Below are 56112 nucleotides of genomic sequence, written 5' to 3' on the forward strand. Positions count from 1 at the left end.
GGGCGCCTCCTCCTTGTCGCGGTGCAACAGGATAATGACGTCAGCTGCACTTTCGATGCCGGAACTGCCGTACAGGTGCCGCAACTGCGGCTTCCCTCCCTCGGCATCGCGGAGCAGCTGGCTCAGCGCGATGACCGCGCAATCGCATTGTTGCGCAGCCTTGCGCAGCTTCCGGGCCACCCGGCCGTACGCCGACCCAGCGTTGTCGTTGGGCTCCGGCGGTTCCTTGATTTCCTGCAGGTAGTCCACGATCACCACGTCCAGCCCGTGCGTCCGTTTCCAGCGCTTCATTTCCGCCGCGATGTAGTCCCCCGTCACACTGCGGGCGTCGTCGATGGGAACATCTGCGATCACATCGATGGCCGACGACACCTTCACCAGTTGGTCCTCTGTGAGGTCCCCGGTCCGAATCTTCGACAGCGGAACGCCGGCGATGTTGGCTGCGATACGGTTTTGCACCTGCTCCCGGCTCATTTCCAGGCTGAACACGGCCACCTTCGTGCCTACCCTTTGCATACGCAGCACCAGTTCCGTGGCAAAGGCCGACTTGCCGACGCTGGTTCGTCCGCCCACGATGATGAGGTCGCCACGGTGGAATCCCAGAGTCATTTCGTCGAGGTCTGTCCACCCGGTCAGAAACCCGTATGCGGCGCGCTTGTCCTTGTACTTGCGCTCGATGCCGTCCAGCCAGCGGCCGGCCTCGTCGGCTCCAGCCCGCAGCCCCTCCCCGGCATCGGTGTCGGACGTCGCCATCGCGATGCTCTCAATCGCGGCCCGCAACTCATCGAAACGGGTGCCGGACATGTCCTGGGCCCGTTCCATGAGCCGGGTCGATTCCCGCACGATGTACCGCCGCATGTGAGCCTCCCGCAGCCTGTCGGCGTGGAAGTAGACTTCACGCTCCCCGACATACGCCTGCATGAGATTGGCGAGGCGTTCAATCCCGACCTTCTGCACGATGTCCGGGCTGCTTCCGCAGAAGGCCATGTAATCCACCGGGTGCCCGTTCGCCGCCAGGTCACACATGCGTTTCCAGACGGCCCCAAGCCAGCGCACGCTGAACATGTCGGGGCGAATCGTGGGGCGCAACACGTCAATCCAGGCCCCATCGCTCAACACGGCCCCGACGAGATACTGTTCGGACACCACGGAGTCAATCAGGCCAACCGTTGGCTGTTCCGAAGATGTGCTCATAGGCCTGTCTCACTGCCTTCCGCCGGAATGCCATTTCCTCGTCGCTGGCGCTGGTGTGCAAGAGGCCAAACCGGATGACCTTGTTCTGCTTGGGTGTCTCCGGCTCTGGGGCGGCGCGTATATATTCCTCGTACGGCTTGGAGGGCCCCAGGAAGGTTTTCGCGTGCTTGATGAAACTCATCTCCGTGCCACGCCGGCTGCAGTCCTCCGCGTAGTGTCGGGCAGCTGCGATGAGATCCCGCGCAGGCACACCTTCCCGCAGCCTCGCCTTCCAGGCCTTGTAGGCCCCCTTTTTCTCCACCTTGCGCGGATAGGCCCGCCAGAAGTCTTCAAACTCCCGCGTATACTCGCTCCCTGGTTTCTCAGCCGGGGCTGGTGTCTCCGTGGTTCCGGACGTTTGGCCCTGGAGGCTCTCACCTTTGCCAGTCTCCGTAGACTGCGCTCCACCAGGTTGGAGAGAGTCCGTGATGATGCGCTCGCTCGCCCCGTCCGCAGCAGCGGATGGGGCAAGATCTTTTTTTGTTTGGTTCGGTATGGTTAGGTTCTGTATGGTAGCGTCGCACGCTTCGCGAACGTTACGCGTAGCGTGCGCGTACGTTGCGCGCGCGTCATGATTCCGTTGGCGTGACTTGCGCGCACGCTCTTTGTTCTTCTCACGCTTCTCGATGAGGCGACCACATGACCGCATCCGCAATATCCTCATAGTCGAACCGGCTCAGGTCGCCGTCTTCTGCGTAGTCCATGGCCCACCACCAGAGAAGATGCAGAAGCCCGATAGCTCCGCGAACCGTATCGTTCAATTCCCGAGCCAATTTCTTTGTTTTTGGATGACGGGCAAGTTCCTGGTGTGACTCAATCCAGGCCACTCTCTCACCGCCCCCTTTGCCTGCATAGGTGTATGGCGGGCCGCATACACTGATTGCCGTGAGATGCGGCCGCAAGCTCACACCAATCCTCAGAACTTTAGAACGGCAATTCATCCTCGCTGATATCGAGTTCTCCATCGCCCGATTCGGACATCGGTGCCTCGTAGTTGTTCAACTCCGAAATGACTGTGCTGGCCTCGGAGACCGTCAAGTCGTCGACTGTCTCTTTCCCGGTCCAGTCCGCAAGAAGCGATGACAGCGTGTCGTCATGGATGCCCTTCGCATAGGCCATTTTCCGGATCGCCGACTTTTGCCGGTCACTGGCCGCACGCCCGCCTCCGTTTTGCGCCTTTCCGTTTCTGCCGTTGGACGGACGGGCTGGCTGTTCGGCCTCATAAGCCATATCTTCGAGGTCTTGCGTGAAGATATCCGAAAGCGACCCAACCGTCAGTGCCGCGTCTACCTGCGACCGCTTCTTGGCCATCTTCAAGACGGTGTTGGCCAAGGTGTAGGGGTCTTGCGGTTCCTTGCCTCTCTTGGTGGACGTATACCGCCTCTCCCGGGTATTGGCGTGCCCGTAGCCCTCCGTGATGACCACGCCGTTGCGGCTCAAACGGCAGCGAACCGTAAAGGCGAAAAACCCGGAGTCGTAGTCTTGCACCCGCTCCACCACGTCGTACTCGGACGTGAGGCCAAGCAGCATCAGGATCTTTTCGGCGCCCGGCTTTTTGAGCGTGGGCTTGTCTCCCGTCCCGGGAATGACCCCATAGTCGTGGCCTTCCTTGAGCGTCGCGCGCACCACCTGCTGGAACTGGTTGATTCTCGCCATGGTCTGCCGAACCTGGTCCACGTTCAGGCTGTCCACGATGGACAGCGCGCCTTGTTCCACCGGTGGACGCTGTGCTTCCAGCGCTTGCTCCTGCACACTCATGCGTTCAATTCCTCCTTGATAGGCTTGATAGAAAACCGCCGGGATTGAATCTTCCGCGCGAAGCGCTGGTAGAGGTCCGGCATTTCACGCTTCAGGGCCGCGGTATCCAGCGACGTGCTCTCGTAGGCCTTCCAGCTGACCAGTCTGCCCCCGGCCACCCCGGATTCGTGCTCCGCCAGCAGATACTTCAGCTGGTTTGCGGCCAGCTCTTTGCGCTCTGCCGCCGCTTTCATCGCCTGTTCCGCTTCTTCGTACTCCCGGACCCACCGGTCCGCATCCGCCGGCAGTTGCACACGATCCGGCACCGTCTCCGGGAACATCTCCCGCAGGATCGCCGCCGCAGCCTTCCCGCCGTCAATGAAGGGCGGCTTGCGCTGCTCCACATGGTTCCTCCAGAAGTCACGCTCGACTTTCACCAGGGTCTGAATAACCGTCTGATCCCGGGAGACGGGCTTGATGACCAGCTTTTGGCCGCCAATCAAGACCGCGAAGTATCCGTAGTCGTATCCGGTCAGGGCCAGATAGTGTTGCAGTTGCGCGTAGTAGTGGTCGGGAATCCGGTCGCCGCGCCACTCGCCTTCCTGGAAGGCCGATGTGGTCTTGATTTCGAGGATGCCCTTGCGCCCCGCCTGATCGCGGATTTCCCGGTCCACATCGCCAATCATGTAGGGATGCTCGATGCTTCGCAGGAGCGCGTTCTTGCGCCGAATATGCAACCCCGTCTTCTCCGCGAACGCCACAGCAACCGTATCCTCCAACCGGTGTCCCCACTCCAGGCGCTCCGCCTCTTCTGCCCCGGAGTCTTCCACTTCAACGGCGTGTTCCGGCCGCACCTTTTCCCAGTAGACGTCCAGCGGCGACCGCCACGGAGACAGCCCCAAAATGGCCGGGGCGTCCGACCCGCCGATCCCCTCCCTTCGCCACCGCAACCACTCCGCACGTGGCATGGCACGCGTGTACTTCAGCACGTGATAGGTTCGCTCTGGCCTCCCCATCCTTTCAGGCCTCCTCTTCCTCTTCTTCCTCGCATTCGCACAGGTGCAGCGCCAGGCCGCACTTCTCGCACGGCTCACAAGCGAACTCATCGTAATCCGCTCCGCAACCGGCGCAGACGGCGCTGGCCGGAATGCGCGCCACCGTCGCCCCATAGGGGACGTAATCATAGGCTTGGCGCCACTCGTCACAACCACAGAGGGAACAGACCAAACGGTCCATCCCTTAGCTCTCCTCCCTGGCTTCCAACACCAGGCGGCGCATGGCCGCGTCCACGCCTTGGCACTGCCGCACCCATGCCTTTGCATACCGCCGCTTCCTGCGCCCGTAACGCAGGCGCTCCATCAGCTTTCGCATGTGGTGGCCCTCCCGTCTGTCGTGGTACAATCAGGGCGATGATGATTTCTTAAACTTTGGTCTCTCCGCTGAGATACGCGGAGAGTTTTTCTTTGACGGCGCCTAATTGCGCCTGATACCGCTCGATGTCCTTCAAAAACAGTCTCGTCTGAGCCTCTGCGCCCCAGGTCTGGCTTTCCAACAGCCCCTCGTAGATGCGCTGGTCGGATTTCAGGCCCAGGATGATGGCATGTACCTGCCCGACAAGCTCCCACAACTCGGCCTGCCCAGCCCGCCGAACCGATTGACCAGCCGCATTCGAGACGGGAACATGCCCCAGCGGTGTCGTCATCCAGCCCTCCTCCTTTCCTCTCACATGCCCCATGCGCGGGTTGCATGGCACGTCAACTGTGATGTGTTACGCTGGTTTTAGCGGCCAGCGTTGCCGCTGGATCCTCTCCGACATCAGAAGCAACTGAGCCATGAGCTGTCGCACCAACGGGTACCCGCCACAGGCGTCGACAAACCGCGCTTCCATCTCGTCATCGAGCTGCACCTGACCGTTTTCGATGCGAGACACCAGGGACTGATCCGCGTGGAATTGGTTGGCGACATCCTGCTGGTGAAGCCCGGCTGCGACCCGAAGGACTTTCAAGACTCGGTTGCGCGTGATCTTGCCCCGTTTCATTTCTGTGTGTCACCCCCTCCCCTATGGTCTGCAACCGGCATCCCCGCCGGGGCGGTTCACCTCCGTTCCGCTGCAGGCGGTTTGTGTTGTCCCATTTGTTGTCCTCCCTCCACCACCCGGAACGTCTCGTGCAAAGGCTCCAACGTCTGAAAGGCGGTGAATACTGCTTGGAACCCCAGGCCACGATGTCTCCGAGAGCCCAAGCCCTTCTCAACTTCTTGCTCGCACTTGCGAATGATCTCACCGACGAACTCGCGCAGGACTACGCCCAGGTCCGGGTCCTCGTAAAAGTCGAAGCCCGGTAGTCACGCATCCTTGCGCCAACCGCCCTCGAACGCCTTTCCGCCCTGCGCCATCCACTTTTGCAGCGCCTCGGGGTCAAACCGCAGCAGGCGCCCTATCCGGATGACCGGGATCAGCTTTTCCCGCGCCATGCGGTAGACCGCGTGTTCTGGAACGGCCAACATGTCTGCAACCTGCGGGACTGTCAGCAGTCGATTGTGCATGTGTGTACCTCCCTCTTACGCCGACTCATTGTTTGGTGTAGAATTACGTCCAGCAAGTTCGTAAATATCGAGGTCCAGCAACCTAGCAAGTTCCATTGCCTTCACTAATGGAGGTGTCCTCTCTCCGTATTCGTAGTGCTGATACGAACGGAGAGTGATGCCAAGGGCATCCGCGACCTGTTTTTGAGTGAGACCTTTACGTTTTCGAGCGGATTGCAATACAATGTGCCGATTTCCCACATCACCACCCCATTCCATTATGCGACCGACTCGGTCGTACATCGGTATTCTAGTACGTCCATTTTGGTCGTGTCAAGGCGGTTGATTAGATTCGTGTCGTCTTTAGGCAAACGTCTTTGCGAACTACGCCAGCAACGAAACATTAAGCAACGAGAGATGGCCGAATTCCTTGGTGTTACCTTACGAGCATGGCAGAGATACGAGGCTGGCGACCGCGAACCGACTATTGACCAACTGATCCAACTCGCCGACTTTTTCGATGTCTCCCTCGACTACCTCGTAGGCAGGAGTGACAACCCGCAAGGGAGGTAGCCTCATGGACGACAAGTTGGATTTGATTTTGCAAAAGCTTGAAAGCATCGAAGCTATGCAGAAACAACACGGCGACATGATTGCTCAACTCATCGGGGTCGTGGCGTCCACCAACCAGAAAGTTAGTGACTTGCAGTCAGACATTGCTGTGCTCAAAGATGGGCAAGTACGCCAAGACAAAATCCTCGAGTCCCTGGCTCTCCGCTCACTTGAGCAGGAAACCGAGTTGCGAGAACTCAAGCGGGCCAAGTGACGGCCACGAACGGGAACCAGTCGAAGAGGCACTGTCAAAAGTTGACTGCCCATCTGTACACCTCCTTCGAGATGCGTTCACCACTTCGCCGATTGACCCACTATGCGGTGTCCTCATTATTACCGTTTGGTAATGGGCCATCATAAATAAAGGTGTCGTCAAAGCTCAAATTACCGTCGGTCACACTCAGTAGCTTTTTCACGAATGCCCCGCCGACACCACGCTGCCCGCGCAGAGCGCGATATACGGTTGTATAAGAAACGCCCATGTGACGGGCCAAGTCACGCTCAGTCCAATTCATTTGATTCATGAAGGACCGAACCGCGGGAGCGTTCAGTTTGAGCTTCAATAGCTTCACCCCCTTTTACCTTTTGGCAGCATAATAGCATCCATTTTACCTATAGACAATACTGTTGTTACCGCATGGCACAAGTTTTTTGAGGGCGGTGTTTACCACTTGGCAATATGTCACTTAGACTCAGGTACTAAGGGGGCGTTGTTCTTGGCCGATGCTAAGTCTTTTGGTGCTTACATAAAAAAGTTGCGGGAGTCGCGTGGTTATTCCATTAACCAGTTGGCAACATACGCTGACGTGAGCGCAGCCCATATATCCAGGATTGAACGCGGCTTACGCGACATACCGACTCCTGACTTCATTCAAAAACTGGCCAAGGGATTGCGCGTCCCCTATGAAGACCTTATGGAACAAGCGGGATACATTGAGCGTCAGTCCAATCACAATGACTCTGACGCCGTATCTCCCGAGGAACGCGAGTTCCTGGACTGGGTCGCGGAGAATCTGGAAGATACTTTCTTTTACGACTTCAGCAGGAGCCCGGAGGAATCGAAGCGTGAAATGATGGAGACGCTGCGGTTCATTTGGGAGCGAGAGAAGCGGAGAAGGCCGGATAATAATCAGGAAAAGTGAGCTTAGGGGGGAAAGTGACCATGATTAATATAAACAGAATTAGCGGTGATATGCATTATTGGTTAATTCGAACGGAGGGTGGCATTTACTATGAAGAGTTTAGATCGAAAGATTTCGTGGCAATTGGATGGAATGAGTTTAGTGACATTGAATATTTGAAGAAAACACCTGATGAGTTGGTTATCAATGACATTCGAAGATACAGACCAAATGAACGGAGACCCAGACATGCGTATAACCAGATAATGAGATTCGTTAATCAAGTTCAGATTGGAGATATCGTTATTATTCCAAGTCGATATTCACAGTATATGTCTTTTGGTATTGTTGAAAGCGATGTATATGTTGAAAATGCTACTAACATAGAGATGGATAAATGTGGGTTCTTAAAGCGCAGGAAAGTTCGGTGGATAAAGTCCATCAGAAGAAATCGTCTCGATCCTTCACTTTACAAATTATTGTTTTCCCATCACACCATCTCAAATGCCGACGATTACGCTGATCAGATTGATAGGACCCTGTACTCATTGTTTGAGAAGGACGGTAAAATCCATGTCGTTTTACAGGTAACGACTCGTTCACCGATCTAGGCTCGGGACTTAAGAAGGTTTCTTGAATCGATGGATGCTGCCATTTCCTCACTTGGTCGTTCTATCGGCGTCAGTGTTTCATCTGACGACTTCGAAGTGAAAATGAATGTTCAATCGCCAGGCCCTCTTGAGCTCATCGGTGGTGGCCTAGGTCTACTCTTCCTTCTCATTATTCTCCACTACATAGTCGGAGGGAAATTTGATGGCAAAATAAGCTTTAGCGGTATCAAATTTAAAGGGGAGACAGAAGGTCTACTAAAGCGTCTGCAGGAAAATAAGCAATCAGCCAGAAATGCTGAGTTGGAAAAGCAATTAGAAGAACTTCGGGAGACTATGGACAAGCTCCGAATGAAAATTCCTGACGAAATAACTCAACAAGACAGAATGAAAGAATGACTATTGTTTCCATGGTGAACCAAATCGTGTAGTAAGCATCACGATGCATGCGGCAACCAAAACAAATACAGCTTGCACTTCGGGCGTATGATGACGGACGAATGGAACGAATCCGAGTACGCATTCAAAGAAGAGGGATAATGCGCACACGAGCATCAAAAACGTGATTGTAACCGAAATTCCATGCAAGAATCGGTTGTTCACGTCCAGTACCTCCCCGCTCAATTCGAGTATGCCATTAGCATCCCCATAGTCAAGTCGGTTAGTGTTTGACAACTGGCTCATACACTATATGCAGTGTCTTCAAATTAGTTTCCATATGATGTATAATACGAACACACGTTCTGGCTATGCACTCTGCTCAGGACACCTTGACTGGAGTCGCAGAAACACAAGCATGGAGCAGTCTCCAGAACAATTCGTTCGGATTTTGTCGCCGATTGAATCGGTAGCAGAACTCGTCCAAGTACGTTTGCATGAAGCGAGTGCCCAGGCCGTGGTAGGTTCCGTCAATGAATGCTTTGGCGTTGCCGATCAATACATGCACCCACTTTAGAAAGACATCCGGATCGGATTTCTTGAAATCCTGAGGGGCATGTTGGTATCCGAGTTCAGGCAGACGCTTGTAGGAGGCGTGTCCGTCGGAAATGATGGTCGACCCCGGTGCAATCACTTCCTGGGCAACTCGATGAATCTCTGCTATCGTCACTCGTTCCACGACTTTCATCCGTACGAACTGGGGATACCCGTCGGCGTCGGTCTGAAGCGCTACAACGACACCTTGTTTCGTGGTTCCTCGTCCATCCGTACCGGATTTGGGAGCACCAAAGTAGGCGTCATCCATCTCGACAAGACCCGCTAGGCGGTAATGCGCATCCCGTTCCTGCATCGCTCGGCGGATTTTGTGCAGGAGCCGCCAGGCGGTCCGATAGTTCAGGTCCAGGACTTGTGCCAGGGATAAGGCGGAGCGACCCCGTTTGTCATGAGCAACCAGATAAATGGCCCAGAACCAAACCCGAAGCGGCAGCTTGCTCTTGTGCATGAGGGTTCCGGCAGTCAGTGAGGTTTGGTGACCACATGACGGGCATTCGTATAGCATGCGCTTTTCGATGAAATAGAATCGGTCGCCGTGGCAACGTGGACAGGAAAACCCGTTACCCCAGCGAAATCGAAACAAGTGCTCTCGACAGCTTGGCTCGTCATGAAATTGGCTTTGAAATTCCAGTAAGGTCATGCCTTTTCCTTTCGGCATTCTGTTTCACCTCAGAACTAATGTTCGTGTTTGTAGTATACACCTGAGGTATGTGCATAACCAGAACACACGTTCGATATCATCCAACATTCGGGTAAGGGGGTAATCTCATGTTGGATTGTCTCGAACATTACGTTCCCACGCGCCTCGAAGAACGTCTGCTCCGGTTCTACAAGGAACACGGCATTTACACACCCCAAGACATCGACCTCGGACTGTTCCTGTCGAACGCCTGTATCCGTGTTTATTATTTGCCGAAGCCTTCGGCCTATTTCCGTTTCCGCGGCGACAAATACACCATTGTCGTAGACAAGCGTCTTCCCCGCCGACAACAGCGAGTTGAACTGGCTCATGAACTCGGACACGTACTTCTCCATGTCGGCCACCAGGCGTTCATGCCCGCTGATGAGCGGGAACGCCAGGAGTACCAAGCGGACATGTTCGCCATGTACGCCCTTGCCCCGACGTTCATGATTGCCGACTGCATCGAACCGGCGGACAGCCGAAAGCGCTTAGTTGCCGACCTCGCCGCGAAATTCGACGTACCAGAGACCTTCATGGATGCGCGGCTAGATCTCCTAGAAGAGCACCTGAATGCGCTGGCCTTTGAACGGTATTGGGAACAAGCCGTCGCGGAACAGAGGGCCACGTACGACTACACATATCGCCATCCACTCAACCATCGCATTGAATATCTTGTCAAAGACGGCGTAGTTATTGGCCGGCGCCGCCGCGCTGACATCTGAGGTGAGCACCATGGACAAGCCCTAATACATCCCCATGTTCGGCCCTGTGCCGAGCTTGACGACGACGTTGCTTGAGACTCCAGAAAACCCGCCAGACCTTATCGTGAGAGGCTACACCCCATACCGCCGGTACGCGGTTCAAGTCGCCGATGATGGCTTGGATTCGTTCGGCCTGGAGCCAGGCGATTACGCCGTCTTTCGCGAACAGCGCTGGCCAAATCGGGAGTGCCAGATTTGCCTTGTGACGTTCGGCGACGAAGTGACCATACGGCTGCTGGAGTACATCGACAACCCCGAGGTGACCCTGCGTGTGTCCGGCGAGAAAATCCCGCCGCTCGAGCTGGCACCAACCGACTTTGCGGTCATAGGGGTGCTGGACGGTGTGATCAAAGCGGAGTTTGCGCAGATTGCCTATCCTGAACCACATTTTGATTGGCCATCTTAGAAATTCTAGACTTCCTCTTTATGAACCGTTACATCGTCTCCCAAGTAAACACACGGAGACATAGGCCGCCTCACATTAGCCCCCCGGCGGGGCCTTTATAACCTGGCCGTGTAGGACGCATTACCAGCCTGTTGGAGGGAAGTGAATGGCTAACATCACGTATCGCGGAAAAGACAAGCATGGAAAGGACATGTGGCTTGTCCGGGTGTATATCGGCACGAATGAAGCAGGAAAACGCATCAATCACAATCATGTCGTCCATGGCGGCCGTCGCGAAGCGGAACGGTACGCTCGCAAGATCGAAAGCCAACGAGACCAATAGACCTTCGTCGAACCGAGCCGTCAAACACTGCGCGAATATCTCGACGAGTGGCTTGAACAGCATGCCCGTAAGAAAGTTGAGCCACGCACCTATGAAGACTACCGTTCGCTACTGGAAAGGCACGTGTATCCCTGCTTGGGCGCCACACGCTTGGACAAACTCCAAAACCAACCGCTACAATTTCGCAGACTCCTTAACGAGATTGAAGAAGGTGAACAACAACAGCGCTCCCGTACCGCGCAATATATACACATGATCCTCAAGCAAGCACTTAAAAATGCGGTGCATTGGGGGATCATCACCAGGAATCCGATGGAATCCATTCCGCGACCAAAAGCGTCGGGGAAACGGGAGATCCACCCCCTTTCCGTGGAGGAGTGCCGCCGCTTCTTGGACGCCGCGGTTTATGACCGGTTCTTTCCGCTTTTTGCTCTGCTGTTGGATACAGGATTGCGGCCAAGTGAGGCACTAGGGCTTCAATGGTCTGACGTGGATTTGAAAAAGGGCGTGATTCACGTACGACACTCACTGGATAAGACTTCCAGCGGATGGCGCCTAAAGGACCCAAAGACAAAGGCCAGCCGACGTACCATCCCACTCACCCAGAATGTAGCCGAAATCTTACGCGAGCATAGGAAGGCACAGTTGGAAGAACGATTGAGGCATGGGAACCCGGACATGGAATGGGACCTGGTGTTTACCACGCTGAATGGAAAACCGGTAGACCTGCACAATCTCCGCAGCCGTCACTTTCAGCCCATCTTGAAAGCCGCTGGATTGCCCTCAGACATCGTTTTATACGACCTGCGGCATACATGTGCCACTCTACTGCTTTTGGCCGGCGAGAACCCAAAAATCGTGTCTGAGAGGCTGGGCCATTCCAGCATTCGCATGACCCTCGACGTGTACAGTCACGTGCTCCCGGCCATGCAAGAGAGCGCCGCCACGAAGTTGGATTCCCTCTTGTTCGGGGATTAGCTATCGATACGTACACCAAAACGTACACCATTTAGCAAGATGGGCCACTCTTACGAGTGGCCTCATCCCCAAAAACCGCGCCATATCAACGATTTTCATGGTGGGCGGTAACGGGCTCGAACCGCTGACCCCCTGCTTGTAAGGCAGGTGCTCTCCCAACTGAGCTAACCGCCCGCATTCGGTCAAGAGCAGGCCGCGCACTGCATTGTGCGCGGCCTTCGCCATGGAGCTCCCAACCAGGCTCGAACTGGTGACCTCATCCTTACCATGGATGCGCTCTGCCAACTGAGCTATGGGAGCATGGCTCCCCGAGTAGGATTCGAACCTACGACCCTCCGGTTAACAGCCGGATGCTCTACCGCTGAGCTATCGGGGAAAGCTGGTATACTGGCCTTTCGCCTGTAGTGTAGTTATGATCCATAGCAACGAGATTAAAACCCCATGGTGGAGGTAGTCGGATTCGAACCGACGGCCCCCTGCGTGCAAAGCAGGTGCTCTCCCCCTGAGCTATACCCCCGTCAAGTACCATTGCTGGTCGGAGCAGCGGGATTTGAACCCACGACCTCCTGCTCCCAAGGCAGGCGCGCTACCAAGCTGCGCTATGCTCCGATGGCGTGCCCGGAGAGATTCGAACTCCCGACCTCTTGATTCGTAGTCAAGCACTCTATCCAGCTGAGCTACGGGCACACACTGAACGACAGAACCTCTAGTTTCAGGCAAATCCGACCAACCAAAATCCTGAGCTGAAAAATTAAGCTGAAAATCCTAAGCCAAAGAAACCCCTAAACGCTGACCCTGCTTATGGCCGGATTCCATTGCCAGATGAACGGCGCAAAATGGCTGGGGAGGAAGGACTCGAACCTTCGAATGACGGAACCAAAATCCGTTGCCTTACCACTTGGCTACTCCCCATCAAGAAAGACGATTTTGGGGTGAGTAGTGGGAATCGAACCCACGAATGCCGGAACCACAATCCGGTGCGTTAACCACTTCGCCATACTCACCATGGCAGGGGCGGCAGGATTCGAACCCACGACATGCGGTTTTGGAGACCGCCGTTCTACCAACTGAACTACGCCCCTAAAGTGTGCACGACCCACTCGGGGGTGTCACCGTGGTGGAGGGGGAAGGATTCGAACCTTCGAAGCTTACGCAACGGATTTACAGTCCGCCCCAGTTGACCACTTTGGTACCCCTCCGCAATGGAGCCAGCGACAGGAATCGAACCTGCGACCTACTGATTACAAGTCAGTTGCTCTACCTACTGAGCTACGCTGGCGCCGCGTCGGCGACACGACTTAAAGTAGCACATCGAATCGCCGATTGTCAACACCCACCTGTTGCTACCGTCTTGCACAGATTATTCTGTGTAATGACTATTCTGTATTAGAATTTCCACCGTCAAAGGTTAAATTGACGCTGCGCAAGGGCGTGAACGTCGAAATGGCGTGCTTATAAATCATCTGCTGTTTACCGTCACTGTCCAGGATGATGGTGAAGTTGTCGAATGCACGCAACGTTCCGCGAATTTGAAACCCATTCACCAGATACACTGTGATGGGTATCCGTTCCTTGCGGATTTGATTGAGAAACGTATCTTGAATGTTAATGGGCTGTTTGCTCATGTTGGCCTCCTTCACTCCCGCAGGTAGCTGCTGCCCCTGTTGTATTCGCGATCCCCACCACGAATTCCTGCCACGAGCTTTCGAGCCACATCCACAACCCGCTGGTAGTCCCCGTCCGACAGGGAACCGTCCGTTGCCACCTGCAGCCAGATCACGCGCGGATCGCGCCGAAACCAAGAAAGTTGCCGCTTCACAAAGCGCCGCGTGTTGCGCTTAATTTGTGCAACCGCTTCCGCGTAGGAAAGGTCCCCATGAAGGAAGGCCGCTAATTCTTTATAGCCGATGGCTTGCAACGAAGTCAAGTCAGGGTGAAGCCCGGATTGCAAAAGGCCTTGCACTTCCGCCACCAGTCCGTCGGCCAGCATTTTGTCCACCCGTTCTTCAACGCGGCGGTACAAGGCCTGTCTATCCATCATCAGGCCGAATTGAACCGTGGCAAAACGGCCTTCGCGGTACCCGAAATCGTAGGTCGCCGACCACGGCTGCTGCCTGGTTTCAGCGACTTCCAAGGCGCGAATGACGCGCCGTGTGTCGTTGGGATGCAGGCGCGCCGCTGTCTTCTCGTCGATGCGGCGAAGCGCGGCGTACAGCGCCTCGTGACCGTGCTGGTCCAGGTACGCCCGCCACTTGCGACGAACCTGATCGCCGGTGTCTTGCGCAACAAAATCGAGATCGTCCGTGATGGCACGCACATACAGACCCGTTCCCCCGACCAAAAGGGGAAGACGACGGCGGGACGCAATGTCGCTGATCGCTTGTTCGGCCATTTCCTTCCATTGAACGGCCGTGAATCGATCTTGTGGATCCACCACGTCGATCAAATGATGAGGTACACCCGCCATGTCATCCTGAGTGAATTTCGCCGTGCCGATGTCCATGCCCCGGTACACCTGCATCGAATCGGCTGAGACAATCTCTCCCCCCACCTCGCGAGCCACCCGCACCGCGAGCTGACTTTTGCCGGTTGCAGTCGGGCCGACAATACAGAGCACCGGCCACCGCTTTGACCAATCATCCACTTGTGGCTCTGCCCCCTGTCTCCTCAACGCTTTCGCCACACTCCGTAGGCAAAACGAGCCGATGGCTTGTCCGGAAGGATACCGAATCGCTCAAACTCGCCGCTGCGCGGGCGCTCCTTCAGCACGACAGCCTTGCGCGCCACACGACAGGCTTCTCTCCATGCCCTGTCCGACAGCGGCTGTGGACTGGCGAACGGGCGTATGACATCCAGTGGCGTCGTTCTGTCGGGCGCCCGGCGGAACATGGGATCAAAATAGACCACGTCCACCGAATCGTCGGGGAGGCTCGACAGCCACTCCCCGTGTTCGCATTCCTGCACCTCAATCCTCGCCAGCGCCTTAGCCAAGCGCGGCTCATATCCATGCCGCTCGCGGATGGCCCAGGTGAACGTGCGGGCCAGCACAAACGACGACTCGCAGGCGACAACCCGGCCAGTGTCCGACACCCCCGCCGCCAGAACGAGGGCATCCACACCCATGCCCAGTGTCGCATCCAATACCGTATCGCCGGGGGCGATTCCGGCAGCCGTCAACAGCCGATCCGCCCGCCCCTGCTCCATCGCCTGCAACCGCAGCCAGGCCATCCCTGGGTGGAAGCGAAACGCATGCTGCAAATCCTGCGCATGATACCAAGTGGGCTCGGCATCCGCCACCAGCACAGCCGTCACCCCCTCCTCGCGCAGGATGCGAGCGAAGCTGCGATTCTTTCGCCGCACCGTACGTACACCGAACCAGGCGCCCATGCGTCGCGCCCGCTCCCACGTCTGCGCGGTCTCCTGCCATGGCGGCACGCAGACGGCGCCCCAAGTCTCCAACCCCGTCCAAACCGCATCAGACAATCCGTTTGAACCCCTTTTCCAAGTCCCGATTCGTCCACTTGAGCAAGACCGGCCGCCCATGCGGGCAGTGGAACGGGTCCTCCGCCTCCGCTAAAGACGCGCACAAGGCCTCCATCTCCGCAGCCGACAGACGCTGGTGAGCCTTCACAGCGGCTTTGCACGCGCGCGTGATGACGCGGTCTTGGATGACCTCGCGGACGTCCTGACCCGCTCCGTGTTCCTTGAGCGACTCCAGCACTTCCTCCGCCAAAGCCCCCGCGTCCAACCCCTCCCAGATCTCCGGCACCGTCCGCAGCACCACTTCCCGGCCCCCGAAGTCCTCCAACTCCAACCCCATCGCGGAGAGAACGCGGCGCTGTTCGGACACAAGAGCGCGCGCCGGCTCGCTCAGGGTCAGCGGAATCGGGGCCAGCAGCGGCAGGACGCGGATTTCATCCGCTTGCATCTGCGCTTTGAAGCGCTCGTACAGTACGCGTTCATGTGCCGCGTGCTGGTCAATCAAATACAGACTCTCTCCGTCCTCGGCGACGATATACGTGTTCAAAGCCTGTCCTATCGGGCGCAGTCGGGACAGCGCCCGGCGACGGTCCTGGGTGGTGAATGCGGCCGCCTCAAGAGGCTCCGCACCCGGGTTGCGATCCGCCCGTTCACCCGCCGCCTCCTCCGCTAACGGTGCGCCAGGCTGCTGCAGGCCCAGGGGCCCCGGCGCCTTGTGGGCCACATGTGGGTCCGCCGGCTCTGCGCTCGTCCCCTCCGTCCCGACAGCTCCATAGACCCGCTCCACCAGCTGCCCTTCCACTGACCGATCTGGGCGAGAAGGGGATCGACGGCCGCGGGAACTCTGAAACTCGGCCGGACGCTCCAGGGCCAGCTGCGATTGCCAACGAAATTCCCGCTGCTCCTTGTCCGCCTGCGCTTGCTCAGACGCACGGTGGGAAGCCGGGTACTTCATTTCCGGAACCAACAACACGCTGTCCAAAGCTGTGCGGACGCTGTCCTCCACAAGGCGCGTCACATCTCGCTCCTCGCTCAACCGCACCTCTGCCTTGTGAGGATGGATGTTCACGTCGACCAGGGTTGGATCCATGTGCAGTCGAATGACGTACATCGGATGGCGGTTGATCATCAACCGCCCCCGATATCCGGACACCACCGCCTGGTGCAGCAGGTGGTTGCGAATCGGCCGGTCGTTGATGAACAGATGGCCATGAGCGCGGTTGGAACGGCCCTGTTGCGGCCGCCCAACGAACCCGGTCAATCGATAGTCCGGCGTTTCGCCCACGAGCGGAAGGAATTGCTTCGCCTCCGCCGGGCCGTACAGCGCCGCCAGCACCTCCTCCAACCGGCCGTTGCCCGGGGTCTGAAAGACCAGGCGGCCGGCCGCCTCAAAACGGAAGGCCACATCGGGACGACCAAGGGCGGCCCGGTGCACCACCTCCAGGCACCGGGCCTGTTCTGTCGCCACCGCGCGCAGGTACTTCAGACGCGCCGGGGTATTGAAAAACAGGTCGCGCACCTCAATGCGGGTGCCAGGTGCCATGCCGACCGGCTCCGCTTCGCCTATCCATTGGCTCCCATGCATGCGCAACCTCACACCCGCATCGGCATCACGCAGGCGGGTGCAAAGTTCGACGCGGGCCACCGCCGCAATCGACGCCAGGGCCTCGCCGCGAAAACCGAGTGTGGTGATGTGAAACAGGTCCCGGGGGCTGCGCACCTTGCTCGTCGCGTGACGTGCAAACGCCAAGCGTGCGTCCTCCGCATCCATTCCGGAGCCGTCGTCCTGGACGACGATGCGTTCAATGCCGCCCTCATCCACCTGCACGACGATGCGGGACGCCCCCGCATCCAGACTGTTTTCCACCAGCTCCTTGACCACCGAGGCGGGTCGCTCCACCACCTCCCCGGCCGCAATCTGATTGGCCAGGGACGGGGGCATCACCTGAATGGATCCCATTCCAATACCTCCCTCGCCTCTTTGCACAGGGCATATAAGCGGTTGAGTGCCTCCAGCGGGGTCATCTCCAGCGGATTGAGCCGGGACATCTGCTCCAGCAACGACAGGGCGGCCGTCTGCGACAGCGGCACTGTCTGACTTGGCGTACCTGGCCCGGCTGGCGGTGTCGCAGGGGTGGCGGGCGCATCTGGATGCGCCGCTGCCGCCGCCTCATGCACACTGTCGCTTACGGTAACCGGGGCGCCTGCACGCTGTTCCCGCACGGCCAGGAGTTCACGCGCACGGGCAATCACATCGTCCGGAATCCCGGCCAATTGGGCAACCTGGATCCCATAGCTTTTATCTGCCGGGCGGTCCACCACCGTATGCAGAAACTCTATCGTATCGCCCCGCTCATGCACCGCCACGGAGGCGTTGACGACCTTTGACAACCGCTCCGCCGCGTCGGTCAGTTCATGGTAGTGGGTAGCAAACAGCACCAACGGCGAGAGACTGGGCCGCAGCAGGCTTTCCATCACCGCCTCCGCGATGCACAGGCCGTCGTACGTACTCGTACCGCGTCCGATTTCGTCCAACAGGACGAGACTCCTCGGGGTGGCCTCACGGAGAATCTGCGCCAGCTCCACCATCTCCACCATGAAGGTACTCTGTCCTTGGGACAGGTCGTCCGATGCCCCGATGCGGGTGAAAATACGGTCCACCAAGCCAATCTCGGCGGCCTCGGCGGGCACAAAGCAGCCCATCTGCGCCAACACCACGATCAGGGCGACCTGCCGCATGTATGTACTTTTCCCCGCCATGTTGGGGCCGGTCAGCAGAATCAATTGCCGGTCTCCATCCAGGTGGACGTCGTTGGGCACAAACGATCCGTTGGGCAACATCGCTTCGACTGTGGCGTGCCGTCCCTGGCGAATGTGGATGCCGCGGTCTTCGCGGATGCGGGGACGCACATACCGGTTGTCCGCGGAGACGCTGGCCAGGGCCACCAGGACGTCGACCTCTGCCAAGGCCGAGGCCACTGCCTGTACATCGTCCAGGCGCCGGAGGACACGTTCCCGCAGCTGCACAAACAGTTCATATTCCCGCTCCGTCGCTCGCTCCTCGGCGCCCAAAATGCGCGACTCCTGTTCCTTGAGCGCCGGCACCACATACCTCTCCGCAGCCGCCAGGGTTTGGCGTCGCTCATACTCTCGCGGGACCAGGTGCGCGTTGGCCTTGGAGACCTCGATGTAATACCCAAACACGCGGTTGTACCCGACTTTCAGCGACTTGACGCCGGTGCGTTCACGCTCTTGCTGTTCGAAGGCGGCCAGCCAAGCCTTGCCCCCCTTGGCCAAGGCTCGCAACTCGTCCAATTCGGCGTCCACACCCTCGCGGATGATGCCCCCTTCGCGCAGGTGCACGGGCGGATCGTCCACAAGGGAGGACAGGATATCCTCCGCCAAATCCGAGACGTCGGGCAACCCACGCAGCAACCGCTGCACCATCCCGGTTTCAACAGTCGCCAGCTTGGCGTGCACTTCCGGCACCACCCGCAAAGACTTGGCCAGAGCCAGCAGATCCCGAGCCTGGGCGGTCTGAAAAGACACCTTGGCGGCAAGCCGCTCCAGGTCGTACACCTGACCCAGCAGCATCTGCAACTCACTGCGCAGCATCATCTCCTGGACCAAGGCCTCCACCGCGTCCAACCGCTCTTCGATGGCTCTGACCTCACACAGCGGCCGCTCAATCCAGTGCCCCAACAGACGAGTTCCCATGGCCGTACGGGTCTTGGCCAGCAGCCCAAACAGCGAACCCTGCCGCTTGTGGGTTCGCGCCGTTTCCAACAGTTCCAAGTGGTAGCGGGCGGTCGCGTCGAGGACCAAACACTTCTCTTCCCGCAGCCCGCGTGGCGCTTTCAGATGGCGCAGGTTCTGCTTCTGTGTCTCTTCCAAGTAAGCGAGCAAGAATCCGAGCGCGCTTACGGCCGCGCCACTTTCGAGCGACCGTGAGCTTGTCCGATGATCCGCAAACTGACGCAACACCCGCTGTTCCAAGAAAGTCTCGGATTCGCGCAGGTCCCGTACGGTCATCCGTACGCCGGTGCGCTTCTGCCAATCGGCCAACCAGCCCCAATCGTCCGCGGCCTGCGTAACCAGCACCTCCGCGGGCGGCCATTGCAGCAAGGTCTGCAGGACCTCATCCACCCCGGTGGGCTCATCTACCAGTACATCGCCCGTGCCGACGTCCACAAGCGCCATTCCATAGCGGCCTCGCCGCTCCACGATGGCGGTCAAAAAGCGGTGGCCGACTTCGTCGTCGCGCACGCTGGTTCCAGGTGTGATGACCCGGACAACTTCACGGCGGACCAGTCCCTTGGCCTGCTTGGGGTCTTCCGTCTGTTCACAGATAGCGACCGAGTAGCCGTGGTCCACCAAGCGAGCGATGTATTGATCCGCGCTGTGAAACGGAACCCCGCACATGGGAACACGGCCAGCGCTCCCTGCGTCACGCCCCGTCAGCGTGATATCCAGGATGCGGCTGGCCGTCTCCGCGTCGTCAAAAAACAGTTCGTAAAAGTCTCCCAGGCGAAACATCAACAAGGCGTCTTGATGCTGCCGCTTCATCTCCTGGTACTGCTTCATCATCGGCGTTAAGGACATAAAGCTGCCTCCATGGATGCCCGTGATTTTGCGGCCAATCGCCAACTTCTAGCGCTTGCCGCAGTCACATCCCTGGCCGCCATGCCCGCGACCACAACCCTGGCGCGGCCCCTGCTCCACCGGAAGCACCTGGCCCAGACGGGCCAACAACACGGAAATCACGCCCTGCAAGCATTCGTTCAGCTCCGCTTGCGCTTCCTTGTACTGCATAGCCACAGGAATTTTCCAAAGCTCGTCCTCGATCTCCTGCACCTCAAGGTCGGCCAACATCACCTTCGGGTGGTCGGAAGCCAGGCGCTGCTTGAGAATCAAGCTCTGGTTTGTCTTGAGCTTGAGCTCCTCAAACAGCTGCTGGGCCCGCTGATGGTGTTTCATTTTCTGCTTTGCCTGCCAAAAACGTGCGTACGCATCCATGCTGGCGATTTGTTTCGCGATGGCGTCCGCCTTGGCCAGAATCGACTCCCGGTGGACCTGAATTGCTAGGGGAGCACCCATTATGCCAGTCCCTCCTCACCGGCGTCTGCGCCGGACTCGACGCTGACCAGCCGGCCCGCCAACGTCCAGGTTTTGGCTTCCGTGATTTCCACTTGTGCCAAGCGGCCGGTCCAGACCGGATTGCCCGGGAACAACACCAATTTATTGCCCCGCGTGCGTCCCGACAGGACCGCCGCGTTGGTCTTGCTCTGCCCTTCCACCAAAACCTCGACCGTCCGCCCGACCATTTGCTCGTTCAACTCCCGGCTGATCCGATACTGAAGCTCGTTCAGCCGGAACAGACGCTGCTTTTTCTCCTCCGGGGACACATCGTCGACAAACCGCGTCGCCGGTGTGTTCTCACGCGGCGAATAGATGAAAGTGAAGGCATTGTCAAAGCGCACCTGCTCCACCAAGCTCAGCGTGTCCGCGAACTGCTCCTCGGTTTCGCCCGGAAAACCGACGATGATGTCCGTGGTCAATTGCACGCCTGGGACCGCCGCGCGGATTTTGTCTACCAGGGCCAGGTAATACTCACGGGTGTAGGTGCGGTTCATGCGCTTGAGCACCTGATTGTTGCCGGACTGAACCGGAAGGTGAATGTGCTCCACCACGTGTTCCGATTCGGCGATGGCGGCCATCAGTTCATCAGTAAAGTTCCACGGGTTGGACGTCGTGAAGCGAATGCGCTCGATGCCCGGGATGTTGTTGACGCGGCGAAGCAGCTCGGCAAAGGTCACATCCCCTAGGTCCACGCCGTAGTCGTTGACGTTTTGCCCAAGCAGCGTCACTTCCCGGAACCCCTCGGAGACCAGTTGTTCTACCTCTGACACGATATCCTCGGGCCGTCGGCTGCGCTCTGCGCCGCGGGTGTAGGGAACGATGCAGTATGTGCAAAACTTGTTGCACCCGTATTGAATGTTCACCCACGCGCGCGTCCGGTCCTTGCGCAGCTTGGGTAGCTGCTCCACCGCGGCCGCAGCCTGGTCCCAGACCTCCATGACCGTGTCCTGGCTTTCTCGCGCCCTTGTCAACAACTCGGGCAGGCGATGGATGTTGTGCGTACCAAAGACCAGGTCGACCCAGGGAAACTTGTCCAAAACCATCGCCTGCACACTCTCCTCCTGGGCCATGCAGCCGCACAGCCCCAGGATGAGTCCCGGGTTTGTCGCCTTTAAGGGCCGCAGCCGACCGATTTCCCCAAACACTTTGTCCTCAGCGTTCTCACGCACCGCGCAGGTGTTGAACAAGATAAAATCGGCCGACTCCACATCGTCTGCCGGCTGGTATCCCATGGTCTGCAGGAGACCGGCCATCATCTCCGTGTCATGCTCATTCATCTGGCAGCCGTAGGTCTTGATCAGAAACCGGTACGGCTGTCCCCCTGGCTTCGTGCCCACCGCGTACTTGCGCGCGACAGCCTCGACGTCAAATTGAATATAATCGACGGGGCGCGGCCGATGGGTGTTGAAGGCGATGCCCTTGCCGGGTACCAATCGGCCTTCCCGAAGTTGTTGAATGCGGTTCTCCATGCGCTCCCCCTCCTATGGCGGATGACCTCCGGCGCATCTGCGCCGGCCCGCTCATGGGTCTCGCGATAGGGCCGCAGCTCTGCGGCAATATCTTTTATTATACCAGAGCGCACATCGGATAGGATCCTGCAACCCCGGCTGTCTGCACCTACCTGCTGCTATGCTCCGGGGCTGCAGCCGCCAGTTCAGCCAGGTGCGTGAGGGTGCCGCGCAAGCCTTGGCGCCAGATTTCCGGTTCGTCGAACTTCATCGGTTTGGAGTTGGCCTCAAAGAACCACAGGTTGCCCTCTCGGTCGATGCCGATATCCATCGACATTTCGCCCAACTGTTCCCGATAGTGTTGATCAATCCGCTTCGCACACGCGCAGGCCATCCGTTCCAGCGCACGGGCAATCTGTCCCCTACGGGACGCGAAGTGATGGTCAAGCACCGAATCTGCGTCGACGATGAACCCGCCATTGGGAACGTGGGTGGTGATGACACCGTCTCCGGCGGCCCGGACACCCACGCCGACAACGCGCCAGAGGCCGCTTTGCTTCTGCAGCAAGACGCGAAAGTCGCACGGGTGGCCGCGCCAGTCGAGCAACGGCTTGGCGGCCTGCATCACGTAGGCGCCACCGATACGCTCACGCTCCACCAGCTGCCGCACCTCCGCCAGGCTGGATGCGTGTAGGCTCTTGGTGCGCCCTTTTTTCAAAACCTGCACGCGATACCCTGAATGGGTCCGCTCGACACGTATCATGCCGTGTCCCATACTCCCGCCCACCGGTTTCAGGTACACCCCGGGATGCTGCGCCAGCATGCGCGCGAGTGCCGCCGAGGTGATGGAAAACGTGGATTGAGGAAGGTAATGAGACAGTTCCGACTCCGCGAGCACACGGTAGAGCACGGCTTTGTTGAAATACTCCGGGTTGAACATAGGGATGCCCCGGTCGCGCAGGGTCTGCCGGGCCCGCACCGCCGCTGGCGATTGCTCCAGGTGGCGCTGAGGGATGCGGTTGTAGACAGCCTGGGGCTGCGGGCAAGGAAGTTCTCGCCAGACACCGGATCGGATACGGACAAAGCCCGACCATGTGCCTTCCCCGTCGACGTGGTCGTCGGGCAAAACATACACAAACTGGTCTTGGCCCCTGGCTATCCGTATCAGGTCGCGAAAGTGCGCGCGGTTGCCGACAAATTTGCCATCCCTCCCGCCGGCCAGAATCGCGAATACCGGGCCCGCCTCGGCCACACCGTCGTCCAGTCGCTGCCACGCCACCGGAGCGCTGAACACCACGCGCCCGGGAACGGATTCGTAGCACGGTAGAAGCAGATTGGACACGCGCACACGCTGAGGGACGGGCACCGCCCGTTGGCGCCGCGAGCCCCGCGAACGCCGCCACAGCACCGCCATCTCCAGTCGACCCCCGCGGTCCAACCAAACCAATCGTGGCCCTGCTCCGCGCACCATGGGCTTCACCTCCCGTCTATCCCTTCAGCCTGGAACCGCCGCGCGCACCCGTACCCGGCGGCCTCCAGTGGCCACCTTCGCCAACGGAATATCCCAGACCACCCGCACGTCCACAGACTCATCCCAGACTTCGTCCCGTTCAATCATCTCAATCAATGGCTGAATGTAATCGCGATAACGTTCGAACACCGGCAGACCGGACAGGTTTGCCAGGTTGCGCAGCGCAATCGCCCGCAGCTCTGTCGCATCCGCACGGTAAAAGGCGGTCTGCAGGTGGGCGTCGTACATGTCGACGACCGGCAGCTCCCGGTGATGCGCCGCCAGGACGCACGCGAGGCATAGAGCCGCCGTGGTCACGTCGCGATCCACAAGGAAGCTCGCGGGGGTACGGTATTCAAAACCCCAGCTTTTATAACGCACGTCCCCCAAAAACCCGTATCGCGGCCGCCGCAGCACCGACGTCTCCGGATTCTCGACCAACACCAGGGGCAGGCCCAGGTAGTTGTCGAGGACGCGCACAAAGTGGCTGGACAGAGGAACATGGGAAAAATGAATGTGGCCGCCGGTGCAATACGGTCGAAAGGGCATGCTGCCCGCCCGCCACTCCACACCTCTGCGATTGATAGTCAGAGCCGCTTCCGTCATCAGGTCGCGCAGGCGGTTGACCACCACCAGCGGGTTGCTGTCCGGATCTGGACGCAATTCCAAGAGCGGCAACCGTCTCCCGTCCATGCGAACACTCCGGTCATCACAGCCAATGGGACCTCTGCGGCCGAAGTACTTGCTGGCCAGCACCATTTTTCCTGCGGGATTGCGCAGCATCAGTTCCATGTCGGTGCCAAGCTGGACGCCGTTGTACGTATCCGGCGCCTGCTCCTCGCTGCGCACGAAGGCTTCCACCGCGTCCGCGAACAGTTCCAGCAACCTGCCCGTGAGGACCGGGGTCGGCGTCACGTCCAGCACAGAGAGCATTCCCTTGCCGGACACCCCGATGCTGACCAGTCCAAAGTCCAGCCCCAGCGCGTGCACCGTCCGCATCGCCAAGCGGATCGCCCGTCGTGTCAAGCGCTCTTCCTCCAGTGGCACCTCGGCAAACGACTCCTGGACGCGCTGAATGCGTTGGTTAATCCATGCGGAACCACTGTCGCTGCGGAAGCAGGCCAACGGCGCCATGTTGAACACCGGAATGCGAAACTGGCTGTGAAACCGCTCCTCTCCGTCATCGCGAGTGTGTTCGCGGGCCGCGCGAATCCCGACCCGACGCAGGAAGCGTGTCATAGCCACCCGGGAACGCGTACGGGCAACCGCTTGGGCGGGGTTGAGGACGCGGCCCAGGACCGGATCAGTTTCCCGCGCCGCCCCCCAGCGCAGGACCACATCCTTGGCTCCCACCGCGCTGGCGGAGACGTATGCCCGCAAGGCGCCGATCCGCCGCAAGAGCCTTTTGGCGGAGGGCTGCCCCGCATGCAACAAATAGCAGGCCATGCGCGATTTCCCCTTTCCCAGACGGAAGTCTAAATCTGCTTGGCCACTCGCATCGCGTATTGCATCGGCCTGGTGAAAGCCAGCTCGGTCAATTCCTGGCGTCCTCTGGACGTCTGAGGTGTCCTCCAAGGCTTGGAGTTGACCTCTATCACCCACACCCGTCCTCCCTGATCAATCCCTAAATCGATGCCCAGCTCCGCAAACGACTTGTCAGCCCCCCATTCCACCACGTCGACCACCTCCCTGGCGGTACGACGGATTTTGTGCAACAGCCGCCCCGTCTTGGCTCCCCGGCCGGCAATCTGGGAAAGCACGGCGGGCACCGGCTGCGCCTCCCCGCCGCTGCTCAGATTGGAGGTGACCTCTCCCGACCTGGCCACGCGGGCAAACATTTTGGTGCGGCGCCACTCGCCGCTTCCGTCCCGCTGCATCAAGATGCGAATGTCAAACGGCCGCTGGTGCACGGTCGCTAACACCAGCCCCTGTTGCAACAGGTAGGGCCGAGATTGGAGCCGCGGCTTCAAGCGCTCAACCAGTTCCTCGGCGCTGGCAGCAAAGGCGCCCTGGGCGGGGGCGTGCTTGCGCCGCATGGTCCAGTGATACCCATCGCCGCTGCGTTCCACCCGGATGACCCCGAGCCCCAAGCTTCCATGCACCGGTTTCAAGTACGTCAACGGAAAACGGGCAATGAACCCCGCGGCGGCGGCCGGCGTTGTGTAACGAACAGTCAACGGCACCCAAGCGCGAGTGCGCCGATTGGCCGTCAACCATTCGTGCACCTGCCACTTATCGAAGAATCCATCGTTGAAGATGCGCTCCCCGTACATTTTCGACAACTCCCGCCGCACCTTGGCCGCTCCCGAGCGGCGCTCAACTTTGCGCGAGACGACCTGGTCATAAATCACGTCCGGCATCGGCAACTCAGTGGGTTCCCACCGGTCAGCCCGCCGCACGTAACCGATAATCCGTCCCTTTTTCACATCCACGTCGTCCGCGCGGAACAGGCAGCATACGGCCCCATTAGCGGCGGCGGCGTCCGCCAGTTTGTCGAGCACAAGCTGCTGTTGGCTAGGCTTGAGACACGCTCTGCGCGCGTCCCAGCGGGGATTGCACAGGATGCCGATGATAGGACCAAGGCGCAGTTTCCCATTGACAAAGAAAGCAGTCAACTCATCCCGCAACTCCGTGATGCCGAGTTCCCGGGCAAGTTTACTGCTGACCTGGACGGCACCCTCTGGCACCGCGTCATCCACAGAGAGCGGTACGCTGAAGGTCCTGCCGGCGCACACAAGGTCGCACGATGCCGCTGCCCCCCCCAGCAGTCTCCGGGCCGTACGGGGATAGAGCCGCAGCAACGAATACGGACTCGGAAACCACTCCAGCGTCAGGCGCTCGTCCGCGTCCATCCGCTCCGCCCCTTTCCCATCAGGTCTGCTCCCGAAACCCGGCTGCGTTGATAGCATATTCGAGCCAGTTTCGTAATGACATTTCCCGGACATCGGTCCCCAGCAATCTAAGCATCCGCCTACCTGGAGTCAGATTGACTTCGAGCAGATAGACTTCGCCCTCCGGCGATATGGCCAGGTCAATGCCCAACTCGGCGAACGGATGGTGCAAGCGGGAGAGGTGACAAGCCACTTCCTTCACCACGTCGTCGCAAACCTGCAACAGCCTTGGTGCGTCCAGCCCCAGTTGATGCAACACCGATTCCGCCGCCGCTGGCCGGCCACCCGTATGCAGGTTGGTCGTCACCGCCCGTGCCTGGCCAATGCGGGCGATGCGCGCCGTCACCACGGGCTCAGGATTGAACTGCACCAGCCAGCGAAAGTCCACAGGTTGTCCGTCCGGCAACCGGCAAACAGGTATGGTCCGCTGCACGATGCATGGGGTCAGGCGGCGCATGTCCCAAAACCGCCGCACCGCCCGCTCGCCATCCAGACGCCGCCGCACCACTTCCATCTTCTTTCCGAACTGGGTCCGGCGCGTTCTGTGAAACGTGACCTCCCAGCTCTGGTGCCGCCGCAGCACATGAACAATGGCGGCACCGCGGGCGCGGCGCGTCGGCTTGACGTAGGCATCGCCCAGTTCGGCCGTTATGCGGACAATCTCATCCACGGACCGAGCTGGAAAGGTCAGTGGCAAATAAGAAGACAAACTGGGGGCCAGGGAAAGTTCCTGATGTATCCGCCATTTGTCGCCACATTCAGGTGCTAATGTGTGCAACAGACCGGCCGCAGCCAGTTGCCGCAACTCGCGGCGAGCCGTGGCTGGCGCAGAGGGAAAGCTGGCGGCCCGGCGGAGGACGATGTCCGGGAGAGGCACCGGCTGCGCCTTCCAGCGGCGGCTGTGCAGATGATACCGCCAGCCCATGCCCGTGTCCAAGAACCCCGGAGTCACCACCACCACGTCCACTCCGAGCTCTGCCCCCAATTCCACTAGGTCCTCAAACATCCGGGTTTGGGAAGCAAACGGTTGCCCGCCCGACACCTGGGTATACACCCCCAAACACGGCCCCAACCGCCACCCGTCCGCTTCGAGTTTGCGGTGCAAACACAGATTGGCCGGCAGCCGCAGCTGCCGGCTCACCCTTTCGCTCACTCGACAAGTCATTGGCTGGGTGGAGTCATGCGTAAGCGACGCAGTCTGGATAGGGGGTGGATTGAAAAGGGGCGCGATAGCGACCGTTCTGTCGCCGTAACGCACCGTGCGTGGCAAGGGCTCACTTCCCGCATCCATTTGCGTACCGGACAAATCCGTGTCGACCATGACCTTCAGCAGCATACGCACTCCTCCTTGCCGCTCCGGACAAAAAAGAGGGCGTTCCCACGCCCCGACGGTGCACGGCAGGTGTTCAGTCCTCCATCTCGACCTCTTCCAATACCTCGTCTTCTTCCGCAAAGTCGTCGTCCTTTTTTTCAGGCAATTCCGCCGTGACCACGCACAGTTTGGTCTGGCCAATCAGTTCGACCCCAATCTCCTTCTCCACGCGCACAAGAATCTCCGATCCGTTTCCGGTAATGGTGGCGTCGAGGCAATTGGGGCTCTGCAGAACCCGCACCTCGACCTGCCGACTGTCCCGCTCGCATGCGGCGTCCAGGTCGCGCAGGGCGATTTGCTCTACATACGAGACGGTATCCTTGGCAACCGCCGTCTCGGAGTTGCCATTGTACGAGTACCATACATTGATGTCGAAACGCCCGTGCACCTCGACATAGTCCCCCACCAACTCCGCGTCATAGTGGTGGTTCATCACCCAGCACCCGCCAATGGTGCTGGGACGGTTGGTCGGACGAACTGTGTACGTGGTTTGTGAATACTTGCTGCCACGCCCGCATACCGCGTTGGCGACGATCTCACGGTAATTCAAGTCTTTCGCTGAGAGTACCATGCGGCAACCTCCTTCTTTTCCCGGACTGTCAGCCGATTCACGCGCCGCCCCGCCCAGGCCGGGTTAGTTCATCAGTATGCAAGCTGCCCATGGGTGGTGCAAAAAAGGGCAGCGCCCGGAGGTATCCGGCACACTGCCCATAGAACCGCGGAAATGAGGAGAACAGCGCTGTCTGTCGTCACGATGCGGCTGCGGGACAGCGCATCGGCAACGGACCATGGGGACGAACAACCGGTTCTCCGTTATGTGCGCGACTGTGTACGCAAAACCCGGGTCAAAAACCGCTCCAAATTCTCATAAAGGAGCTTTTTCGCCAGGCGCCGTCCGTAGCGCTCGCGCAGCCGCTCCGAAAGTGCATGATAGTCCTCCATGTCCACCAGGCCGGGAACGGGATGAGAGGTTCCATCGAAATCAGATCCAAACCCCACGTGGTCTTCGGCGCCCAATTGCAACAGGTGATCGATGTGCCGCAAGACCGCCTCCACACCCAGGTGCTCGGGTTCGGCCACAAACGACCCTTCAAACGTCACCCCAATCCAACCGTCGCGCTCCCGGATCTCGTGAATCACTGCATCGGTCAGGTTTCTCGGATGAGCGTACACGCTTCGAGCATTGGCATGGGAGGCCATCACCGGTCCGTCGAAAGTGCGTAGGGCATCGGCCGTGCTCTGGTCTCCGAGATGAGCCAGATCCAGCCACAGGCCCAACCGCTCCATCTCCCGCACCAGCTCTCGTCCCCGTTGGGTGAGCCCGGCGTTGCGGCCCTCCAGACACCCGTCGGCAAATTCGTTCGCATCGTTCCAGGTCAGCCCCACACCACGCACGCCCAGCCGGTGCAGTACACGCAGCAAAGACACTTGGCCACGCAGGCACCCGGCTCCCTCCAACGACAGCAAAGCCGCTACTTGCCCCGTGGCGTGGGCCCCGGCCAGACTGTGCGCATCCGTGGCCAATTGGACACTCCCGGGCCGCAGGACCTCTTCGTAAAACACATCCAATGAGCGCATCACCTGTTCCAATTGAGCACCGGGGGACTGCCGCGGGGAACTGAACAGGGCGAAGACCTGGGTGCGTACATGACTCGCGCGCATGCGCGCATAACTGGCCATCAAGGGAGACTCGCCATAGAATGGGTGACCTTGTTCATCCATTCGCCACAGTACGTCCACGTGCGCGTCCGCGACCGGTGTGACCGACACCACAGACTCTCCTCTCCTCATCTGGGCTCGACAATCAGTTTGATGGCGGTGCGTTCCTCCCCGTCAATGACGATGTCCGTAAACGCAGGTATACAGATTAAATCCACCCCGCTGGGCGCGACAAACCCACGGGCTATGGCTACGGCTTTGACCGCCTGGTTGAGTGCACCTGCCCCGATGGCCTGAATCTCGGCGGATCCACGCTCTCGCAAAACTCCTGCCAAGGCCCCTGCTACAGAGTTGGGATTGGACTTGGCGGACACCTTTAATACATCCACGCTCGGATGACCTCCTTCGGGAAAACCTCGGGACTAGGACACTATATCGATATTCACAGATTCCCGAATGATTCCTTGCAGCGTGGAAATTCCTCTGCGTTCGTGGACCCTTTGCTAGTCTTCGTAGATAAAGACCCGTTCAATGGCCACCGCCTTGCCCGTTTGCTCATGCAGGTCGATGAGCACCGCACAGAACTGGCAAGGGCCTTCGGCTACCGCGAAACGCTCCGGCATCTGCGTCAGCATTTTGCGGAGTATGCGCGACCTGTCCATGCCGAGGATGCCGTTGCGCGGCCCGACCATTCCCACATCGGTGATCATGGCAGTCCCTTGTGGCAAAATACGTTCGTCCGCTGTCTGCACATGCGTGTGCGTGCCAATCACGGCCGATACGCGACCGTCCAGGTGCCAACCCATGGCCAGCTTTTCCGATGTGGTTTCAGCGTGCATATCCACAATCACGTGCTGCACGTCGCGGTGCCCATCCAGGATCTCGTCCACAGCCCGAAACGGGCAGTCCAACTGACTCAAGAAGGTTCGGCCCATCACATTGATAATGAGGACCGATTTGCCGTTCACCGGGCACACGGTGTAGCCGCGGCCGGGCGTGCCCGGCGGAAAGTTGGCTGGGCGGACAATTCGGGCATCAGTGTCGATATACTCCACGAGTTCCCGCTGGTCCCACGCATGGTTGCCGAGCGTCAACAGTTCCACGCCCGCTTCGTACAGTTGTTCCGCCACACGCGGCGATAACCCGCGGCCGCTGGCGCTGGCATTTTCTCCATTGGCCACAACCAAGTCGGGTCGCCAGTCTTGCAGCCGCCTGGCAAGCACCTTTTCTGTAAACTCCAGGCCAGGCCGGCCGACGACATCGCCGATAAACAACACGCGCACACTACGCCCTCCTCCAGGCGGGCTCCCGGTTCAGCCCGATAGCGCGGGAAAAAATAGAGTAGCCGAAAGGCTACTCTATTTTGCGTATTCCACGGCTCTAGTTTCTCGAATCACAGTGACTTTGATTTGTCCAGGATAATCCAATTCATTTTCAATCTTTTTCGAGATCTGTTTCGCGATGCGAATCGATTCCGCGTCATCCACCATTTCCGGTTTTACGATGATGCGGATTTCACGCCCCGCCTGAATCGCATAGCTCTTCTCCACGCCTTCAAACGATTCGGCAATCGACTCCAACTGCTCCAAACGCTTCATATAGATATCCAGTGTTTCCCGACGCGCACCGGGCCTGGCCGCGGAGACGGCATCCGCAGCTGCGACAATCACAGCAACTGGGGAGGTAAACGGCACATCTCCATGGTGCGCAGCAATCGCGTTGATTACGACCGGGTGTTCTCGGTATCTCTTGGCTAGATCGACCCCAATCTCCACGTGCGAGCCTTCCACTTCGTGGGTGACCGCCTTGCCGATGTCGTGCAGCAACCCGCCCCGCTTGGCCAACTGCACATCAAGGCCGAGTTCTGCCGCCATCAAGCCCGCCAAGTGTGCGACTTCGATGGAATGTTTGAGCACGTTTTGACCGTAACTGGTGCGGAATTTCAGACGCCCCAACAACTTTACGAGGTCTGGGTGCAATCCATGAACGCCTGTGTCAAAGGTCGCCTGTTCCCCGTCTTCACGGATCAATTCGTCGATGTCACGCCGCGCCTTCTCCACCATCTCTTCGATTCGCGCCGGATGGATGCGGCCGTCTGCGACCAACCGCTCCAGTGCCACACGTGCCACTTCACGACGAACCGGGTCAAACCCGGAAAGAATGACAGCTTCCGGGGTATCGTCGATGATGAGATCAATCCCCGTCAGCGTCTCCAACGTCCGGATATTACGCCCTTCGCGACCAATGATGCGCCCTTTCATCTCATCGTTGGGCAGGTTCACCACCGACACGGTGATCTCCGCCGCGTGATCCGCGGCGCACCGCTGCACCGCGGTCGCGATGATGTCCCTCGCCTTTTTTTCCGCTTCCAGCCGCGCCGCCTGCTCAATCTCCTTCATCAGAACCGCAGCATCATGACGGCTTTCTCGCTCCACAGCCGCCAGAATCATCTCGCGGGCGCTCTCCTGGGTCAGCCCCGAGATGCGCTCCAGTTCAGCGACGCGCTGTGCGTGGAGCTGCTCAATTTCTGTTTCGAGAGCTTGGATGCGCCGCTCCCTGTCGTTCAGCTCCTCCGCCTTTTGCTCCTGGGCTTCCAGTTTGCGGTCCAAAGCCTCTTCTTTCTGCAACAGACGACGTTCCAACTTTTGAATCTCATTCCGGCGCTCCCGAATGTCCCGCTCCGCTTCGTGGCGCATCCGATGCGCTTCTTCCTTGGCTTCCAACAAGGCTTCTTTTTTCTTGGCTTCCACGTCGCGCCGCGCCGATTCCAAGATCTCCAGCGCCTTGGACTCCGCGTTGCCGATCTTCGCCTCCGCGAACGAACGCCGGACGACGTAACCAACTCCAAAGCCGACCAACAATGCCACGACAGCAACTGCTGCCGCGACGACAATCACAGCAGTACTGGACATGGGTTTGCCTCCTTGCTCACCGCCGCGAACCGCCACGCAAGCAGGTACGCCATGGCGACACCACAGTTCGAGCTAGAGGCCGTAAATGATACGCATTTTCATTCTATATTTTGATGGGAAGGGATGTCAAGGTGAGGAAAACGGCCGTCCCCAACCGTGGAAACGGCCGCCACAACCGCCCTCCTAAATGGGCACGACGCGAGATGGAGACGCATCAGAGCGGATGTCAACTTTGAGCAGCCAGCGGTGTCGGCGTGGGCCGTCCCGTCTCCGGTTCCCCGTCTCCCTGGCTTGCAGGGTACGACGCCTCGCGCCCAAGGATGCGGGAGAGAATGGCCTCTTCAAACCTGTCAAACGCTTCCGTCCGCCGTCGCGGCCGCTCCAAGTCGATGCGCACATCCATAGCCACGCCTCCTGCCTCCAGCAAAAGCACTCGATCCCCCAGCATCACCGCCTCTGAGATGTCATGCGTGACCAAGATGGCCGTAAATCCCCGTTCCACCCAGGTGCGCTCAATCAACCGCTGCATCTCAAGGCGGGTCAGTGCATCCAGCGCCCCGAGCGGTTCATCCATAAGCAGCAGACGCGGGCGCCACACCAGAGCCCTGGCGAGGGCCACGCGCTGTTTCTGTCCGCCCGACAACCGAGCCGGCCACTCCCACGCCTTGTCAGCCAGCCCCACCCATTCCAAGGCCTGCTCGGCCTCGTGCCGGCGTTCAGCCGGGAGACCTAAAGCCACGTTATCGACCACACGCTGCCATGGCAACAACCGCGCATCTTGAAACACCACGCGTGTCCGCGGCGTCAGCCCGTCAATCCTTTGCCCGTCCACCCGCAACGCGCCGTTGTTGGGTTTGTCGAGGCCGGACAAGATGCGCAACAGCGTACTCTTGCCACACCCCGATTTTCCAACCACCGCGATGAATTCGCCGGCTTCCACCGTAAATTCCAGATTGTTGAGCACCCGATTCGCGCCAAACTGGCGGACGATACCGTCAACCTCAACTCGGGCGCCTGTTGAATCCCGGTTGCCACCGTCATTCAAGAAGCGGCGTTCAGGAACTGTGGATGCCATTTCAGCCACCTCCGCTCCAGCATGCGCGCCACCACGTCAGACAGTGCCCCCAGCAGCGCGTAGAGCACGATGCTTAAGACCACCACATCCATCTGCATAAACTCACGCGCGTTCATCGCCATGTAGCCGATGCCGCTGTTGGCCGCAATCGTTTCTGCCACAATCAACGTGGTCCACATGATGCCAAGGGCGTAACGCAGCCCGACCAGGATAGACGGCAGCGCGCCTGGAAAAATGATTCGGCGATAGAGCGCAAAGGTGCGTAGTCCGTAAATCTTTCCCATCTCAATCAATCCTGGGTCCACCGAACGGATGCCATGGTAGGTGTTCAAGTACATAGGAAACAGGACCCCTAGGGCCACAAGAAAGACCTTCGCCACTTCCCCCACGCCAAACCACAGAATCACGAGCGGCAACAGCGCCAGGTGTGGGATGGTCCGGATCATCTGCAAGAGCGAGTCCAACAGGGTTTCGGCTATCCGGAACACACCGCAGACGAGCCCCAACACTAACCCTACACTGCCACCGATGGCCAGCCCGAGAAACGCCCGGCCCGCGCTGACCGCCAAGTCACTCGCGAGCACACCGCTTTTCGCCAACTGCACCCCAGCCTTCAGGACGAGCCAGGGAGTCGGCAGCACACTCTCTGGCAACAATCCCCTGGTCCCCGCCACCTGCCAGGCCAGGATCACGAAGGCCACCACGGCCAATCCGGCTGGCCGCTGCGTCGCAAGAACCCGCACGCTCAGCCGTCTGTTCATGAGTTCACCTCCGAAATGGGGGCAGGTATCTGCTCATGGGCTACAATCTCCGCGAAAGGCCCCTGCAACCGAGGCGTCCCTAGACCCGATTTGATGCCCAGCTTGGGGAACAGCAGTTCCGCGACACGATACGCTTCCTCCAAATGCGGGTAAGCGGAGAAGATAAATGTGTCAATTCCCAATTCACGATATTCATCCAGGCGGGCGGCCACCGTGTCGGGGTCGCCAACCAGCGCGGTGCCGGCACCGCCTCGGACCAATCCCACACCGGCCCACAGGTTGGGGCTGATCTCCAGCTGCGCTCGCTTGCCCCTGTGCAGTTGCACCGTCCGATGCTGTCCCTCCGAGTCGTAACGGGCAACCACCCGCTGCGCTTGGGCTATCGTTTCCTCGTCCAAGTATTGAATCAACTCCTCCGCAGCGCGCCAAGCTTCTTTTTGCGTCTCGCGGACGATGACATGCACCCGCAGACCAAACTGCAGGCGCCGGCCGCGGGCTTCCGCCAAATGACGCACGCGGGAAATGTTCTCCTCCACCTGGCGTGGGGGCTCACCCCAGGACAGGTACACATTCACGTGTTCGGCCGCCACTTCCTGCGCAATCGCGGACGATCCGCCAAAATACAGCGGCGGATGCGGGGACACGAGTGAGGGAAAGAGCAGCCTGGCGCCTTCGACGCGCAGATGACGGCCTTGATAATCCACCGTTTCGCCGGACATCACCCGCCGCCAAATGGCGAGAAACTCCGCCGTCAGCCGGTACCGGTCATCGTGTCCTAAGAACAGTCCGTCCCCCGCGAGCTCGGCCGAATCGCCTCCGGTGACCACATTGAGCAGCAAGCGACCTTGTGACAATCTATCAAAAGTAGCAGCCATACGGGCTGCTAATACAGGAGACATGAGCCCCGGCCGCAGGGGCACGAGGAACTTCAGGCGCACCGTCGCCGTCATCAACGCCGCAGCCGTAATCCATGCGTCCTCACAGGAAGGGCCGGTCGGCAAAAGCACACCGCTGTACCCCAGGGCATCGACAGCCTGGGCAATTTGTCGCGCATACACCAGATCCACGCTGCGTCCACCATATTGGGTTCCCAAGTAGCGCCCGTCACCGTGGGTGGGGATACACCAAAACACGTCCATACTATCACCCTCCATTTTTGGGAAGCACAGCTTGCGCGACATGGATGGACTTCGGAATCAAACCGAGGCGGTAAAACGTGTCGGCGATGTCCTGCTGCTGCTGGATCGTCTTTTTGTCCATCGGTTGCACACCGTATGTTCGGCGATTGGCCGCCACCAGCAGCGTCTTCTCGTCGATGCCGAGCTGCGGAGCCAGCAGGCGCGCCAGCGCGGCTTGGTGAGTTTTGGCCCAAGCGTCCGTCTCCGACAGGTCTCTCAGGAGAACCTTCACCACGTCTTGGTGTTGAAGCGCCCAGGTACGGGAAGCCAAATAGAATTCGTGGTTTTGCACCACCCCTTCGCCGTCCGCCAGTACCCGCGCGTGCAGCTGCGACTGGGCCACGGCGAAGTACGGATCCCAGATGGCCCACGCGTCCACGCTGCCCCGTTGAAAGGCTGCCCGCGCCTCATCCGGCGCCAGGTAGACCGGTTGAATGTCGCTGTATTTCAAGCCGGCCTTTTGCAACAACTTCACCAGCAGGTAGTGCACGTTGGACCCTTTGTTCAGGGCAATCTTCTTGCCCTTCAACTGGGACAAGGTATGAATCGGAGAACCTTTCGGCACAAGAATCGCCTCGCTGTGCGGGCTGGCGGGCTCGTGGGCCAGATAGACCAAGGAGACACCGCCCGCCTGCGCAAACACGGGCGGCGCCTCCCCGGTGTGTCCGATGTCGATACTACCCGAGCGCATGGCCTCAAGCAGCTGCGGGCCGCCTGGGAATTCGATCCAGTCGACTCGGTATCCCATTTTCTTCAAATCCTTGTCCAAAGTGCCTCGGGCCTTCAGGATGTTCAACGTTCCGTATTTCTGGTAGCCGATGTGGATGACGCCGCCCGTACCCGCACCGCTGCTCGACGCTGCGCTTGCCGCCTGTTCATTGCCGCCAGCGGTGCCGCAGGCGGAGACCACCGCGCACAGGCCCAGCACGGACAGCGCGGCTGCGAGACGCGTGACGGCTCGACGTACCCCCATGCCGAGTCGCCATCCGTGATGCGGGATTCCGAACCTAGCTTTGAATCGTGTCAAGATCGTTCCCTCCTTCACGCACCCTCGGTCGCCTGCCAGCCGGTGAAGCTTCACCATGGGTCCACCGCCCCCAGCGACCCGCACTGACCAGCGCATCCGGCTCACAGCCACACGTGTGTAAGCACCACTTCCACGAACACAAAAAGAACACAAAAAATAGCCCTGGATTTTGCGCTATTCGCCAGCGCAGCCAGAGCCTTCGGTGGTCCGATCGGCTTATGAAGATGGAAACAGTACGCACAGCAACCGGATTGAGACATCACTTTACGGTGGTGGAGAATTCCCGCGGGAGGGTCTGGTTCCCGCTGTCGCCCTTGTGGTTGCGGCGGGGGAACGGGTTGTGCCCGAGGCGTCAAACCGCACGCGCTCTCTCCGCTCAATCTGAACGATGCGACCCTCGTGCACCGTAATTTCGACTGTGCCGAATCGCATCCCGTCTAGACTCGCGGCAATCCGGTCTTTCCACTCGTCATCAAGATGAAAGGAGGCCGCCATCCTCTCCACGTCACCACCTGTCTCGGTGAAATCCTCTCACGCCGCCAAATCCGCACTAATTATATACGGATTATGGGTTTTCCGTACCTTGAATATAGCGACCCCAACGGGGGATGTCAACCGCGATTTTTCGCCGCGAACACGACGGCAAAGCGCCATCCACCGATAATAAAGCAAAAAAACCGGCCCCAAGGCCGAGTTTCAAGGTCACGCGCTAAGGCCAATCCGTATCGTCATCCAAAGAGTCAACATCTGTGCGCGAGAGGAGCTCGCGGATAGCCGTACGGCACACATCCGCCGGAAAACCACGGCGGCCCAAATACGCGGCCAGTTTGCGCGCCCGCACCGACGGATCGGGGTCTTTCAAGCGATTCCAATACTTTCGGGCCTGCTTCCGGCAGGTGTCCTCCTCCGCTTGCCGGGTCTGCTCGTCATCCATGCGGGCAGACATAACCTGCCCCTCTACGCCCTTTTGCCGCAGCCTCCAGGACAATTCCTTGCGGCTCATGCGGCGCGCCTTCACCTCGATGAAGCGGGCTACATAAGCCTCATCGTCGATAGCGCCCATCCTCTTGAGGCGGGCAATAGCCCCCTCCCTGGCATCCGCCGAGTACCCCTTCCGCCACAAATGGCTTCGCACTTCCGCTTCCGTGTGCGCCCGTCTTAAATAGCGGAGAGCCGCTTCAAAAGCGGCCAATTCCTGGGCACTGTACTCAATTTTCGCCAGCGCCTGAGTGTCGACAGTCTGGCCGACCTTGAACCCGCCATCCACCCAGTCCCTAAGCGCCACGACAAGATCCGGCCGATCCGCAAAATGTACGCGGAGCCAATCGGGTTGCCCTGGCACTTCCGAGACAGAGGCGATTTTCCACTCGCGGCGCTCACAGAAACCGGCTGTGGGCAGCGCAGCTTCCGCAGAGTCGGGCTCCCGCTTTACGGGAATCTGCGGCGCAGGCCGCTGTGAATCCTGTTCACTCTTCAAACGTGAATCCCTCATCATCATCGTCGGCCGCAGTCACAGCAATCGGGGCCGGGTTTAGATCAAAGTGGGCACGGATCTGCTGTTCGATGCTGTCTGCGATATCGGCGTGGTCCTTCAGAAATTGCTTCGCATTTTCCCGTCCTTGGCCTAAGCGTTCATCCTGGAATGAATACCACGCGCCGCTCTTCTGAATGATATCCAGCTCCGTGCCGATGTCGATGAGACTGCCCTCCCGCGAAATGCCTTCACCGAACATCAGGTCCACATCCACCTGCTTAAACGGCGGCGCGACCTTATTCTTGACCACTTTGATGCGCATACGGCTGCCTACGATGTCATTCCCGATTTTCAACGCTTCCGCACGGCGCACTTCCAAGCGGATGGTGGAATAGAACTTCAGTGCGCGGCCGCCGGTAGTCGTTTCCGGATTCCCGAACATCACGCCAACCTTTTCGCGGATCTGGTTGATAAAGATGGCTATCGTTTTGGATTTCGAGATGGCGCCAGCCAATTTCCGCAGCGCCTGGGACATCAACCGAGCCTGGAGACCCACATGCGAGTCGCCCATGTCCCCTTCCAATTCATTCTTGGGCACCAAAGCTGCCACCGAGTCCACAATGATGATGTCCACAGCGCCGCTGCGCACAAGCGCCTCGGCAATTTCCAGCGCCTGCTCGCCTGTATCCGGCTGCGAAATCAACAGCTCGTCCACGTTCACGCCCAGCTTTTGCGCATACACAGGATCCAACGCGTGCTCCGCATCAATGAAAGCCGCCTGTCCACCCCGCTTCTGCACCTCTGCCACAGCATGCAGCGCCACCGTCGTCTTGCCGGAAGATTCGGCACCGTAAATCTCGATGATTCGCCCACGCGGAAACCCGCCGACGCCTAGCGCTATATCCAGGGCGATAGAGCCTGTCGGAATCGACTCCACATTCATGGAAGCCGATGCCTCGCCCAGCCACATGACAGACCCTTTGCCGAAGTCCCTCTCAATCTTTTTCAAGGCCATCTCCAGGGCCGCCCGTTTATCGTTCATCATTGCCACCATCCTGTCTGGTCCGCCATCCTGCTGCCCGGATTCAGCGTTCCCATCATTCGTACACCCGTTTTCGACACCCACTGATGATTCTCCTGTTGCCTATTGTATCAATTCCTGATGCTTATGCAAACACCTGTTCCCCTCCAACGCATAAAAAGACGCATCCGCACCCCTACCGGGTGCGCAGATGCGTCCTGCGCAGACACTAGGCCTCGCATCCCCAGATTCAGCGCATGCGGCTGCGCGGTTTGGCTGGCTCCAGGTTGACCCGCGAACCGTTGATGCGGCTGTGACGCAACGCCTCGTACACGAAAGGAGCCGATTCTTGTTCCACTTCCACGAAAGTAAAGCGGTCGAAGATATCGATCTTTCCGATAGCCTGTCCGGGTATTCCCGCTTCTTCCGAGATGGTCCGCACTAAATCGGAAGGTCCAATCCGCGCGGCGCGGCCAATGTTGACGAAGAATCGAACCATCCCGGGCTTGGCGCCTGTATCCCCAAAATCGTAGTCATCCTCTTCGCGCCCCTGCATCTCGCCCGCAGAAGCCAGCTTCAAAGCCGCGCAGGCGACATCGACCGGATCAAAATCGTCGACCACCTTGCCCAGGATGGCGCGATAGTGGGCCAGACCGCCTTCTTGAATCGCCTCCACCAACCGCTCGCGCCACATTTCCGCCTGCCTCTCCGCCACATCTGCCAGGGTGGGTACGTCGCGACCCTCCATGTTGGCCCCGGTCTCCCGTTGAATCTGCTTCAGCAGCTTGAACTCGCGCGGGGTCACCAAGGATATCGCCAACCCCCGCTTGCCCGCGCGGCCCGTCCGGCCGATGCGGTGCACGTAGGATTCTGGGTCTTGAGGCAGGTCGTAGTTGATGACGTGTGTCACGTTCTCGACATCGATGCCGCGCGCGGCCACATCGGTGGCGATGAGCAGTTCAATGTCGCCGGTGCGGAATTTGCGCATGACCCTGTCCCGCTGCGTTTGGCTTAAGTCTCCATGCAGCCCGTCCGCCAGGTATCCACGCGCCAACAGCGCTTCGGTCAACTCATCCACGCCGCGCTTGGTGCGGCAAAAAATGATGCCCAACGAGACCTCTTCGCTGTCAATGATGCGGCACAAACTCTCCAGCTTGTTGCGCTCCAGAACTTTGTAGTACACCTGATCGATCATCGGCACCGTGACCTCGCCGCGGTTGACGGTCACGTGCTCGGGATTGTGCATATACCGACCGGCCAGCCGCTTGACCGCAGCTGGAAACGTAGCCGAAAACAAGAGCGTCTGGCGCTCTTCCGGCGTCTCGGAGAGGATGGCTTCAATGTCCTCGATAAAACCCATATCGAGCATTTCGTCCGCCTCGTCCAACACGACCATCCGCACATGGTTCAGATTGAGCGTCCCACGGCGCAGGTGATCCAGCACGCGCCCCGGGGTACCAATCACAATCTGCACACCTTGCTGCAAGGCCCGGATTTGATGGACAATCGACTGTCCACCGTAGATTGGCAAGGTGCGAATCCGTTTGTACTTGGCGATCTTCCGAAACTCACCGGCCACCTGGATGGCCAGCTCACGTGTCGGCGTGAGCACCAGCCCCTGCACGGCTCTATCGGTTGTCGCCATCTCCACCATCGGAATACCAAACGCGGCTGTCTTCCCTGTACCGGTCTGTGCCTGTCCAATCACTTCCCGCCCCTTCAGGACGAGCGGAATGCACGCAGCCTGAATCGGCGAAGGTTCTTCAAAACCCATGTCGTTAATCGCGTCCTGGACGCGCTTGCTCAGCGGTAGATCCGTAAATGACGTCATGTTCTCACCTTTCTCTGCTGTTCCCATCTGGGAGTCGGCTTCATTCCTCCGACGGGCCATCCCCGATGCGGCGGTATACCTCCCACAAAACCCGCTTGGCGGCCCGGATGCGAATCTGCTCCCGGGAACCTCGCAAGTTCATGGTCCAGGTCGACACCCCGCCCGGCCAAGCCACAGCGGCGCAAACCGTACCGACCGGTTTTTCGCGAGTCCCACCCCCTGGCCCCGCAACACCGCTGACGGCGGCCCCGACTGACGCTTGCAGCCGCGCTTTGACGCCCACCGCCATCTCGGCCGCAGTCTGCTCTGAAACGGCCCCGTGTGCGCCGAGCGTGGCCTCCTCGACCCCGAGAGCGGCCCGTTTGACCTCATTCTGATACGCGACTACAGCGCCTTGAAAGTACGCCGAACTTCCTGGCACCGCCGTTATCATAGAGGATATCAGTCCACCCGTGCAACTTTCCGCTAAGGCCAATGTCCACCCCGCCTCGCTCAGGCGACGGCCGACCGCCATCGGCAGCGTCTCCTCGTCCACACCGTAAATGTACGCCCCAAAGCGCCGGCGAATCTCGTCCTCCACCGGCTGAATCAACGCCCAAGCGGCGCTCTCATTGTCTGCCGCAGCGGAGATGCGCAACAGCATTTCCCCCTCCCCCGCCAACGGGGCCAAGGTGGGATTCGCTTGCGCCAGCAGATCCGAAATCTGCGCATCCACATCCGATTCCCCAATGCCACAGAAGTGAAGGACACGGGAGCGAATCAACTGCCGGTTCGGGAACACCTGCGCCAGTTTCGGCAACACGGATGTCACCAACATCGGCTTCATTTCCAATGGCGGACCGGGCAACAAAAAATAGTGTACGCCATGCGCACAAATGTATTGTCCCGGTGCTGTCCCATTGGGGTTGGGAATCAATTCGCCGCCCTCAATGCACAACGCCTGCTTGCGGTTTTGCTCCGGCATCGGTCGCCCGCGGCCGCGGAAATAGGATTCCAGATGTTCCAGGGCAGACTGAGAGAGAACCAACCGCCGGCCCAAGTACTCGGCCAGCGCTTCCTTCGTCAAATCGTCTTCGGTAGGCCCCAATCCGCCGGTCACAATCACCGTGTTGGAACGCTGCGACGCCTGCCGAAACACCTCGATGATGCGTTTCCGGTTGTCGCCGACCGCGGTGTGGTAGAACAGAAAAAACCCTTGTTCCGCAAGGGCCAAAGAGATTGTCTGCGCGTGTCCATTGGCGATTTGACCAAGCAGAATTTCGCTGCCAACCGCAATGTGCTCAGCCCGACAAACATCGCTGTCCCGCACACAATCAACCCCTCACGTCGATGACGTGCTTGTTCTTGACGAAGTAATCAATTCCCGAGACCACCGTCATCACGACCATTACGTAAACCATCAAGGCATCAAACGGAAACCGGATCAGCGAGAACGGGAAGTTGTTGACAATCAAAGCGACCATCGCAATCACCTGGGACAGGGTCTTTAACTTCCCAAGTTTCGACGCGGCCAGGACAATGCCGTCCGCCGCCGCAACCAATCGCAACCCGGTCACAGCGAACTCGCGACTGATGATGATGATGGCCACCCAGGCGGACAGACGCTGCATCTCCACGAGACTGATGAGCACCGCCGAGATGAGCAGCTTGTCAGCCAACGGATCCAAAAACTTTCCAAAATTAGTAATTATCTGCTGCTTCCTTGCAATATATCCATCGATCCCGTCTGTGCTCGCCGCCAGCATGAACACAAGCGCAGCCAGGATCTCACTGCCCGTTGTTGTCCGATGATTGATGGTGAAGGACCAAAAGTCAAAGCGGACCAAAAGTAGAAACGCGATGACCGGCACAAAGAAAATTCTGGCTATCGTGATCCGGTTAGCCAGATTCAATCGTACCCACGCCCCATTCCTTGCTGCGCACTTTCCGCGCCGTGCTCACCGCACTCAGTATAGCCTACTCACAAAAAAGCAGTCAAAGTAGACCCAGGCAGACGCGTACGCAGTCATGAACGAAAGTTGACAAACTGCAATGGGACAGAAAGGTCCGTTTCGCGCAGGCGCTGAATGACAGCCTGCAGGTCATCGCGGCTCTTGCCGGAGACGCGCACCTGTTCCCCCTGTATGGACGCCTGCACCTTGAGTTTGCTGTCTTTGACAATCCTCGTGATTTGCTTGGCGACGTCTGGCGAGATCCCTTGCTGCACGGTCACGGTCTGCCGCACGGCGCCACCGCTCGCCGGCTCCACTTTGCCCCGCTGGAGAGCTTTCAGCGACACCCCGCGTTTCACACACTTGCTCTGCAAGATGTCGAACACGGCCGCGAGTTTATACTCATCATCCGCGAGGATGGTGATCTCCTTGCCGTCAAAATCAATGCGGCTGCGACTCCCCTTGAAGTCAAAGCGCGTCGACAGCTCCTTGTTCGCTTGGTTGACAGCGTTGTCCACTTCCTGCATATCGACCTTGGAGACCACATCAAACGATGCTTCCTTCGCCATATAAACCCCTCCCGTCCAACTCCCGTAAACAAAAATGCAGACACGTCCGGCGCGTCAGCCGGCAGAGCCAGACTTGACGATTTGCACCACTACCCGGCCGTTGACATCCGGCAGCTTGACCGCTTTCCCATTGATTTGCAGCTGCACCGCGGACGCAGCCCCCAGGACCATGTTCAAAGAAGACTGCGCGTGCCATGTGCGGTCCTGCCCCGTCTCCACCATATCACTGCTTGCCACCACTTTGCCATCGGCGGTGACCTGCGTCCAGCAGCGGGATGTCACCGCACGGATGCGGACGGTCAACGGATCGTTGGCTTGCACCAGATACCTTTGCACGCCGCCCTGGTAGGGCTCCGTTGTAATGTTCACGCTCGGTTTGGAAGGCGGCGTCGGCTTCGCCCCGCGCTTGTGGGCGGAAGAACGGTGGTCCGTTTTCGGCTGATGGCTGCCTGAGGAGGTGGTGTTGGTGGGATGGGGGCCGCCTGCGGCCGTGTTCTGTACTGCCTGCTCCGGCGTGCCGTGTCCGTGCGCATGACTCAGGTACCACCACCCGGCCCCGAGCACAACCAATATGGCCGCCACGATGGCCGCCTGTCCAGAACCACTGGGGATTGAGATGCCCGCTTTGCGCGGACGGGAGTCGCGAACGGGCGCCCTACGCCTGGGTTCTGCCTCGACCGGATGCGACCTGGCGGGGGGCACGTCGTCCTCCCGCTCCCCTTGAGCGACAAATGGACTCCCCTGTGAAGCAGTCGAGTCATCCGCGCCCCCTGTCGTCCAACCGTCCATGGGGACAGCCACTCGTGCGCGGCGCTCATCCATTTGGCGCAGCAACGCCAAGCCGTCGAGCCCCAGAGCTTCCGCGTAGCTGCGGACAAAACCACGCCCATATACGTCCCCAGGCAAAGCGCTCCAATCCCCCTGTTCGATGGCAGACAGGTAGCGTTTGCGTATCTTCGTCATCCGCTCGACTTGATCCAAGTCCATCCCCAATTCCTCGCGCCGCCGACGCAACGTCTCGCCCAACTCGCGCATGCCAAACCCTCCAGACGTCATGAGCCTCTATTCCTGCCAATTCGCCGCCTCTCGTTCATACTCTTCGTACAGGATCTGCTCATCCGGCTGATGACGAAGTTCAATCAACAAATCAAACACGTTCCAGCCGAAGCGAGAATGCCGCACAAAGATGTCCGGGTGCTCAATCACGATGGGAGCCGGCATCGCCATCACCTGCTCCACCAAACGCATGTGCTGCTCCCCGCCGCGGAGCGTGGATACAGCCCCGTCGATGATGTACACAAACCGCTCGCCGCGCCAGTACTCGTTGGGCAGGTCGTTGAGTATCGTTTGCCGGAGCAAAGTGGATGAGATGAAGGTCCACCGTTTATTGGCGTACACGCTGGAGGCGACTATCGATTCCGTCTTGCCCACACGCGGCTGCCCACGAAACCCTATCACTTGGTGCCCCGGTCGCTTCAAGATCTCGCCCAGGAAGTCCACCAAGACGCCCAATTCATCACGCACAAACCGGTACGTTCGGGCTTCCGTATCGCTCCGTTCAATAAACCGTCCGTGCCGAAGTGACATCCGATCCCGCAACGACGGCGGACGCAGTCCCGCCAACTCCACATCCTCCAGGCAACTGAAGATATGGCGTAATACCTCGACATTCTCCGGATGGGCGGTTTGCAACAGGAAACCTCGGCTTTCCTCCGACAAGTCGTTTAACTGCACGATATTAAACCCCAACATCCCCAGCAGGGAGGCCAAGTCGCCGAGAAGCCCGGGACGGTTGTTGCGGATGTGGTACTGCAGATAGAATTCGTGCACGACCGATGCGCTATCTGTATTCCCATTCGACACGCGGATTCAGACTCCTTCCCAGTAGATTGCCAAAAGCCATACGGGATCATGCGCTCGGGATGCCCAGATCGGCCTGCCACTTCTGCTTCACTTCCGCGCTGATCGCCCGCCACTGTTGCTCCGGGATGGTCGGCTGGGCTGCAAGCGTCGCCTGAACCTGCTGCAGATCTGTAATCATACTCGAAGGCACGGCACTGGGGTCAACCTCAATCTGGGGTGCTCTGTCCACCTGTTGAACACCGGGACGCCACTTGTTCTCCTTATACGCTCGCAAATCGGCAGTGAGTGCCGACACGGGAGGCAACGCCAACACCACGGGGTCCACCGATGGAGTTTGCCCGAGCGGGGTCACCAGCAGGCTGCCCGACAGAAGAGCCTGCTGCCGAAGCTTGGCCGGAACATCTCCCCACACGACCACCACTCCCGGTAGCCCTGTCGAACGGTTCACGGGCACAGCAACCACCCGCGCCGTTGTGTCCCCGTTGTATAAGCCGGCGAGGAACGTCTGGCCGAGCGCAGCCGACGGCGCGCTCCCAGTCACGTACCAACCGACAGTCGCCGGGAGACGGGAGGAACTGTGCATGACGATAGATCCGGCCAGCCAACCGGCTGCATACGCCGCCAGCCGCTGATTGTCCACCACCTGTCGCAGGTTGTCCAATCGCACCGGTGCCGCGCTGCGGCAGATCCACTCCACCTTGAGGGCCTGGTGCCGGCGCAGGAACGACAGAAAATCTGCGCTCGGCGGCTGCTCCGCGACCACCACCAACAAAGGCGGCCTATCGGCTGTACGGCGGAGCAGTTCGCGCGCCCGCGACAGCACCTGGCCGCTATCCGTCAACGATGTGGCCGCAACGACCAAACCGGTGGAAGACTGCAGGGCCAAGACCTGATTTTCCGACCAATGCGGCAGCCGATGACCGACCAGGTACACCATCGCCGCCTGTTTCGCCACACTGGGATGCATTGTCTTAAGGTCAGGAGCCCCGCATCCGCCCGCGCCAAGCAGGCATACACAGGCTCCCAAAAGGAGTGTTGTCTGAATTTTGAACCCGCGTTGCAATCGGCATACCCCTTATCGAACGGTTCTACGACACGCTGTCCTCAGCCATCGCTGCATATTGTACCATGTTCCAGGTACCGTGTATTTCGGAAATGTCCTTGCCTTTCTGTCGACAAACCGGGATAATGAAGGCAAGAGGTGGCCATACATGACGCATTCAGGAGAACACCTGTCCGTAGCTAAGGCACTGTATCAACTCAATTTTTATCTTGAGGCGCTCAACCTCCCGGTCACCGTGAAGGACCTGTACCAGCGTGCTTACCGACAACGAAGAGGAGAGCAGTTCGACGACCGATGGCTGGAACACCTGGAAGAAAATCCAGAGGTTGTGGAGTCTTTGGATGAACCCTTCACCACCCAGACCATCATTGAGGTTTTGATGAAAACGGGGCATCAGCCTTTAGTGCGGGCGTTGATGCGGGAAGTGCGCCGCCGCGACATCGGCGTCTCCCACGCCTATATGTTTGGCCATACGAAGCGGCGCTGACCGCTTTGTATGGCCGTCGGAAAGCCGGTCCTATGGCAGGCGGTTGACATCGACCTGGAACCAGCACGCGTTCGCTCCCTGGCTGTCATCCTCGGAGCGGTTCATCTGCTCCGTAAACCCAATCCCATTCTTACCCATGGTGGACACGCTCATCCCTTGATAGGCACGACGTCCCAATCCGGCACTGGCCACGATCTCCCCGTCCTCCGACAGAAACGACAATTCGCCTTGCTGGACCTTCTTGTCACTGGCGAAGATCCCGGCGAAAAAGGTCTGCACGTCATCCGCTATCTTGACCCGCTCGGCCCCTGGATCCCCATCCCCCACGTTGACCGTGGCCGACACCAAGTAATCATTTCCCCGCGGGAGCACCACCAGCTCGTCCAGCCCTTGAATTGTGCCTACGTGCTGCGCCACCGCGGCTACCACCGAATCTGGAACATCGCGCACAGTGGAAGCCTGCTCACCTTCGGCCGCATCATCCGCCCGCACCGATGGCGCCGGCGCATTCGGCGCCACAAGCTTATGCATCATCGACCGCAAGTCGCCGCCCGCGACACCCAGCACTGTCGCAACCACCAGCAACCCCCCCAGACCGCCAAGCCACAATCCACGGCTTTTTTGGGACAGCAAAGGCATGGAACGCCCCCCTCACCGCTTGTCCATGGCACAACCGAGATGGAGGAGTCATCCCCATCCGCGTGCCGTACATTGTATGACCCCGGTGGGACATCCATGCCTCCTCATCGGCGACGAAACGACTCTCTGACCGCTACCCATTGCTCCTTGCTGACGAGCACCTCCCGCGGCTTGCTGCCTTCAAACGGTCCGACGAGCCCATGCTGCTCCATTTGGTCGATGATTCGGGCCGCCCGCGAGTATCCGACCCGAAACCTCCGCTGGACCATGGACACCGACGCCTGGCCCGTGTCCACAACCAGATCCATCGCGTCCACGAACAGGTCGTCCACATCGTTGCCGGTCTCCTCCGCCTCGCCGGCGATGTCGTCCGGCTGATTCAAATCGACGGTGTATACCGCCTCCTGCTGCCGCTTGACATGCGCCACCAGGCGCTCAATCTCTTCCTCGGAGAGAAACGCCCCCTGCACCCGCACCGGCTTCGAGGCGCCCACCGGCAGGTACAACATGTCGCCGCGTCCAAGCAGCTTTTCCGCCCCACCCATGTCGAGAATGGTCCGCGAATCGGCCATTGAGGAGACAGCGAAGGCGATGCGGCTCGGAATATTGGCTTTGATCAAGCCGGTGATCACGTCGACCGAAGGCCTCTGGGTCGCCACAATCAAGTGAATTCCGGCGGCCCGCGCCATCTGGGCGATGCGGCAAATCGCATCCTCCACGTCCCCCGGCGCCACCATCATCAGGTCAGCCAATTCGTCGATGATCACCACAATATACGGCAGCGGATCCGCCCCTTCCCCCTGCACCATCTGGTTGTACCGTTCAATATCCCGCGCCCCGCGTTCCGCGAACGCGCGGTAGCGATTCTCCATCTCCAGCACAACCTTTTTCAGGGCATACGCGGCTTTGCGTGGGTCCGTCACCACCGGCGCCAGCAGGTGCGGAATCCCGTTATACACAGTCAACTCCACCATTTTCGGGTCAATCATCATCAACTTGACTTCATGCGGCTTCGCCTTCATCAAGATGGACGCAATCATCCCGTTGATGCACACACTCTTGCCTGATCCGGTGGCTCCGGCGACCAGCAGGTGAGGCATTTTCTGCAGATCGCCGACGATGGCGGCGCCGCCAATGTCGCGCCCCAGCGCCAGAGCCAGTTTGCTGTCGCCGTCCTGAAACTCAGGCGCCTCCAGCACCTCGCGCAACGTGACGATGGCCACCTCCGCGTTAGGCACCTCAATCCCAATCACCGACTTTCCCGGCACGGGCGCTTCAATGCGGACGTCGCGCGCCGCCAGCGCCAGCGCGATGTCGTCCACCAACCCGACGATGCGCGACACCTTGACGCCAATGGCCGGCTGCAGTTCGTAGCGGGTGACTGTGGGCCCGCGGCTGATTTCCAAAACCTTTGCATGCACGCCGAAGCTCTCCAAAGTCATCTCCAGCTTGCGCGCGTTGTCCTGCGCATCCTTGTGACTGAACCCGCTCTTGCCGCCTTTAGGCAGTTTAAAAAGCCGCAGCGGCGGCAATTGGTAGTTCTCGTCCCGGACCGGCGCACCGACCGGGTAGCCTGTGTCGCCTTCCGCACGGCTTGCCGGTTGCGGCGACACTTTCGCCGCCTTGCCCGGCGGCGGCTGTAAAGTGGAAACGGGCGGATCGGGATAGCGCATGATGATCTGATTCCCCACCTGCTCCACCACGGGCCCCTCCCGCGCCGCTTCGACATCCTGTTGGGCCCGTCGTCTGGCCGCGAAATCGTGAACCACCGGCCGCCTGTCCGTCTCGGACGGGTCGCCGAACGACGCCGCCTCGTCAGGGGTAAAGGGGGGCTCTGAAAACTCTCCCCCTGCCACCGCCGCCATTTGGCGCCGCCGCTTCCGGCTGCCTCCACGACCGGTCGAGCTTCCGTCTTCGTCTTGGATTTTCTTCTTTCGCTGTCTGCTCTCACCGCGAGGGTGTTGTGGATCCGGACCAAACAACAAGCCGAGATAACCTTTTGTACCTCGCCAAACCCCTTCCAAACGCTGCTCCATGAAGTCGGTGCCGCGCCGCACCACCGTGACCAAGGAGACGCCGGTGGCCAACGCTCCGCCGATGATTACGCCGACGCCCAACACCAACAAGGTCCCAGTGCCCGAGAACAAATAATAGGCGACCGAGAAGAACGCATACCCGACCAGCCCACCGCCGGCTCCGCTGACCTGCGACGGGTCAACTGCGGCCGGGTCGACAACCAGCCGGCACATTTGCTTGATGGCCGTGATGGTGGCCGAAAACAAGGGGACATTTCCGGATGGATAAAACTTGGCGACGTTTTGATAAAACGAGTACTCCATCCCGGTCAGCCAGGTGATGAACAAGACCAGAAGCCCCATATGGCGATGATGCCAAGGAAAGGTCGTCCGGCGCACCATGGTGTACACCGCCGCGTACCCCACAAACACCGGCAGCAAAAAACTCCACGAACCGGCAATCCAGACGCAGGCAATATCCAGATATTGACCCACTTTTCCCAGTCGACCCAAGGCCAGGGCACTGAGAGAAAGCAGCGCCATGCCGGTCAATTCATAGCGTAGAATTTCTTGCCTATGCTGTTTCTTACCCACTTGTGCGCCCTCCTGTGTGCCGTCCGGCACTCATTCGGACATTATTTCGCGATGTGCAGGTGCATTTCCTGCCAATCGGCCGCCAACGCTTGCCCGTCAGCCCCCGTGGTATGGAATCTCGGTCCCCGGTCGCAGGTCCGGCCGCAGGTAATCCTGGGGACACGGGCTCAGGACGCGCTCAATCCGCGCCTTGCCCGTGCCTGTGGGAGTCACCAACAGGTGCACGCCTTGAAAGTCGCACTCAGAGTACGGACTGACCTCGTCCAACTCAGACATCACGGCGCCGAAGGGAACGATGCTCCAAAACAGGCTCATTGCATCACCCCCGAAGCAGGCCCTGCCAGCTCCGCCACCGGTTGACGGGCCTTATGCTCCGCTATCAGCTGCTCAAGCTTGGCCATCGCCTTGCCGATGCCGCCGACCTCATCGACCAGGCCGTAGCGCACCGCGTCCGATCCGACTACGGTGGTCCCGATATCGCGCGCGAGTTCGCCCGTGTTCAGCATCAGATCGCGAAACACAGGTTCGCTGACGTGGGAGTGCTGCACGACAAAGCGGATCACCCGCTCTTGCATGCGCTCCATGTATTCAAATGATTGGGGGGCGCCGATGACCATGCCGGTCAACCGGATGGGATGAATGGTCATCGAAGCGGTTTCCGCGATAAAAGAGTAATCTGTACTGACGGCAATCGGTACGCCGATGGAGTGGCCACCGCCAAGGACCAGCGACACGGTCGGTTTGCTGAGGCTGGCCACCATTTCCGAGATTGCCAACCCGGCCTCCACGTCTCCCCCCACTGTGTTGAGAATGAGCAACAGTCCCTCGATGTTTTCGTTCTGCTCCACGGCCACCAGCTGCGGGATGATGTGTTCGTACTTGGTTGTCTTGTTTTGCGCGGGCAGGACGAGGTGTCCCTCAATCTGCCCGATGACCGTCAGGCAATAAATGTTGGAATCCGCCTGCACGGGAGCGGACTGCCCCAACGAGGCGATGGAATTGGCGACCCCTTCCGGATTGGGACTCTGTGCATCCGGCGCGACCGGGGCGGGCTGCGCCTCACCGCCCATCCTCGATGCCTGTTGATTGGGCGCTCCTCCCGCCGCAGCGGCAGGTCTACCCCCCACGTCCCCATACGTCATGTCGATCCACCCCTTTACTTGTCACCCCTGCGACAAAGGGCTACTCAGGACCTAGTATGGGGTGGAAGCCACCAGCGCATGCAAAAAGCGGCCCGCTTGGGCCGCCTCATACCCGGGACAACTCTCTCAGGCTTCCATGATGATAGGCAGAATCATCGGCCGCCTGCGGGTTTGCTCATACAGGAAACGCCCCAAGGCGTCGCGCACCGCCGTCTTCAGGGACGACCACTCGCTGATATTGTCCGCTACCATCTTCGTCAACGTAGACGCCACAATTTTGTTGGCTTCCTCAAGCAAGGCTTCCGATTCTCGCACGTAGACAAAACCACGCGAAATGATATCCGGGCCGGAGAGAATGGTGCCGGCGGTCTTCGACAGCGTCACAACCACAACCAGGATGCCGTCTTGCGACAACAGTTTGCGATCCCGCAGTACAATGTTGCCGACATCCCCGACTCCGAGACCATCAATCAACACCATGCCGGCTGTGACCTTGCCGCTCAAGCGGGCGCGGCCGTTGTCAAACTCGACCACATCGCCCAAATCGACGATAAAGATGTTTTCGGGTTGAACCCCGGTCGCCTCCGCCAGTTCCGCGTGGCGCAGCTGCATGCGGTACTCTCCGTGCACGGGCAGGAAATACTGCGGCCGTACCAGGTTCAACATCAACTTGAGCTCTTCCTGACTGCCGTGGCCGGACACATGCACCCCTTGATAGATGACATGGGCGCCAATCTTCAAGAGTTGATCAATCGTCCGCGCAATCGCCCGCTCGTTCCCCGGAATCGGAGAACTGGCCAAGACCACCGTGTCTCCGGGGTAGATCTCGATCTTGCGGTGCGCGGAGCGAGCCATCCGGGTCAGAGCCGACATCGGCTCGCCCTGCGACCCGGTGGATAGAATCAAGACGTGCTCGGGCGGCAGTTTGCCGACGTCGTCCGCGTCAATCAACGTGCTCGGTTTGACGTCCAGGTACCCCAACTGCATGGCGACCTGGATGTTGTTGACCATACTGCGCCCAACAGGAGCCACTTTGCGCCCCATCCGTTCAGCAATCGTCATCACCTGCTGAATGCGGTGGATGTTCGACGCGAAGGTGGCCAGAATTACGCGCCCGTCCGCCTGCGCCAAGATGTTCTCAATGGCTTTGCCCACCACTCGTTCCGAGGGCGTGAACCCTGGACGCTCGGCATTGGTGCTGTCCGCCACCAGCGCCAACACTCCGCGCGCTCCGTAGGCGGCCAATTTCTGCACATCCGCCAACCGGCCGTCGACCGGCGTGTGGTCAAACTTGAAGTCTCCCGTGTGAATGACAAGACCCTCAGGGGTATCAATGGCAAATCCCCCTGAGTCGGGAATACTGTGGTTCACATAAAAGAAGGAAACCTTGAATGCGCCGGCATCAATCACGGTGTCCCCGTCGATGTTGACCAGTTTGGCTGTATCCAGCAAGCCGTGTTCACGCAGCTTTCCCTCGACCAGTCCCAGCGTCAACCGAGTGCCGTAAATCGGCACATTCAAACTCCTCAGGACGTACGGCAAACCGCCGATGTGGTCTTCGTGACCATGGGTGAGAAAAATGCCGCGAACCCGGTCCTTGTTTTCCAACAGGTATGAGATGTCCGGGATAATGGCATCAATCCCCAGCAACTCTTCTTCGGGAAACTTCAATCCGGCATCGACAACAATCATGTCATTCCCATAAGCATACACAGTCATATTTTTCCCAATCTCGCCGACTCCTCCCAGCGAGACGATAGTCAATTTTTGCTTACGCGCCAACGTAGCACCTCCGTACTTGCGAGCCATCCCTGCAGCTCGTACATCTTGATCCATAAAAAAACACAAAAATACACCGTCTGCGAATTGTGCCCCTGGCGTCGAAAGTGGGCATCAAAATACGCCGTGTCCAAAAACGACTCGCCGCACACCGATTCCGTACAATACGCACAAATACCCAAGCGTCTGCCGGAACGCGCAGACGCGTATTTATTTGCGATTGTCAGGCCGCCGCACCAGTCACGTTGAGACTATTATACCCGGACGCATCGGCAATCACAACCAACAAAAAAGGCGAGGGTTTCCCCTCGCCTACAGCGTGGCACGAATCAAGACTCTGGCAACTTGCGCAGGCGGATGAGTTCTTGTCTCAACTCCTCCACCACCGACTCGCCGGCCGGGACCAGCGGCAATCTCACCCCGCCGGCCGGGATGCCCAACAGCTCCAACGCCGCCTTGAGCGGCGAAGGACTGGTTGTGCGGAACAAAGCCTCGAATATCGGCAGCAACCGGCCTGACCAGCCGGCTGCCCGGCGATGGTCCCCAGCCAGGAACGCGTCTATCATCTCCCGGATCTCCAAGCCCACCACGTGCGAAGCTACGCTGACCACACCGTAGCCTCCTACAGCCATCATCGGCAGCGTAAACTTGTCATCCCCGCTGTAGAGGAGAAAATCATCCGGTTTGCGGGCCGCGATCTCAAGGATCTGACTGAAATTCCCGCTCGCCTCTTTGAGCGCCACGATGTTGGGAATTTCCGACAGACGCAGCACCGTCTCCACATCCATGTTGACGGCCGTGCGGCCGGGAACGTTGTACAACATGATGGGGATGTCCACCGCTTCCGCCACAGCGGCGAAATGGTGATACAGACCGTCCTGGGAGGGCTTGTTGTAATACGGAGTCACCAAGAGGAGGCCGTGAACGCCCATCTGCTGGGCCTCGCGAGACAGTTCAATGGACGTTCGGGTGTCATTCGTGCCTGTTCCTGCCATCACCGGCACCCGTCCGTCGGCCAGGCGCAGCGTGTGTTCAAACAGGCGCAGCTTCTCCTCGTGGGTCAAGGTGGGGGACTCGCCCGTCGTGCCTGCCGCCAGCAGACAGGTGGTACCCGTATCCAACAGATGATGGACCAGCCGTTCCAAACCGGCGACATCCAGCTCCCCCGCACTCGTGAACGGCGTCGCCATGGCGGTCACAATGCGGCCAAAATCCACGCTATTTCACCTCCGTACCGTAGCCGATTCCGGTGCTTGGCCCAGACCAAACGCGCGATGTAGGGCCTTCACGGCCGTCTCCATGTCCTCCCCGCGCACCAAACACCAGATGGTCGTATGCGAGTCGGCGGATTGCAACACTTCAATGCCTTCCGCAGCCAAGGCCTCGACAATGCGTGCCATCACCCCTGGGACGCCGGCCATGCCGGCACCCACCGCCGACACCTTCGCGCACCCAGGCGTCGTCTTTGCCTCCATTCCCAGGTCCCGCAGCACCGCCAGCGCGCCCGGCGCCTCCGCGTCCGGCACCGTGAACGAAATGCGCCCTGGCTCGACCGAGATAAAATCGACGCTGATGCCGTGTCGGGCCATGGCATCAAACACGTGGTGCCGGGCACCAGGTCCCTCCAGGCGGATCTGCGTTAAGTGGGGCACGTGCGCCACCCCCGTCAGCAGCCGATCCGCCACGGCCCGCGTCTCCAACACGTCTGCAGCCGGCACGACCAGGGTCCCCTCATCGTCCGAACGCGTGCTGCGTACGCGGATGGGAATGTTTTTCTGCATCGCGATTTCCACCGCTCGCGGGTGGATGACTTTGGCTCCCTGATAGGCCAGATTGCAAATCTCCGTATACGTCACCTGCGGCAACAGGCGCGCGTTTTCCACAATCCGCGGGTCCGCGGTCATGATGCCGTCGACGTCCGTGAAAATGTCCACATAGCTGGCGTCCAGCGCCACACCCAGCGCGGCCGCCGTCGTGTCGCTGCCGCCACGCCCCAGCGTCGTGACTTCGCCGGTCTCCGTGGCCCCTTGAAAGCCTGCCACCACGACAACCTTCCCGTCGCGCAGCTCTTCGCGAATCCGATCCGCCCGAATCTCGAGGATGCGCGCCCGGCCGTGCTCCGCTGTCGTCCGAATGCCCGCCTGCGGCCCGGTCAATACAGCCACTTCATGCCCTCGCCCCCGCAGCAGCGCGGCAAATACGACCGCTGAGATGACCTCCCCGCAGGACATCAGCAGATCCAGGTCGCGCGGCGGCGTCCCCTGCCGGTCGGGAATCAGGCCCAGCAAGGTATCCGTGGCGTACGGATCGCCCTGGCGGCCCATGGCGGAGACCACCACCACCACTTGATAGCCTTTAGCCAAAGCCGACTCCACGTGGCGCAGGGCTGCAAGCCGGCCATCCTCGGCGGCCACCGACGTGCCGCCGAACTTTTGCACAATCACGCTCATGACAGGGGCGCCTCCGCCACCTGTTCCCGGACGCTGCGGTTTGGATCAAGCCCGACCAACAACTCGGCAATCTGCACCGCGTTCCAGGCGGCTCCCTTGAGCAGGTTGTCCGCCACCACGAACATCAGAATCGAACGGTCATCGGCCAAACTCCGGCGGATGCGGCCCACATACGTCTCGCCCGTCCCCGCGGCCATACGCGGATGTGGATACACCCCTTCGCTCGGATTGTCGACCACGACCACGCCCTTGGCGTGCGCCAGCCGTTCCCGCACCTGCTCCGGGGTAACAGGCACTCGAAAGCGCAGCTCCACCGCCTCGGCGTGACCGTACAACACGGGCACGCGGACGGCGGTCGGACTGACCTTAAGCTGCGGCATACTTAATATCTTGCGCGATTCGTTGACCAGCTTCATCTCTTCCCGGGTGTACCCGTCCTCGACAAACACATCGCACTGGGGCAGGACGTTGAACGCCATCGGATGGGTCGCGGACTGGCCTTGGACCGGAAACAGTGTCTTTTTCACATCGCTCGGTCCGGCTTCAAGCTCCTGGCTGAGCGCGTCGATAGCCTTCTGCCCCATGCCGCTGACTGCTTGATACGTGGTCACGGTGATGCGTTCCAACCCGAAGTCAACCAGTGGCTTGACGGCCACAACCAGTTGGATGGTGGAGCAGTTTGGATTGGCGATAATGCCCTTGTGTTCCCCTGCCGCCTGCGGATTGACCTCCGGGACCACCAAGGGCACGTCCGGATCGAGACGAAAGGCGCTGCTGTTGTCGATGACCACCGCGCCCCGTTCCACCGCCAGCGGGGCATAGGTCC

The 56112-nt window shown here is 59.5% G+C and carries 61 protein-coding genes and 11 tRNA genes (1 of these 72 only partly in view); 10 read left to right on the forward strand and 62 right to left on the reverse strand.

Annotated elements, in window-relative coordinates; translation table 11 throughout:
* The 11 genes from AK2_RS02730 to AK2_RS16340 form a co-directional block, all read right to left on the reverse strand.
* On the reverse strand, window positions 1–1194 hold a 1194-nt coding region (locus AK2_RS02730), incomplete at its 3' end, for a replicative DNA helicase (protein WP_067931216.1).
* A complete protein-coding gene (locus tag AK2_RS02735; protein ID WP_067931219.1) occupies window positions 1154–1882 on the reverse strand; it encodes an LvrA C-terminal domain-related protein in 729 nt (242 codons plus the stop codon). The genes AK2_RS02735 and AK2_RS02730, both read right to left, overlap by 41 nt.
* Window positions 1848–2060 carry a hypothetical protein gene (locus AK2_RS02740; protein WP_067931222.1) on the reverse strand — a complete coding sequence of 71 codons (213 nt, stop codon included), beginning with the start codon at window positions 2058–2060 and terminating at the stop codon, window positions 1848–1850. The genes AK2_RS02735 and AK2_RS02740 overlap by 35 nt, the downstream gene beginning before the upstream one ends.
* A gap of 97 nt (window positions 2061–2157) precedes the next feature.
* Window positions 2158–2991, reverse strand: a complete 834-nt coding sequence (locus tag AK2_RS02745; protein WP_174521134.1) for a hypothetical protein — start codon at window positions 2989–2991, stop codon at window positions 2158–2160.
* The gene (locus AK2_RS02750) at window positions 2988–3986 is read right to left on the reverse strand and encodes a YqaJ viral recombinase family nuclease (protein ID WP_067931225.1); all 999 of its coding nucleotides are present in this window, start codon (window positions 3984–3986) and stop codon (window positions 2988–2990) included. The genes AK2_RS02745 and AK2_RS02750 overlap by 4 nt, the downstream gene beginning before the upstream one ends.
* Window positions 3987–3990: 4 nt before the next feature.
* The gene (locus AK2_RS17060; RefSeq protein WP_067931228.1) at window positions 3991–4206 is read right to left on the reverse strand and encodes a hypothetical protein; all 216 of its coding nucleotides are present in this window, start codon (window positions 4204–4206) and stop codon (window positions 3991–3993) included.
* Between the two features lie 3 nt (window positions 4207–4209).
* Window positions 4210–4341 (reverse strand): hypothetical protein, encoded by a 132-nt coding sequence (locus AK2_RS17595; RefSeq protein ID WP_281180609.1) that lies wholly within the window; start codon window positions 4339–4341, stop codon window positions 4210–4212.
* A gap of 49 nt (window positions 4342–4390) precedes the next feature.
* On the reverse strand, window positions 4391–4672 hold the full coding sequence (locus AK2_RS02760) for a hypothetical protein (protein ID WP_067931231.1): 282 nt from the start codon (window positions 4670–4672) through the stop codon (window positions 4391–4393).
* A gap of 66 nt (window positions 4673–4738) precedes the next feature.
* Window positions 4739–5008, reverse strand: a complete 270-nt coding sequence (locus AK2_RS02765; protein WP_067931234.1) for a helix-turn-helix domain-containing protein — start codon at window positions 5006–5008, stop codon at window positions 4739–4741.
* Between the two features lie 305 nt (window positions 5009–5313).
* Window positions 5314–5514, reverse strand: a complete 201-nt coding sequence (locus AK2_RS02775) for a helix-turn-helix domain-containing protein (RefSeq protein ID WP_067931240.1) — start codon at window positions 5512–5514, stop codon at window positions 5314–5316.
* Window positions 5515–5529: 15 nt separating this feature from the next.
* Complete coding sequence (locus tag AK2_RS16340; RefSeq protein WP_369406111.1) at window positions 5530–5796, reverse strand: helix-turn-helix transcriptional regulator; 267 nt, start codon at window positions 5794–5796, stop codon at window positions 5530–5532.
* A gap of 51 nt (window positions 5797–5847) precedes the next feature.
* Between AK2_RS16340 and AK2_RS16345 the strand changes: the two genes are divergently transcribed.
* The gene (locus tag AK2_RS16345) at window positions 5848–6066 is read left to right on the forward strand and encodes a helix-turn-helix domain-containing protein (RefSeq protein ID WP_083520794.1); all 219 of its coding nucleotides are present in this window, start codon (window positions 5848–5850) and stop codon (window positions 6064–6066) included.
* Between the two features lie 4 nt (window positions 6067–6070).
* Window positions 6071–6319 (forward strand): hypothetical protein, encoded by a 249-nt coding sequence (locus tag AK2_RS02785; RefSeq protein ID WP_067931245.1) that lies wholly within the window; start codon window positions 6071–6073, stop codon window positions 6317–6319.
* Window positions 6320–6419: 100 nt separating this feature from the next.
* Here AK2_RS02785 and AK2_RS02790 read toward each other — a convergent pair whose 3' ends face one another.
* A complete protein-coding gene (locus tag AK2_RS02790; protein ID WP_067931247.1) occupies window positions 6420–6668 on the reverse strand; it encodes a helix-turn-helix domain-containing protein in 249 nt (82 codons plus the stop codon).
* Window positions 6669–6821: 153 nt separating this feature from the next.
* Here AK2_RS02790 and AK2_RS02795 point away from each other — a divergent pair, with 153 nt between their 5' ends.
* Genes AK2_RS02795 through AK2_RS02805 form a run of 3 tightly spaced genes read left to right on the forward strand, consistent with a single transcriptional unit; the run spans window position 6822 to window position 8233 of the window.
* Complete coding sequence (locus AK2_RS02795; RefSeq protein ID WP_067931249.1) at window positions 6822–7247, forward strand: helix-turn-helix domain-containing protein; 426 nt, start codon at window positions 6822–6824, stop codon at window positions 7245–7247.
* Window positions 7248–7297: 50 nt separating this feature from the next.
* Window positions 7298–7837 (forward strand): DUF8426 domain-containing protein, encoded by a 540-nt coding sequence (locus AK2_RS17945; protein WP_500778348.1) that lies wholly within the window; start codon window positions 7298–7300, stop codon window positions 7835–7837.
* 30 nt (window positions 7838–7867) lie between these two features.
* Window positions 7868–8233, forward strand: a complete 366-nt coding sequence (locus AK2_RS02805) for a hypothetical protein (protein WP_067931252.1) — start codon at window positions 7868–7870, stop codon at window positions 8231–8233.
* A gap of 361 nt (window positions 8234–8594) precedes the next feature.
* Here the strand turns inward: AK2_RS02805 and AK2_RS02810 are convergent, their stop codons facing one another.
* Window positions 8595–9485: an IS1595 family transposase gene (locus AK2_RS02810; RefSeq protein WP_067931254.1), complete on the reverse strand. Its 891-nt coding sequence runs from the start codon at window positions 9483–9485 to the stop codon at window positions 8595–8597.
* Window positions 9486–9595: 110 nt separating this feature from the next.
* Here AK2_RS02810 and AK2_RS02815 point away from each other — a divergent pair, with 110 nt between their 5' ends.
* From AK2_RS02815 to AK2_RS17280, 4 genes are all read left to right on the forward strand, one after another.
* Window positions 9596–10231 (forward strand): ImmA/IrrE family metallo-endopeptidase, encoded by a 636-nt coding sequence (locus AK2_RS02815; protein ID WP_067931256.1) that lies wholly within the window; start codon window positions 9596–9598, stop codon window positions 10229–10231.
* Between the two features lie 46 nt (window positions 10232–10277).
* Window positions 10278–10676 carry a S24 family peptidase gene (locus AK2_RS02820; protein ID WP_217994663.1) on the forward strand — a complete coding sequence of 133 codons (399 nt, stop codon included), beginning with the start codon at window positions 10278–10280 and terminating at the stop codon, window positions 10674–10676.
* A gap of 145 nt (window positions 10677–10821) precedes the next feature.
* Window positions 10822–10998 carry a hypothetical protein gene (locus tag AK2_RS16785; protein ID WP_157076199.1) on the forward strand — a complete coding sequence of 59 codons (177 nt, stop codon included), beginning with the start codon at window positions 10822–10824 and terminating at the stop codon, window positions 10996–10998.
* A gap of 27 nt (window positions 10999–11025) precedes the next feature.
* Window positions 11026–11976 carry a site-specific integrase gene (locus AK2_RS17280; protein ID WP_083520795.1) on the forward strand — a complete coding sequence of 317 codons (951 nt, stop codon included), beginning with the start codon at window positions 11026–11028 and terminating at the stop codon, window positions 11974–11976.
* 98 nt (window positions 11977–12074) lie between these two features.
* Here AK2_RS17280 and AK2_RS02830 read toward each other — a convergent pair.
* From AK2_RS02830 to AK2_RS03025, 41 genes are all read right to left on the reverse strand, one after another.
* Window positions 12075–12150 (reverse strand) — tRNA-Val (locus AK2_RS02830).
* Window positions 12151–12200: 50 nt separating this feature from the next.
* A tRNA-Thr gene (locus AK2_RS02835) sits at window positions 12201–12276 on the reverse strand.
* Between the two features lies 1 nt (window position 12277).
* Window positions 12278–12352: transfer RNA gene (locus AK2_RS02840), tRNA-Asn, on the reverse strand.
* 66 nt (window positions 12353–12418) lie between these two features.
* Window positions 12419–12493: transfer RNA gene (locus tag AK2_RS02845), tRNA-Ala, on the reverse strand.
* A 15-nt stretch (window positions 12494–12508) separates the two neighbouring features.
* Window positions 12509–12585 (reverse strand) — tRNA-Pro (locus tag AK2_RS02850).
* A 1-nt stretch (window position 12586) separates the two neighbouring features.
* Window positions 12587–12663: transfer RNA gene (locus tag AK2_RS02855), tRNA-Arg, on the reverse strand.
* Window positions 12664–12813: 150 nt separating this feature from the next.
* Window positions 12814–12888 (reverse strand) — tRNA-Gln (locus tag AK2_RS02860).
* Window positions 12889–12904: 16 nt separating this feature from the next.
* Window positions 12905–12980, reverse strand: a tRNA-His gene (locus AK2_RS02865).
* A 2-nt stretch (window positions 12981–12982) separates the two neighbouring features.
* A tRNA-Trp gene (locus tag AK2_RS02870) sits at window positions 12983–13058 on the reverse strand.
* Between the two features lie 33 nt (window positions 13059–13091).
* Window positions 13092–13175 (reverse strand) — tRNA-Tyr (locus tag AK2_RS02875).
* Between the two features lie 4 nt (window positions 13176–13179).
* Window positions 13180–13255: transfer RNA gene (locus AK2_RS02880), tRNA-Thr, on the reverse strand.
* A 97-nt stretch (window positions 13256–13352) separates the two neighbouring features.
* A complete protein-coding gene (gene hfq, locus AK2_RS02885) occupies window positions 13353–13601 on the reverse strand; it encodes an RNA chaperone Hfq (protein WP_067931262.1) in 249 nt (82 codons plus the stop codon).
* Between the two features lie 11 nt (window positions 13602–13612).
* Complete coding sequence (gene miaA / locus AK2_RS02890) at window positions 13613–14620, reverse strand: tRNA (adenosine(37)-N6)-dimethylallyltransferase MiaA (RefSeq protein ID WP_067931265.1); 1008 nt, start codon at window positions 14618–14620, stop codon at window positions 13613–13615.
* A gap of 23 nt (window positions 14621–14643) precedes the next feature.
* The gene (locus AK2_RS02895) at window positions 14644–15459 is read right to left on the reverse strand and encodes a class I SAM-dependent methyltransferase (protein ID WP_067931267.1); all 816 of its coding nucleotides are present in this window, start codon (window positions 15457–15459) and stop codon (window positions 14644–14646) included.
* On the reverse strand, window positions 15452–17416 hold the full coding sequence (mutL, locus tag AK2_RS02900; protein WP_245632740.1) for a DNA mismatch repair endonuclease MutL: 1965 nt from the start codon (window positions 17414–17416) through the stop codon (window positions 15452–15454). Before mutL ends, AK2_RS02895 begins: the two co-directional genes overlap by 8 nt.
* Complete coding sequence (gene mutS / locus AK2_RS02905) at window positions 17398–20058, reverse strand: DNA mismatch repair protein MutS (protein ID WP_067931270.1); 2661 nt, start codon at window positions 20056–20058, stop codon at window positions 17398–17400. Before mutS ends, mutL begins: the two co-directional genes overlap by 19 nt.
* A 48-nt stretch (window positions 20059–20106) precedes the next feature.
* Entirely contained in the window at window positions 20107–20553 is a 447-nt protein-coding gene (locus tag AK2_RS02910) for a YlbF/YmcA family competence regulator (protein WP_067931272.1), read from the reverse strand.
* A complete protein-coding gene (gene miaB, locus AK2_RS02915; protein ID WP_067931274.1) occupies window positions 20553–22064 on the reverse strand; it encodes a tRNA (N6-isopentenyl adenosine(37)-C2)-methylthiotransferase MiaB in 1512 nt (503 codons plus the stop codon). Before miaB ends, AK2_RS02910 begins: the two co-directional genes overlap by 1 nt.
* 148 nt (window positions 22065–22212) lie before the next feature.
* Window positions 22213–23514 carry a YheC/YheD family endospore coat-associated protein gene (locus AK2_RS02920; RefSeq protein WP_067931276.1) on the reverse strand — a complete coding sequence of 434 codons (1302 nt, stop codon included), beginning with the start codon at window positions 23512–23514 and terminating at the stop codon, window positions 22213–22215.
* Between the two features lie 24 nt (window positions 23515–23538).
* Window positions 23539–24999 carry a putative amidoligase domain-containing protein gene (locus AK2_RS02925; protein WP_067931278.1) on the reverse strand — a complete coding sequence of 487 codons (1461 nt, stop codon included), beginning with the start codon at window positions 24997–24999 and terminating at the stop codon, window positions 23539–23541.
* 29 nt (window positions 25000–25028) lie between these two features.
* Window positions 25029–26405 carry a YheC/YheD family endospore coat-associated protein gene (locus tag AK2_RS02930; protein WP_067931280.1) on the reverse strand — a complete coding sequence of 459 codons (1377 nt, stop codon included), beginning with the start codon at window positions 26403–26405 and terminating at the stop codon, window positions 25029–25031.
* 19 nt (window positions 26406–26424) lie between these two features.
* Window positions 26425–27780, reverse strand: coding sequence for a YheC/YheD family protein (locus AK2_RS02935; RefSeq protein ID WP_067931282.1), 1356 nt, complete (start codon window positions 27778–27780; stop codon window positions 26425–26427).
* Between the two features lie 70 nt (window positions 27781–27850).
* Window positions 27851–28387: an outer spore coat protein CotE gene (cotE, locus tag AK2_RS02940; protein WP_067931284.1), complete on the reverse strand. Its 537-nt coding sequence runs from the start codon at window positions 28385–28387 to the stop codon at window positions 27851–27853.
* Window positions 28388–28629: 242 nt separating this feature from the next.
* Window positions 28630–29607, reverse strand: a complete 978-nt coding sequence (locus AK2_RS02945) for a membrane dipeptidase (protein ID WP_067931286.1) — start codon at window positions 29605–29607, stop codon at window positions 28630–28632.
* Window positions 29604–29864 carry a stage V sporulation protein SpoVS gene (gene spoVS / locus AK2_RS02950; RefSeq protein ID WP_026962035.1) on the reverse strand — a complete coding sequence of 87 codons (261 nt, stop codon included), beginning with the start codon at window positions 29862–29864 and terminating at the stop codon, window positions 29604–29606. Before spoVS ends, AK2_RS02945 begins: the two co-directional genes overlap by 4 nt.
* A gap of 114 nt (window positions 29865–29978) precedes the next feature.
* Window positions 29979–30758, reverse strand: coding sequence for a TIGR00282 family metallophosphoesterase (locus tag AK2_RS02955; protein ID WP_067931289.1), 780 nt, complete (start codon window positions 30756–30758; stop codon window positions 29979–29981).
* A 75-nt stretch (window positions 30759–30833) separates the two neighbouring features.
* A complete protein-coding gene (rny, locus tag AK2_RS02960) occupies window positions 30834–32387 on the reverse strand; it encodes a ribonuclease Y (RefSeq protein ID WP_067931291.1) in 1554 nt (517 codons plus the stop codon).
* 226 nt (window positions 32388–32613) lie between these two features.
* Complete coding sequence (locus AK2_RS02965) at window positions 32614–33462, reverse strand: ABC transporter ATP-binding protein (protein WP_067931292.1); 849 nt, start codon at window positions 33460–33462, stop codon at window positions 32614–32616.
* On the reverse strand, window positions 33429–34223 hold the full coding sequence (locus AK2_RS02970) for an ABC transporter permease subunit (RefSeq protein ID WP_067931294.1): 795 nt from the start codon (window positions 34221–34223) through the stop codon (window positions 33429–33431). Before AK2_RS02970 ends, AK2_RS02965 begins: the two co-directional genes overlap by 34 nt.
* On the reverse strand, window positions 34220–35362 hold the full coding sequence (gene ssuD, locus AK2_RS02975; RefSeq protein WP_067931296.1) for an FMNH2-dependent alkanesulfonate monooxygenase: 1143 nt from the start codon (window positions 35360–35362) through the stop codon (window positions 34220–34222). Before ssuD ends, AK2_RS02970 begins: the two co-directional genes overlap by 4 nt.
* A 4-nt stretch (window positions 35363–35366) precedes the next feature.
* Complete coding sequence (locus AK2_RS02980) at window positions 35367–36374, reverse strand: sulfonate ABC transporter substrate-binding protein (RefSeq protein WP_067931633.1); 1008 nt, start codon at window positions 36372–36374, stop codon at window positions 35367–35369.
* A 318-nt stretch (window positions 36375–36692) separates the two neighbouring features.
* Window positions 36693–36923 carry a YezD family protein gene (locus AK2_RS17600; protein ID WP_083520827.1) on the reverse strand — a complete coding sequence of 77 codons (231 nt, stop codon included), beginning with the start codon at window positions 36921–36923 and terminating at the stop codon, window positions 36693–36695.
* A 214-nt stretch (window positions 36924–37137) separates the two neighbouring features.
* A complete protein-coding gene (locus AK2_RS02985; protein WP_067931298.1) occupies window positions 37138–37905 on the reverse strand; it encodes a regulatory protein RecX in 768 nt (255 codons plus the stop codon).
* Window positions 37895–38944, reverse strand: a complete 1050-nt coding sequence (gene recA / locus AK2_RS02990; protein ID WP_067931636.1) for a recombinase RecA — start codon at window positions 38942–38944, stop codon at window positions 37895–37897. The genes AK2_RS02985 and recA overlap by 11 nt, the downstream gene beginning before the upstream one ends.
* A 229-nt stretch (window positions 38945–39173) precedes the next feature.
* Window positions 39174–40754 carry a DEAD/DEAH box helicase gene (locus tag AK2_RS02995; protein WP_067931638.1) on the reverse strand — a complete coding sequence of 527 codons (1581 nt, stop codon included), beginning with the start codon at window positions 40752–40754 and terminating at the stop codon, window positions 39174–39176.
* 40 nt (window positions 40755–40794) lie between these two features.
* Window positions 40795–42063 (reverse strand): competence/damage-inducible protein A, encoded by a 1269-nt coding sequence (locus AK2_RS03000; protein WP_067931299.1) that lies wholly within the window; start codon window positions 42061–42063, stop codon window positions 40795–40797.
* Window positions 42064–42067: 4 nt separating this feature from the next.
* Window positions 42068–42646 (reverse strand): CDP-diacylglycerol--glycerol-3-phosphate 3-phosphatidyltransferase, encoded by a 579-nt coding sequence (gene pgsA / locus AK2_RS03005; protein ID WP_067931301.1) that lies wholly within the window; start codon window positions 42644–42646, stop codon window positions 42068–42070.
* Window positions 42647–42759: 113 nt separating this feature from the next.
* The gene (locus AK2_RS03010) at window positions 42760–43254 is read right to left on the reverse strand and encodes a YajQ family cyclic di-GMP-binding protein (RefSeq protein WP_067931303.1); all 495 of its coding nucleotides are present in this window, start codon (window positions 43252–43254) and stop codon (window positions 42760–42762) included.
* A 54-nt stretch (window positions 43255–43308) separates the two neighbouring features.
* The gene (locus AK2_RS03015) at window positions 43309–44289 is read right to left on the reverse strand and encodes a helix-turn-helix domain-containing protein (RefSeq protein WP_067931304.1); all 981 of its coding nucleotides are present in this window, start codon (window positions 44287–44289) and stop codon (window positions 43309–43311) included.
* A gap of 27 nt (window positions 44290–44316) precedes the next feature.
* Window positions 44317–45117 (reverse strand): DUF3388 domain-containing protein, encoded by an 801-nt coding sequence (locus AK2_RS03020; RefSeq protein WP_439645075.1) that lies wholly within the window; start codon window positions 45115–45117, stop codon window positions 44317–44319.
* A 46-nt stretch (window positions 45118–45163) separates the two neighbouring features.
* Window positions 45164–46180 carry a hypothetical protein gene (locus AK2_RS03025; RefSeq protein WP_157076201.1) on the reverse strand — a complete coding sequence of 339 codons (1017 nt, stop codon included), beginning with the start codon at window positions 46178–46180 and terminating at the stop codon, window positions 45164–45166.
* 148 nt (window positions 46181–46328) lie between these two features.
* Here AK2_RS03025 and AK2_RS03030 point away from each other — a divergent pair, with 148 nt between their 5' ends.
* A complete protein-coding gene (locus tag AK2_RS03030; RefSeq protein WP_067931308.1) occupies window positions 46329–46667 on the forward strand; it encodes a thioredoxin domain-containing protein in 339 nt (112 codons plus the stop codon).
* A 30-nt stretch (window positions 46668–46697) separates the two neighbouring features.
* Here the strand turns inward: AK2_RS03030 and AK2_RS03035 are convergent, their stop codons facing one another.
* The 8 genes from AK2_RS03035 to AK2_RS03070 form a co-directional block, all read right to left on the reverse strand.
* Window positions 46698–47306: a hypothetical protein gene (locus tag AK2_RS03035; protein ID WP_067931310.1), complete on the reverse strand. Its 609-nt coding sequence runs from the start codon at window positions 47304–47306 to the stop codon at window positions 46698–46700.
* 104 nt (window positions 47307–47410) lie between these two features.
* Window positions 47411–49915: an FtsK/SpoIIIE family DNA translocase gene (locus AK2_RS03040; protein ID WP_067931312.1), complete on the reverse strand. Its 2505-nt coding sequence runs from the start codon at window positions 49913–49915 to the stop codon at window positions 47411–47413.
* Between the two features lie 96 nt (window positions 49916–50011).
* Complete coding sequence (locus tag AK2_RS03045; RefSeq protein WP_067931314.1) at window positions 50012–50230, reverse strand: YlzJ-like family protein; 219 nt, start codon at window positions 50228–50230, stop codon at window positions 50012–50014.
* Entirely contained in the window at window positions 50227–50985 is a 759-nt protein-coding gene (locus tag AK2_RS03050; RefSeq protein ID WP_067931315.1) for a ClpP family protease, read from the reverse strand. Before AK2_RS03050 ends, AK2_RS03045 begins: the two co-directional genes overlap by 4 nt.
* A 198-nt stretch (window positions 50986–51183) precedes the next feature.
* Window positions 51184–52839, reverse strand: coding sequence for a ribonuclease J (locus AK2_RS03055; protein WP_157076202.1), 1656 nt, complete (start codon window positions 52837–52839; stop codon window positions 51184–51186).
* Window positions 52840–53165: 326 nt separating this feature from the next.
* On the reverse strand, window positions 53166–54053 hold the full coding sequence (gene dapA / locus AK2_RS03060; RefSeq protein ID WP_083520800.1) for a 4-hydroxy-tetrahydrodipicolinate synthase: 888 nt from the start codon (window positions 54051–54053) through the stop codon (window positions 53166–53168).
* 6 nt (window positions 54054–54059) lie between these two features.
* Window positions 54060–55286 (reverse strand): aspartate kinase, encoded by a 1227-nt coding sequence (gene dapG / locus AK2_RS03065; protein WP_067931319.1) that lies wholly within the window; start codon window positions 55284–55286, stop codon window positions 54060–54062.
* Window positions 55283–56112: the 3' portion of an aspartate-semialdehyde dehydrogenase gene (locus tag AK2_RS03070; RefSeq protein WP_067931321.1), read on the reverse strand. The gene runs 244 nt beyond the window's last position; only the last 830 of its 1074 coding nucleotides appear in the window; the start codon falls outside the window, past its right edge — the gene reads right to left on this strand; it ends in the stop codon at window positions 55283–55285. Before AK2_RS03070 ends, dapG begins: the two co-directional genes overlap by 4 nt.

Source organism: Alicyclobacillus kakegawensis NBRC 103104 (assembly GCF_001552655.1).
Classification (GTDB): Bacteria; Bacillota; Bacilli; order Alicyclobacillales; family Alicyclobacillaceae; genus Alicyclobacillus_G; species Alicyclobacillus_G kakegawensis.

Bases quoted from the DNA above. Each gene is read 5' to 3' on its own strand.
- AK2_RS02930 (WP_067931280.1), bottom strand. From the start codon at position 26,405: ATGGACGCGGACGAGCGCCTGACGCTGGAGTGGTTTCCGAGTCCGTAT.
- AK2_RS02775 (WP_067931240.1), bottom strand. From the start codon at position 5,514: ATGCACAATCGACTGCTGACAGTCCCGCAGGTTGCAGACATGTTGGCC.
- AK2_RS02815 (WP_067931256.1), top strand. From the start codon at position 9,596: ATGTTGGATTGTCTCGAACATTACGTTCCCACGCGCCTCGAAGAACGT.
- AK2_RS02910 (WP_067931272.1), bottom strand. From the start codon at position 20,553: ATGGGTGCTCCCCTAGCAATTCAGGTCCACCGGGAGTCGATTCTGGCC.
- cotE (WP_067931284.1), bottom strand. From the start codon at position 28,387: ATGGTACTCTCAGCGAAAGACTTGAATTACCGTGAGATCGTCGCCAAC.
- miaB (WP_067931274.1), bottom strand. From the start codon at position 22,064: ATGGAGAACCGCATTCAACAACTTCGGGAAGGCCGATTGGTACCCGGC.
- AK2_RS02805 (WP_067931252.1), top strand. From the start codon at position 7,868: ATGGATGCTGCCATTTCCTCACTTGGTCGTTCTATCGGCGTCAGTGTT.
- AK2_RS02735 (WP_067931219.1), bottom strand. From the start codon at position 1,882: ATGCGGTCATGTGGTCGCCTCATCGAGAAGCGTGAGAAGAACAAAGAG.
- AK2_RS16340 (WP_369406111.1), bottom strand. From the start codon at position 5,796: ATGTACGACCGAGTCGGTCGCATAATGGAATGGGGTGGTGATGTGGGA.
- AK2_RS03030 (WP_067931308.1), top strand. From the start codon at position 46,329: ATGACGCATTCAGGAGAACACCTGTCCGTAGCTAAGGCACTGTATCAA.
- AK2_RS02980 (WP_067931633.1), bottom strand. From the start codon at position 36,374: ATGGGGGTACGTCGAGCCGTCACGCGTCTCGCAGCCGCGCTGTCCGTG.
- AK2_RS17060 (WP_067931228.1), bottom strand. From the start codon at position 4,206: ATGGACCGTTTGGTCTGTTCCCTCTGTGGTTGTGACGAGTGGCGCCAA.
- AK2_RS02965 (WP_067931292.1), bottom strand. From the start codon at position 33,462: ATGGCATCCACAGTTCCTGAACGCCGCTTCTTGAATGACGGTGGCAAC.
- AK2_RS16785 (WP_157076199.1), top strand. From the start codon at position 10,822: ATGGCTAACATCACGTATCGCGGAAAAGACAAGCATGGAAAGGACATG.
- AK2_RS02760 (WP_067931231.1), bottom strand. From the start codon at position 4,672: ATGACGACACCGCTGGGGCATGTTCCCGTCTCGAATGCGGCTGGTCAA.
- AK2_RS03050 (WP_067931315.1), bottom strand. From the start codon at position 50,985: ATGGGCGGTGAGGCGCAGCCCGCCCCGGTCGCGCCGGATGCACAGAGT.
- recA (WP_067931636.1), bottom strand. From the start codon at position 38,944: ATGAACGATAAACGGGCGGCCCTGGAGATGGCCTTGAAAAAGATTGAG.
- mutS (WP_067931270.1), bottom strand. From the start codon at position 20,058: ATGTCCTTAACGCCGATGATGAAGCAGTACCAGGAGATGAAGCGGCAG.
- AK2_RS17595 (WP_281180609.1), bottom strand. From the start codon at position 4,341: ATGCGAAAGCTGATGGAGCGCCTGCGTTACGGGCGCAGGAAGCGGCGG.
- ssuD (WP_067931296.1), bottom strand. From the start codon at position 35,362: ATGGACGTGTTTTGGTGTATCCCCACCCACGGTGACGGGCGCTACTTG.
- AK2_RS17600 (WP_083520827.1), bottom strand. From the start codon at position 36,923: ATGGCGGCCTCCTTTCATCTTGATGACGAGTGGAAAGACCGGATTGCC.
- AK2_RS03010 (WP_067931303.1), bottom strand. From the start codon at position 43,254: ATGGCGAAGGAAGCATCGTTTGATGTGGTCTCCAAGGTCGATATGCAG.
- AK2_RS02970 (WP_067931294.1), bottom strand. From the start codon at position 34,223: ATGAACAGACGGCTGAGCGTGCGGGTTCTTGCGACGCAGCGGCCAGCC.
- rny (WP_067931291.1), bottom strand. From the start codon at position 32,387: ATGTCCAGTACTGCTGTGATTGTCGTCGCGGCAGCAGTTGCTGTCGTG.
- dapG (WP_067931319.1), bottom strand. From the start codon at position 55,286: ATGAGCGTGATTGTGCAAAAGTTCGGCGGCACGTCGGTGGCCGCCGAG.
- AK2_RS02785 (WP_067931245.1), top strand. From the start codon at position 6,071: ATGGACGACAAGTTGGATTTGATTTTGCAAAAGCTTGAAAGCATCGAA.
- AK2_RS02995 (WP_067931638.1), bottom strand. From the start codon at position 40,754: ATGACGTCATTTACGGATCTACCGCTGAGCAAGCGCGTCCAGGACGCG.
- hfq (WP_067931262.1), bottom strand. From the start codon at position 13,601: ATGAGCAAACAGCCCATTAACATTCAAGATACGTTTCTCAATCAAATC.
- AK2_RS03015 (WP_067931304.1), bottom strand. From the start codon at position 44,289: ATGCGCGAGTTGGGCGAGACGTTGCGTCGGCGGCGCGAGGAATTGGGG.
- AK2_RS02810 (WP_067931254.1), bottom strand. From the start codon at position 9,485: ATGCCGAAAGGAAAAGGCATGACCTTACTGGAATTTCAAAGCCAATTT.
- AK2_RS02750 (WP_067931225.1), bottom strand. From the start codon at position 3,986: ATGGGGAGGCCAGAGCGAACCTATCACGTGCTGAAGTACACGCGTGCC.
- AK2_RS03045 (WP_067931314.1), bottom strand. From the start codon at position 50,230: ATGAGCCTGTTTTGGAGCATCGTTCCCTTCGGCGCCGTGATGTCTGAG.
- AK2_RS02765 (WP_067931234.1), bottom strand. From the start codon at position 5,008: ATGAAACGGGGCAAGATCACGCGCAACCGAGTCTTGAAAGTCCTTCGG.
- AK2_RS03035 (WP_067931310.1), bottom strand. From the start codon at position 47,306: ATGCCTTTGCTGTCCCAAAAAAGCCGTGGATTGTGGCTTGGCGGTCTG.
- AK2_RS17945 (WP_500778348.1), top strand. From the start codon at position 7,298: ATGCATTATTGGTTAATTCGAACGGAGGGTGGCATTTACTATGAAGAG.
- AK2_RS02745 (WP_174521134.1), bottom strand. From the start codon at position 2,991: ATGAGTGTGCAGGAGCAAGCGCTGGAAGCACAGCGTCCACCGGTGGAA.
- AK2_RS02935 (WP_067931282.1), bottom strand. From the start codon at position 27,780: ATGCTGCTGAAGGTCATGGTCGACACGGATTTGTCCGGTACGCAAATG.
- AK2_RS02945 (WP_067931286.1), bottom strand. From the start codon at position 29,607: ATGAGGAGAGGAGAGTCTGTGGTGTCGGTCACACCGGTCGCGGACGCG.
- AK2_RS02925 (WP_067931278.1), bottom strand. From the start codon at position 24,999: ATGGCCTGCTATTTGTTGCATGCGGGGCAGCCCTCCGCCAAAAGGCTC.
- AK2_RS02920 (WP_067931276.1), bottom strand. From the start codon at position 23,514: ATGGTGCGCGGAGCAGGGCCACGATTGGTTTGGTTGGACCGCGGGGGT.
- mutL (WP_245632740.1), bottom strand. From the start codon at position 17,416: ATGGGATCCATTCAGGTGATGCCCCCGTCCCTGGCCAATCAGATTGCG.